At 63.0% G+C, this 44,990-nt stretch carries 41 protein-coding genes and 4 pseudogenes (1 of these 45 cut by a window edge); 32 read left to right on the top strand and 13 right to left on the bottom strand.

Annotated elements, in window-relative coordinates:
• The coding region (locus DMX12_RS29760) for a hypothetical protein (protein WP_235575318.1) at positions 1 to 131 on the top strand (131 nt) is incomplete at its 5' end.
• 135 nt (positions 132 to 266) lie between these two features.
• Here DMX12_RS29760 and DMX12_RS04460 read toward each other — a convergent pair.
• A pseudogene (locus DMX12_RS04460) lies at positions 267 to 587 on the bottom strand (LysR substrate-binding domain-containing protein); the annotation flags it as partial.
• A 135-nt stretch (positions 588 to 722) separates the two neighbouring features.
• Between DMX12_RS04460 and DMX12_RS04455 the strand changes: the two are divergent.
• Positions 723 to 1,340 carry a dTMP kinase gene (locus DMX12_RS04455; protein WP_054911594.1) on the top strand — a complete coding sequence of 206 codons (618 nt, stop codon included), beginning with the start codon at positions 723 to 725 and terminating at the stop codon, positions 1,338 to 1,340.
• A gap of 81 nt (positions 1,341 to 1,421) precedes the next feature.
• Here DMX12_RS04455 and DMX12_RS04450 read toward each other — a convergent pair whose 3' ends face one another.
• Entirely contained in the window at positions 1,422 to 1,853 is a 432-nt protein-coding gene (locus tag DMX12_RS04450; protein WP_110676492.1) for a DUF4440 domain-containing protein, read from the bottom strand.
• 146 nt (positions 1,854 to 1,999) lie between these two features.
• Between DMX12_RS04450 and DMX12_RS04445 the strand changes: the two genes are divergently transcribed.
• The 3 genes from DMX12_RS04445 to DMX12_RS04435 all read left to right on the top strand — a co-directional run bounded on the left by DMX12_RS04445 (position 2,000) and on the right by DMX12_RS04435 (position 4,936).
• Positions 2,000 to 3,346 carry a dihydroorotase gene (locus DMX12_RS04445; protein WP_110676490.1) on the top strand — a complete coding sequence of 449 codons (1,347 nt, stop codon included), beginning with the start codon at positions 2,000 to 2,002 and terminating at the stop codon, positions 3,344 to 3,346.
• 30 nt (positions 3,347 to 3,376) lie between these two features.
• On the top strand, positions 3,377 to 3,781 hold the full coding sequence (gene dksA, locus DMX12_RS04440) for an RNA polymerase-binding protein DksA (RefSeq protein WP_009684822.1): 405 nt from the start codon (positions 3,377 to 3,379) through the stop codon (positions 3,779 to 3,781).
• Positions 3,782 to 3,925: 144 nt separating this feature from the next.
• Positions 3,926 to 4,936 (top strand): AraC family transcriptional regulator, encoded by a 1,011-nt coding sequence (locus DMX12_RS04435; RefSeq protein ID WP_110676488.1) that lies wholly within the window; start codon positions 3,926 to 3,928, stop codon positions 4,934 to 4,936.
• Here the strand turns inward: DMX12_RS04435 and DMX12_RS04430 are convergent.
• A pseudogene (locus DMX12_RS04430) lies at positions 4,937 to 5,323 on the bottom strand (Lrp/AsnC family transcriptional regulator); the annotation flags it as partial. It abuts the gene before it with no gap.
• Between DMX12_RS04430 and DMX12_RS04425 the strand changes: the two are divergent.
• Both DMX12_RS04425 and DMX12_RS04420 read left to right on the top strand, forming a co-directional pair.
• Positions 5,315 to 5,752 (top strand): annotated as a pseudogene (locus tag DMX12_RS04425) (zinc-binding dehydrogenase); the annotation flags it as partial. The pseudogenes DMX12_RS04430 and DMX12_RS04425 overlap by 9 nt on opposite strands.
• Positions 5,753 to 6,163: 411 nt before the next feature.
• Entirely contained in the window at positions 6,164 to 7,408 is a 1,245-nt protein-coding gene (locus DMX12_RS04420; protein ID WP_110676486.1) for an OprD family porin, read from the top strand.
• Positions 7,409 to 7,450: 42 nt separating this feature from the next.
• On the opposite strand, the gene DMX12_RS04415 is transcribed toward DMX12_RS04420, so the two are convergent.
• Positions 7,451 to 8,392: a LysR family transcriptional regulator gene (locus tag DMX12_RS04415; protein ID WP_161892627.1), complete on the bottom strand. Its 942-nt coding sequence runs from the start codon at positions 8,390 to 8,392 to the stop codon at positions 7,451 to 7,453.
• Between the two features lie 203 nt (positions 8,393 to 8,595).
• Here DMX12_RS04415 and glcE point away from each other — a divergent pair, with 203 nt between their 5' ends.
• The 4 genes from glcE to mhpT are packed head-to-tail and all read left to right on the top strand — an operon-like array spanning position 8,596 to position 13,704.
• Complete coding sequence (glcE, locus tag DMX12_RS04410) at positions 8,596 to 9,717, top strand: glycolate oxidase subunit GlcE (protein ID WP_110676482.1); 1,122 nt, start codon at positions 8,596 to 8,598, stop codon at positions 9,715 to 9,717.
• Positions 9,708 to 10,958 (top strand): glycolate oxidase subunit GlcF, encoded by a 1,251-nt coding sequence (glcF, locus tag DMX12_RS04405; protein ID WP_110676480.1) that lies wholly within the window; start codon positions 9,708 to 9,710, stop codon positions 10,956 to 10,958. Before glcE ends, glcF begins: the two co-directional genes overlap by 10 nt.
• Positions 10,951 to 12,420: an FAD-linked oxidase C-terminal domain-containing protein gene (locus DMX12_RS04400; RefSeq protein ID WP_110676478.1), complete on the top strand. Its 1,470-nt coding sequence runs from the start codon at positions 10,951 to 10,953 to the stop codon at positions 12,418 to 12,420. Before glcF ends, DMX12_RS04400 begins: the two co-directional genes overlap by 8 nt.
• 60 nt (positions 12,421 to 12,480) lie before the next feature.
• The gene (gene mhpT, locus DMX12_RS04395) at positions 12,481 to 13,704 is read left to right on the top strand and encodes a 3-(3-hydroxy-phenyl)propionate transporter MhpT (RefSeq protein ID WP_110676476.1); all 1,224 of its coding nucleotides are present in this window, start codon (positions 12,481 to 12,483) and stop codon (positions 13,702 to 13,704) included.
• Here the strand turns inward: mhpT and DMX12_RS04390 are convergent.
• Positions 13,701 to 14,615: a LysR family transcriptional regulator gene (locus tag DMX12_RS04390; protein WP_110676474.1), complete on the bottom strand. Its 915-nt coding sequence runs from the start codon at positions 14,613 to 14,615 to the stop codon at positions 13,701 to 13,703. The two genes, mhpT and DMX12_RS04390, sit on opposite strands and share 4 nt — an antisense overlap.
• Before the next feature lie 121 nt (positions 14,616 to 14,736).
• On the opposite strand from DMX12_RS04390, the gene hpaH reads away from it, so the two are divergent.
• From hpaH to DMX12_RS04355, 7 genes are all read left to right on the top strand, one after another.
• Positions 14,737 to 15,540, top strand: a complete 804-nt coding sequence (hpaH, locus tag DMX12_RS04385; protein ID WP_054911584.1) for a 2-oxo-hept-4-ene-1,7-dioate hydratase — start codon at positions 14,737 to 14,739, stop codon at positions 15,538 to 15,540.
• Positions 15,537 to 16,334: an aldolase/citrate lyase family protein gene (locus DMX12_RS04380; protein WP_110676472.1), complete on the top strand. Its 798-nt coding sequence runs from the start codon at positions 15,537 to 15,539 to the stop codon at positions 16,332 to 16,334. Before hpaH ends, DMX12_RS04380 begins: the two co-directional genes overlap by 4 nt.
• A 47-nt stretch (positions 16,335 to 16,381) precedes the next feature.
• Positions 16,382 to 17,857 carry an aldehyde dehydrogenase family protein gene (locus DMX12_RS04375; RefSeq protein WP_110676508.1) on the top strand — a complete coding sequence of 492 codons (1,476 nt, stop codon included), beginning with the start codon at positions 16,382 to 16,384 and terminating at the stop codon, positions 17,855 to 17,857.
• 15 nt (positions 17,858 to 17,872) lie between these two features.
• Positions 17,873 to 18,739 carry an extradiol ring-cleavage dioxygenase gene (locus DMX12_RS04370; protein WP_110676470.1) on the top strand — a complete coding sequence of 289 codons (867 nt, stop codon included), beginning with the start codon at positions 17,873 to 17,875 and terminating at the stop codon, positions 18,737 to 18,739.
• Between the two features lie 43 nt (positions 18,740 to 18,782).
• The gene (locus DMX12_RS04365) at positions 18,783 to 20,090 is read left to right on the top strand and encodes an MFS transporter (protein ID WP_110676468.1); all 1,308 of its coding nucleotides are present in this window, start codon (positions 18,783 to 18,785) and stop codon (positions 20,088 to 20,090) included.
• Between the two features lie 22 nt (positions 20,091 to 20,112).
• Positions 20,113 to 21,060 (top strand): fumarylacetoacetate hydrolase family protein, encoded by a 948-nt coding sequence (locus DMX12_RS04360; protein WP_110676466.1) that lies wholly within the window; start codon positions 20,113 to 20,115, stop codon positions 21,058 to 21,060.
• A 68-nt stretch (positions 21,061 to 21,128) separates the two neighbouring features.
• The gene (locus DMX12_RS04355; protein WP_110676464.1) at positions 21,129 to 22,574 is read left to right on the top strand and encodes an aldehyde dehydrogenase family protein; all 1,446 of its coding nucleotides are present in this window, start codon (positions 21,129 to 21,131) and stop codon (positions 22,572 to 22,574) included.
• Here DMX12_RS04355 and DMX12_RS04350 read toward each other — a convergent pair.
• The 3 genes from DMX12_RS04350 to DMX12_RS04340 are packed head-to-tail and all read right to left on the bottom strand — an operon-like array spanning position 22,564 to position 25,824.
• Positions 22,564 to 23,463 carry a 2-hydroxyacid dehydrogenase gene (locus DMX12_RS04350; RefSeq protein ID WP_110676462.1) on the bottom strand — a complete coding sequence of 300 codons (900 nt, stop codon included), beginning with the start codon at positions 23,461 to 23,463 and terminating at the stop codon, positions 22,564 to 22,566. The genes DMX12_RS04355 and DMX12_RS04350 overlap by 11 nt on opposite strands.
• Positions 23,464 to 23,508: 45 nt before the next feature.
• The gene (locus DMX12_RS04345; protein WP_110676460.1) at positions 23,509 to 24,288 is read right to left on the bottom strand and encodes an enoyl-CoA hydratase-related protein; all 780 of its coding nucleotides are present in this window, start codon (positions 24,286 to 24,288) and stop codon (positions 23,509 to 23,511) included.
• Positions 24,289 to 24,297: 9 nt separating this feature from the next.
• Positions 24,298 to 25,824 (bottom strand): 3-hydroxyacyl-CoA dehydrogenase, encoded by a 1,527-nt coding sequence (locus DMX12_RS04340; protein ID WP_110676458.1) that lies wholly within the window; start codon positions 25,822 to 25,824, stop codon positions 24,298 to 24,300.
• A gap of 192 nt (positions 25,825 to 26,016) precedes the next feature.
• Between DMX12_RS04340 and DMX12_RS04335 the strand changes: the two genes are divergently transcribed.
• The 7 genes from DMX12_RS04335 to DMX12_RS04305 all read left to right on the top strand — a co-directional run bounded on the left by DMX12_RS04335 (position 26,017) and on the right by DMX12_RS04305 (position 31,689).
• Complete coding sequence (locus DMX12_RS04335) at positions 26,017 to 26,775, top strand: GntR family transcriptional regulator (protein ID WP_082416100.1); 759 nt, start codon at positions 26,017 to 26,019, stop codon at positions 26,773 to 26,775.
• The gene (locus tag DMX12_RS04330; RefSeq protein ID WP_082416099.1) at positions 26,772 to 27,398 is read left to right on the top strand and encodes a glutathione S-transferase family protein; all 627 of its coding nucleotides are present in this window, start codon (positions 26,772 to 26,774) and stop codon (positions 27,396 to 27,398) included. Before DMX12_RS04335 ends, DMX12_RS04330 begins: the two co-directional genes overlap by 4 nt.
• A gap of 86 nt (positions 27,399 to 27,484) precedes the next feature.
• Positions 27,485 to 28,165, top strand: coding sequence for a glutathione S-transferase family protein (locus tag DMX12_RS04325; protein WP_197879566.1), 681 nt, complete (start codon positions 27,485 to 27,487; stop codon positions 28,163 to 28,165).
• Positions 28,166 to 28,181: 16 nt separating this feature from the next.
• Positions 28,182 to 29,393, top strand: coding sequence for a CaiB/BaiF CoA-transferase family protein (locus DMX12_RS04320; RefSeq protein WP_110676454.1), 1,212 nt, complete (start codon positions 28,182 to 28,184; stop codon positions 29,391 to 29,393).
• A gap of 3 nt (positions 29,394 to 29,396) precedes the next feature.
• Entirely contained in the window at positions 29,397 to 30,038 is a 642-nt protein-coding gene (locus tag DMX12_RS04315) for a carboxymuconolactone decarboxylase family protein (protein ID WP_054911572.1), read from the top strand.
• Entirely contained in the window at positions 30,038 to 30,925 is an 888-nt protein-coding gene (locus DMX12_RS04310; RefSeq protein ID WP_110676452.1) for an amidohydrolase, read from the top strand. The genes DMX12_RS04315 and DMX12_RS04310 overlap by 1 nt, the downstream gene beginning before the upstream one ends.
• Positions 30,925 to 31,689: an enoyl-CoA hydratase-related protein gene (locus tag DMX12_RS04305; protein WP_054911570.1), complete on the top strand. Its 765-nt coding sequence runs from the start codon at positions 30,925 to 30,927 to the stop codon at positions 31,687 to 31,689. The genes DMX12_RS04310 and DMX12_RS04305 overlap by 1 nt, the downstream gene beginning before the upstream one ends.
• Positions 31,690 to 31,744: 55 nt before the next feature.
• Here DMX12_RS04305 and DMX12_RS04300 read toward each other — a convergent pair whose 3' ends face one another.
• Together DMX12_RS04300 and DMX12_RS04295 are read right to left on the bottom strand one after the other, a co-directional pair.
• Complete coding sequence (locus tag DMX12_RS04300) at positions 31,745 to 32,596, bottom strand: alpha/beta fold hydrolase (protein ID WP_110676450.1); 852 nt, start codon at positions 32,594 to 32,596, stop codon at positions 31,745 to 31,747.
• Between the two features lie 83 nt (positions 32,597 to 32,679).
• Positions 32,680 to 33,954, bottom strand: a complete 1,275-nt coding sequence (locus tag DMX12_RS04295) for an OprD family outer membrane porin (RefSeq protein WP_110676448.1) — start codon at positions 33,952 to 33,954, stop codon at positions 32,680 to 32,682.
• Between the two features lie 234 nt (positions 33,955 to 34,188).
• Between DMX12_RS04295 and DMX12_RS04290 the strand changes: the two genes are divergently transcribed.
• The 5 genes from DMX12_RS04290 (at position 34,189) to DMX12_RS04270 (ending at position 40,595) form a co-directional block, all read left to right on the top strand.
• Positions 34,189 to 35,529, top strand: coding sequence for an MFS transporter (locus DMX12_RS04290; protein WP_054911567.1), 1,341 nt, complete (start codon positions 34,189 to 34,191; stop codon positions 35,527 to 35,529).
• A gap of 32 nt (positions 35,530 to 35,561) precedes the next feature.
• Entirely contained in the window at positions 35,562 to 36,764 is a 1,203-nt protein-coding gene (gene pcaF, locus DMX12_RS04285; RefSeq protein ID WP_110676446.1) for a 3-oxoadipyl-CoA thiolase, read from the top strand.
• A 60-nt stretch (positions 36,765 to 36,824) separates the two neighbouring features.
• On the top strand, positions 36,825 to 37,697 hold the full coding sequence (locus DMX12_RS04280) for a fumarate hydratase (protein ID WP_054911565.1): 873 nt from the start codon (positions 36,825 to 36,827) through the stop codon (positions 37,695 to 37,697).
• A gap of 10 nt (positions 37,698 to 37,707) precedes the next feature.
• Positions 37,708 to 38,334 (top strand): fumarate hydratase C-terminal domain-containing protein, encoded by a 627-nt coding sequence (locus DMX12_RS04275; protein ID WP_110676444.1) that lies wholly within the window; start codon positions 37,708 to 37,710, stop codon positions 38,332 to 38,334.
• Between the two features lie 209 nt (positions 38,335 to 38,543).
• Positions 38,544 to 40,595 (top strand): TonB-dependent receptor, encoded by a 2,052-nt coding sequence (locus tag DMX12_RS04270; protein ID WP_110676442.1) that lies wholly within the window; start codon positions 38,544 to 38,546, stop codon positions 40,593 to 40,595.
• Between the two features lie 70 nt (positions 40,596 to 40,665).
• On the opposite strand, the gene DMX12_RS04265 is transcribed toward DMX12_RS04270, so the two are convergent.
• From DMX12_RS04265 to DMX12_RS04255, 3 genes and pseudogenes are all read right to left on the bottom strand, one after another.
• The gene (locus DMX12_RS04265; protein WP_110676440.1) at positions 40,666 to 42,717 is read right to left on the bottom strand and encodes a TonB-dependent receptor; all 2,052 of its coding nucleotides are present in this window, start codon (positions 42,715 to 42,717) and stop codon (positions 40,666 to 40,668) included.
• Positions 42,718 to 42,795: 78 nt separating this feature from the next.
• Entirely contained in the window at positions 42,796 to 43,203 is a 408-nt protein-coding gene (locus DMX12_RS04260; RefSeq protein WP_110676438.1) for a DUF2946 family protein, read from the bottom strand.
• Between the two features lie 130 nt (positions 43,204 to 43,333).
• A pseudogene (locus DMX12_RS04255) lies at positions 43,334 to 43,663 on the bottom strand (winged helix-turn-helix transcriptional regulator); the annotation flags it as partial.
• A gap of 337 nt (positions 43,664 to 44,000) precedes the next feature.
• Here DMX12_RS04255 and DMX12_RS04245 point away from each other — a divergent pair.
• On the top strand, positions 44,001 to 44,507 hold the full coding sequence (locus DMX12_RS04245) for an NAD(P)-dependent oxidoreductase (protein WP_218277979.1): 507 nt from the start codon (positions 44,001 to 44,003) through the stop codon (positions 44,505 to 44,507).
• Positions 44,508 to 44,715: 208 nt separating this feature from the next.
• Positions 44,716 to 44,990, top strand: partial view of a histone-like nucleoid-structuring protein, MvaT/MvaU family gene (locus tag DMX12_RS04240; RefSeq protein ID WP_054911559.1) — the 5' portion only. Its footprint extends 91 nt past the window's final position; 275 of the gene's 366 nt are visible here — the first part of the coding sequence; it begins with the start codon at positions 44,716 to 44,718; the stop codon falls past the right edge of the window.

The raw sequence follows: 44,990 nt of genomic DNA, 5'->3' as shown, positions 1-44,990 counted from the left end.
ACGGCCTGCTGCCGCTGCTGGAGCACTGCATCAAGACCCCAGGCGTGCACGTGATCGACTGCCCGGTCGACTACAGCGAAAACGACCGCATCCTCAACAGCGAGCTGCGTGAGCGCGCGCTGGCGGTCTGAGCCTGGGCAGCCCACCTTGGTGGGCGCGTCCTGGCGCCGTGAAAGGGCCAGCGCAATGCGGCCCTGAGTCTCCAGCTGACGCTTTGGGGCTGCCTGCAGGGTGGCCCCAATCATTTCACCGGCAGGTAGCTGCGCTCAGCCCTCAGCCCGAGGGCCCCGCCAGGCGGCGGCAGACAACCGTTCGACAAAGAAATCGGCCAATGCCTGCACCTTGCGTGGCCGACTCCGCGCCGAAGGGGTGACGAAATACAGGCCGCCCTGGGTCATGCGCCATGCCGGCAATACCCGTTCCAGGCGGCCATCGGCCAGGTAGTGCGCCGCAATGAACTCTGGCAGTTCGGCAAGCTCGACACCCGCCAGCAACGGCGCCACCAGTGCATCCGAGTTGGTGACCCGCAGCGGTCCTCGCGGTGTGACATCCTGTTGCGTGCCATGGGCGTGGGTAAAACGCCTGACGGGGGCGGCACCCGCGCGCTAGCGAACGGGCCGCCTGTCCCGGGTGGGGTACAAATGTACTCCTTGAGCGCAAGCGCTTGAAGCGGGGTGTGATCAATGCTCTCATCCCGCGCTTGCGCTTATGGGTTTTGAACGATGAACCGTCCGCTTTTTGTATCTCTCGATGGCCCTAAAGGCACCGGCAAGACCACCTTGCTGGAGGCCGTTACGCAAGCCCTCAGGCTGGGCGGGCACAAGGTGGTCCGCCTGTGCGAGAGAAACAACGATCCCTACCGCGGCGATACCATGGCCTTGGTCAACAGGCTTGCCCGCAACCCTTGCCAGGCGCTGGAGCATGAGGTTTGCCAACGCTTTGCCGACAGCCGTGCCTGGATTTCCCGAAACGTGCTGCCCCGGCAACCGGCCGGCAGCATCATCCTGATCGATCGCTGGTACCCGTCGGACGCAGCCTTCCGCCGCAGCGTGCCGTTTGCGCAGATCCTGCAGTTGAACCTTGAGCGCGGCGTGCAGGTGCCGGACCTGCACGTGGGCGTGGTCACCGCCGCCGAAACCTCCTGGGCCCGGGCGGCTGCGCGCACCCGCGGGCTGCGCAGTACCGTCATCCACACCCTGGATGAACAGGTAGCCTGCACCGAGGCGTTCGAACGTGCGGTTGCCGAACAGGGCTGGGTGCTGTGCCGCAATGAAGGCACGGTGGAGCAGGCCAGCTGCCAGATCGTGGCTGAAATACACGCAGTGCTGCGGCAAGTGTAAGGCCCACCGAGCCACCCTCGGCGGTATCCGCACCTCGTGCTCGCGGCGGATGCGAGCCTCGGCCGCCTGCTGGCCCCACCCTCAGGCCTCGATCGACGAGTGGTGCCCGGTGATCAGCCACTGGTCGTCGATCCGTTCAAAGGTGAACAGGAAGCGCGCGGGCACCACCCGCTGAACGCCTGCTTGGCGATAGACGAACGTATAGAGCCCACCGACCACCACGGTGCCGAGCTTGCGGCTTACCCGTTTCTTGAATACCTGGATGTCACACACCATCCCATCATTGGCCAGGAAGTTGTCGAAGTAGTTGCGACGGCTGTCGTCGCAGTCCCGTACCTGGTTCGACAGGGTCGGCACCAGGATCGCATCTGGTGCATAAAGCGCCAGCACCTGGTCGACGTCACGCGTGGCGACCGTCGCTGCCCAGCGATAGAGCGCAGCCTTGGCCCCCGCCAGGCAGGCCAGTTCAGTGTCGGCGTAGGGTTCGGCGGCAGAAGTGTGAGAAGCGCGCATGCGGATTACCTGTAATGCAAGAAGAGGGTGACGGGGAAATACCCACTGGTATACAGTGTTATAACATAACATTTTAGCAGTGAGAGATGGGTCATGCCGTTCCGGTTCGAGCAGCCAGCCAGTGTCAGCCACGGGGACGCGCGTTCATGAGCCGTATCCTGATCAGAAATGCCCGGCTGGTGAACGAGGGCAAGGTGTTCGAGGCCGATGTCTTCATTGCCCGCGGCCGAATCGACAAGATCGCCGCCAGCATCGAGGGCGTGAATGCCCCTGTGGAGATCGATGCCCAAGGCCGCTGGCTGGTGCCTGGCATGATCGACGACCAAGTGCACTTTCGCGAACCCGGCGCCACGCACAAAGGCTGCATGGCCAGTGAGTCACGTGCTGCCGTGGCCGGTGGTATCACCAGTTTCATGGACATGCCCAACACCAGGCCGGCCACCTTGACGCAGGCGGCCCTTGACGACAAGAAGGCCCGCGCTGCCAGCTCATCGGTTGCCAACTACGGTTTCCATTTTGGGGTGAGCAAGGACAACCTGGAGACCGTTGCCCGCCTGGATCCCCGGCAAATTGCCGGGGTGAAGGTATTCATGGGGGCCTCCACCGGCGACATGCTGGTTGATGACCCCAGGGTGCTCGAGCGGCTTTTTGCCTGTGTACCGACGGTGTTGCTGGCGCATTGCGAGCATACCCCTTCGATCATAGCCAACGAAGCCCGCTTCCGTGCGCAGTTCGGCGCAGGCATCACGCCAGCGATGCACCCGCTGATACGCGATGCAGACGCTTGCTGGCGCTCGTCCAGCCTGGCGGTCGAACTGGCAAACCGTTTCGCTACCCGTCTGCATGTGCTGCACCTGACTACTGCCAGGGAGTTGCGGCTGTTCGAGCCTGGCCCGTCGGCCCAAAAGCTGATCACCGCTGAGGTGTGCGTTCACCACCTGCTGTTCGATGACCGCGACTACGCAAGCCTGGGCAATCTCATCAAGTGCAACCCGGCGATCAAGACCACTGCCGACCGCGACGCGCTGCGCCAGGCCTTGCTGGAGGACCGCATCGATGTGATCGGCACCGATCATGCCCCCCATACGCTGGCAGAAAAACAACAGCCTTACGGCTTGGCACCTTCCGGGTTGCCGCTGGTGCAGCATGCACTGCCAGCCCTGTTCGAGCTGGTCGAGCAGGGGCTGCTGCCGATCACCCAGTTGGTGCGTAAAACCAGCCATGCGGTCGCCGACCTGTTCGCGATAGAGGCGCGTGGCTACCTGCGCGAAGGCTACTGGGCTGACCTGGCCCTGGTCGAACGCCTCGACGCACCCAGGCCGGTTGGCCTCGACCCGGTCCTTGCCCACTGCCAGTGGACACCTTTGCAGCACCACTGCCTGCGCCATCGGGTCACGACCACGATCGTGTCCGGCCAGTTGGCCTGGCATGAGCACCGCTTGAACGCGCACTGCCAAGGCTTACCGCTGGCGTTCAATGGCCAGCGGCGCTGAAACGCAACCCTCCACGCGAGAACGACTGCAATGACCGAAGACCAATTGCTCCGCATGCCTGAAGCGGCCTATATGGACGCTGCACAGCTGGCCTTTTTCCGTGATCTGCTGCTGGTACAGCGGACTGAGCTGCAAGCGCGAATTTCCCGTGAGTTCGAGTTGATGCAGCAGTTCGAACCCAGCAGCGACCCCTCTGACCTGGGCACCGTGGAAGAGCAACGGCACTGGCAACTGCGCTTGCTGGAGCGGGAGAAAAAGCTGCTGGACAAGATCGACGAGGCTTTGGAGCGCATTGCCCGGGGTGAGTACGGTTGGTGCAAGGACACTGGCGAACCCATTGGTCTCAGGCGCTTGCTGCTGCGCCCGACAGCCACGCTGTGTATCGAAGCGAAAGAGCGTCAGGAACGCCAGGAGCGGCATATTCGCGAGGATTGAACAGCCGTCAGCAAGGTAGCCAAAGGGGCGCGTCACCGCAGCGCTGTAGGCGGGTCTCGCGATGGCCGGCATTGACTCCCCCCGGCTGATTGCTTACAACGTGAGCACCCACAACAACAATAAGAGTGGCGCGCTGTGACAACCATGGCCTCTTGCAACGGCGTTGCCCATGCGGTTTCGTTGCTGCGTACCTATACACAAGCCGCGTTGAGCTTTACCGCAGACCAGGTCGAGGCTTGCGATGCGCGGCACGCGTCGGACGTGCTTGCAGCCAATTACAGCGCGAACCGGCTCGCCGTGGACAACCGCGATGGTGCGCTTGCCATGCAGCTGCAGCGCCGCGCTGTCGGTGAATTGCAGGTGGCCAGTTTGCGCTTTGGCGTGCCGGTCATGCTCGACCAGACGCCCACCTCGTTTTTGCTGGTCAGCACCCAACTACAAGGCAGCGCGACCATCCACACGCCAAAAGGGGTGTACTCCGGCGGGGGCGGGCTGGTGATGATCGATTCACTGGAAGACCGTATCAACAAGGCATTCAGTGCCGACAGCTGGCGTCTGCATGTGCAGTTCCCCCTGGCCCTGATCGAGGCGGCTTGCGTGGATTTCCACGGCTGCATGCCGGCCAGGCCACTGCGATTCGATGCGATGTTGCAAGCCGGCGGTACGGCGCAGATGCGCTGGATCGGCTTTCTCAACCTGTTGATGACGTACATGATCGGCCCAGAGCCTACGCCCGATGCTCGCACGCTGGAGTTTCTGCAGCAAAGTGCGCTGTTCACCCTCATGCATGCGCTGCACGCCGATCACGGCGCCGGGTTCGGCCCGCAACCCTTGATGCCCCGGCATGTGAAGCGTGCCGAGGGGTATATCCGTGAGCACCTGCGCGACGATATCAAGCTGACAGACATTGCCAGCGCAGCGGGGGTCAGCGTGCGCTCCTTGAGCGAAGGCTTTCAGCGCGCGCTTCAGCAGTCTCCCATGCAGTACGTCAAGGCGCTGCGCCTGGATGCTGCGCGCAATGAGTTGCTGTGCAGCGGCTCGGACCGGCTGGTGTCCGAGGTTGCCGAAGCCTGGGGGTTCAACCACCTTGGTCGTTTCAGCGAGCAGTACCGCCGGCGCTTCGGCGAGTTGCCGTCCAGTACCCCAAGGGCCTGATCAAAGGCTCAGGAGTTCGGCCACGGGGAACTGGTTGGTCGTTTTCATCTCGCGCAACGACAGGTTGGACCTGATACTCGCCACGCCGGGCAACTTGCGCAGCACCTTGTCGATGAAGCGGCTATAGCTGTCCAGGTCCCGGGCGACAACTTGAAGCAGGAAGTCGGCTTCGCCCGTGGTGTTGTGGCAGCTCAGCACCTGCGGAGCCGCCGCGATGATCTTTTCGAACTTCGCGGTCGCCTCTTCGCTGTGGTCGGTGCAGGAAATCTGCACGAACGCCATCACCCCCAAACCCAGCTTCTTGCGGTTGAGTATGGCCTGGTAGCCCTCTATCACGCCGCTCGCTTCCAGCCGCTTCTGTTTCCTCCAGCATGATGCCTCACTCAGGCGCGGGCACTGGGCGCCGTGGCCACCATCAATGCCAGTCAGGTAGCGGACGTGACGGAGGCGGTGATGGACATCACCCGGGGCGGCGCACATGTGTCGCTGGACGCATTGGGCCACCCGACCACGTGCTTCAACTCCATCAACAACCTGCGCCGTCGCGGCCGGCATGTACAAGTCGGGCTGATGCTGGCAGACCACGCCCAGCCTGCGATCCCCATGAGCAAGGTGATTGCCCATGAGCTGGAAATCTACGGCAGCCATGGCATGCAAGCGCATCGCTACGATGCCATGATGGAGATGATCGCTTCGGGCAAGCTGGCCCCTGAAAGGTTGGTGGGCAAGACCATCAACCTGGCGCAGTCCATCGACGCGTTGATGAACATGGACCGCTTCGATACAGCGGGTGTGACCGTGATTACCGAGTTCTGATGCACCAGCAACGGTGGGCTGGCACGGGTTACTGCCGGCGCTGGCCTGAATCGCGGGCAAAAGATAGCCCGCTGCTAGACGGGCCAATGGGAACTGCTATCACACGTAGGGATGGCTCAACGATCGCCCATCGCTTGTGAAAAATGAGTCAAAAAAAGGTGCCGAGCTTGTGATCCCGCTGGCTGGCGCATGTGGTCAGCCACGATCGCTGAGGTGCACGCTGCTGTTGCCTGCACACAAATCCGCCCGAACCGGATAGCTGCTGCTGGAATCGGCTAACGCCGCGTACGGCGCCTCGGTAGCCTGAGGGTGCTGGATGCCTGGGCTTGGTCAGCAGTGCTGACGGGGCCGGGCGCTACTTCCTCAGGCAAGCCCGCCTGCCAGCAGCGGGCACTGTTACTCATAAAAACAATGAAAATAAAACTTGGCGTTACTGCACAACTGAGTATCTGTCTCTGTGCGTCTTCACTGCCCATCCAGGGTGCGCGGGCCGATTTTATCAGCGACAGCCATGCTGTGATCGATGCACGCAACATGTACATGAACCGTGACTTGCGCAACTCGGGAAGCCCCGAGCCCATGCGCGACTGGGGGCAAGGGTTCACGCTGCGCTTCAACTCGGGCTTCACCGACGGGGTAGTGGGGTTCGGCGTGGATGCCATCGCGCAGATGGGCGTCAAACTCGATGCAGGCCAACGCGGTAGCAGCACCAACCTGTTGGTGCTGGGGCGTGATGGCAAAGCAGAGAACGAATGGTCTGAAGCCGGCGTGACCGCGAAGATGCGCCTGGGCAAGTCGCAGTTGTCGGTGGGTTCGTTGCAGCCCAACTTGCCCGTGGTCATGTACAACGATACGAGGCTGTTGGCCACGCGCTACACGGGAGCAATGTTGACCTCCAAGGATGTCGACAACCTTAGCCTGACGCTTGGCCAACTGACCCGGGTCAACCTTCGCGATTCGACCGATAACAAGGACATGGCCTACGCGTATAACGGCTTGAGTGCTGGCGACTTTGATTTCGCGGGTGGAGCCTACACGGTCAACAAAGACCTCTCGCTGAGTTATTACTACGCGCGCCTGGAAGACGCCTATGCACAGCATTTCGTGGGCCTGAATCACACGGCTGAAATAGCCCCTGGGCTGAAGCTTGTGACCGATCTGCGCTATTTCCATAGCCTCGATGAAGGCCGGGCCATCGGGGGCGACATCGACAACGACTTCCTCAATGGCATGGTCACACTGGATACCCAAGGGCATGGCTTCAGTGCTGGCTGGCAGAAATTGTCTGGGGACGGCAACTTTCCGTTCCTGGCAGGTGCCGACCCCTATTCGGTCAACCTGGTCACGCACAATACCTTTGCAAAACAGAACACCCGCGCGTGGCAGTTGCGCTACACCTACAACTTTGCGGCCATGGGCGTGCCCGGGCTTACTTTCATGACGCGTTACGTACAAGGGCGCAGTATCGAAGCCAGCGGCGTGGCGGACGGGCATGAGTGGGAGCGCGACATGGATATCGCCTACGTCATACAGTCGGGGCCATTGAAGGATTTGAGCCTGCGTTGGCGGAATGTGTCGTTCCGCTCGGGCAATGGCTTGACCACCGATCTTGACGAGAACCGGGTGATCCTGGGGTACCAGATAGCGCTCTGGTGAGCCGGGTAGGGAGGGGCGAGCACGCCCCCTCACACCATCGAATCACGCTGAGGCGTACGCCAGGCAACGCAGCAGGGTGTTGAGTGCCGGGTTGGTGTTGGCGGTGCACCACACTGCCCGTACTTCAGACAGAAGGTTTGCGGTATTCACTGGCAAAATACTCGCCTCGTTTCTGGCTTGCAGTTTTCTGGCGAAGTGCTCGGGCAGCAAGCACAAGTGCCGGCTGTGGGCCAGCAGCGAGACGATCAGCGTCATGGAAATGGAGTCTATGGTCCCGCCAGGCAACCTCAAGCCATGCATGGCCAGCATCGCCTCCAGTGCCTCACGTGCGGGTGAACCCGCGTTCGGCACGATCCAGGGGTACTTGACGGTCTGTGCCCAGTCGACCACGCCCTGCCGCGCGAGCGGGTGATCAGGCCCGGCGACGATGACCAGGGCTTCATGCATCAAGGTTTGCTGGGAGACACCCGCCACTGCCAACGGTTGCCATATGCGGATAATCGCCATGTCGATCGAACGGTCGACCAGCTGCGGGATGAGTTTGTCGGCGGTGTTTTCTTCCACTTTGATCGACACCGAGGGCGCGTGCTCGTACAGGTAGTTGAGCGCGCCAGGCACCAATGTCGCACACACTGATGAGACAGTGCCTAGCACCAGGTGCCCACCTTTGCCCTCGCGCAGGGCAAGGATTTCATGCTGCGCCCGTTCCAGATGATGGAGCACGCCCCGGGCGCTGCTGATCAGGGCCAGCCCCACCGGTGTCAGCGCCAGGCGGTTGCCGACCCGCGTGACGACAGGGTGCCCGATACCTTCCTGTATTTCTGCCAGCTGCTTGGAAACAGCAGACTGGCTGACGTTCATGGCTTCAGCCACCTTGCGCACCTGCCCAAGGTCGGCAAGCGCTACCAGTATGCGCAGTTGCTTGAGGCTGAGCGATGACCGGAAGAACCTGTCCAGCAGCGCTTTGTTGTCACTATCAGTCATTGTGGTCCGGGGGCGATTGCGGCAATTGCCGGTGGCTGGATTGTATCGGCATGACGCGTTCGATACAGCGCCAAAAGCACATGAGCTACGGCTCATGCGTTGGGGAAAATAAGTCAGTCGACCTGCGCGCCGGCGTTCATTAACGTCTGCCAAAGCCTGGCGTTGGCCAGCGAATCACAATAAAAAACACGAGATTGCCTTACATGTCAGCCTTCGGTTCAACGCCCAGCGCAGGCGAACATCGTTTACCCGATGCACGCGATGCCGTCCCCTGGCTGCGTGAGCACTTCGCCCGGGCGCGCGCAGACCACACCACGCTGCAGATTCGCGGCGCCGGCACCCACAGCCACGCGGCCACCGAGGCTGCCGTGATTTCCATGCAGGGGCACACCGGCATCGTTGAGTACGACCCCAGTGACCTGGTCGTGACCGTCCGGTGCGCCACCCCGGTCGCGCTGCTCCAGCAAGTGTTGGCCGAGCACGGCCAGATGCTCGGTTTCGAGCCAGTGGTGCAACAGACCAACAGCATAGGTGGGGCGGTGGCGCTGGGGTGGTCGGGCCCGCGGCGGCCCTATGCCGGGGCACTGCGCGACCACCTGATCGGGGTACGGCTGATCGATGGCCTGGGAAGAGACCTGCGTTTTGGCGGGCGGGTGGTCAAGAACGTCGCCGGGTTCGACGTGGCGCGCCTGGCGGGCGGCAGCCGCGGCATGCTGGGGGCGCTGCTCGAGGTGACGCTGCGCGTGATGCCGCGGCCTGCGGCAGAGGTGACGGTGGCCACGGCCTGTACCGCGCAAACGGCGCTGGCCACGATGCTGGCGGGCGGCCAGGGGCCTGGCCTGCTGTCCGCATCGGCTTACGTGGGTGGCCGCCTGTTCCTGCGCTACAGCGGGAGCGATTACAGCGTTCGTCACGCCTTGGCGAACCTGGCAGGTGAGTATGCCGAAGTGGCTGATGGGGCGGCCTTCTGGCGCAGTGTGGTTCATCGTGAGCATGGTTTTTTTCGACCAAGGCCAGGGCAAACGCTGTGGAGGGCAAGCGTGCGCCCCGATGCACCGCTGCACCCTGCGACGGGTGCAATCGATTGGGCAGGGGGCCTGCGCTGGGCTTGGCTGCCCAGCGGCGATCAGCACCTTCATGGCTGGGCCCAAGACCATGGCGGGCATGCGCTGGCCTGGCGTGGGCCTGCAGGCGGGGACTGGCACGGATTGTCTGCGGGCATGACCCAGTTGAGCCATGGCCTGGCGGATATTTTCGACCCCTGCCGGATCTTCGATCGCGGCGCCTTGCGTGACGCTGCCAAAGAGAATACCCAATGCGTGTAGACCTGCATGAACGTTTGATCGCCAGCGATTGCGCAATCCAGGCTGCGGCCCTGGTCGAGAGTTGCGTGCATTGCGGGCTGTGCGCTTCCGTTTGCCCGACCTATGAAATGCTGGAAAACGAACTCGACAGCCCAAGAGGCCGAATCTACCTCATCCGTGACACCCTTCAGGGCGGGACGGCAACGGCCGTTACGCGGGGGCACCTGGACAACTGCCTGCACTGCAAGGCATGCGAGACTGCCTGCCCGTCAGGTGTGCAGTATGGTCACCTGATCGACTTGGGGCAGCAACTGATCAACGCGCAACAGCCGCGGCCCTTCTGGCAGCGCGCCAAGCGTTTGGCCATTCGTTCGGTGATGACCTGCAGGCCTGCCCTTGGCACCCTGGCGCGTATCGGCTGGGCGTTGAAGCCCTGTTTGCCAGGCCGCCTGCGTGCCCTGGTACCCGACCGCCCGGCACTGGCAACAGGGCTCGCGCCCAGGCACGCGCGCCATGTACTGAGCCTGCAGGGTTGTGTGCAGCCGGTGTTTACGCCGGGGCATGACGCGGCGCTGTCCCTGTTGCTGGACCGGTTTGGCGTTGCCATGGTGCACGCTTCGGGAAGTGGCTGCTGCGGGGCACTCAGCCAGCATCTGGATGCGCCGCACGCCGCCAAAGCGGCCATGCGGCGCAATATCGATGCCTGGTGGCCCGCGATCGAGCGGGGCGCGGAAGCGATCCTTTCTTCATCTACCGGCTGTGGTGCGCAGCTCAAGGACTATGGGCACTTGCTGCGCGATGACCCGGCCTACGCGCCCAAGGCGGCGCGGGTCAGTGCATTGGTGCAAGACCCTGGCACGTTCCTCAATGCCCTGTGGGCTGAGCGGCCCCTTGCCCTGAAACCGCTGGCAGCCGGTGAAGAGCGGTTGGCCTTTCATGTGCCGTGCAGCTTACGCAACAGCCTGCGGGCCAAAGCGCAGGTAGAAACCATTCTTCGCCGGGCGGGCTACACATTGATACCCGTGCAAGAGGAGCACATGTGCTGCGGCTCTGCGGGCGCGTATTCGCTGCTGCAGCCCGAGCGCAGTGAAGAACTGCTCACGCGCAAGCTGGGTCACCTTGCCGCCGGCCAGCCCTCACGGGTGGTGTCGGCCAACGTGGGCTGCATCCTGCACCTGCAGAAAGCCAGCCCGGTCGAGGTCGGCCACTGGCTGGAGTTGCTTGCGCAGCGTCTACCTGACGAGGAATGCTCACATGCCTGAACACAACCGTGCGCGCCAGTGTGCCGTCGATGCCTTCAAGGCGATCGTGGGCGATCGCTGGGTGATCGATGAGCCGGCGGCGCTCGTCCCTTACGAGTGCGACGCGCTGTTTCATTTGTGCGAGCGGCCCATGGCGGTGGTACTGCCGGCTGATGAAGACGAGGTCTGCCAGGTACTGCGCTATTGTGCGCAGCATCGCATAGCCGTCACGCCACGGGGGGCCGGCACCAGTCTTTCTGGCGGGGCAACGCCTGTGTCGGGCAGTGTCGTGCTGGGCCTCAACCGGCTTCGCTCTGTCACCGTGTTGGCAGCCGCAGGGCAGGCGCTGGCCGGGCCGGGCGTACGTAACGTGGCGGTTTCCGAGCACGCGCAACCCCATGGCCTGTTCTTCGCCCCCGATCCGTCCAGCCAGAGCGCCTGCACGATTGGCGGCAACGTGGCGGAGAATGCAGGCGGCGTGCACTGCGTCAAGTACGGGCTCACGGTGAACAACCTGCTGGGCGTACGAATGGTCGACGGGGCAGGCCAGGTGCTCGACCTGGGCAGTGCCGCGCTGGATACCCCGGGTTTTGACTTTCTGTCGTTGCTGACCGGGTCGGAAGGGCTGCTGGGCCTGATTACCCAGGCGCGCCTGCGCCTGCTACCTGTGCCGTCGAAAATTCGTGTCTTGCTGGGCTTTTTTTCCACGCCAAGAGACACCTGCAACGCTGTGACCGCTATCATCGGGGCCGGGATTGTACCTGCCGGGCTGGAAATCATGGATAACGCGTCCTTGATCGCTGCCGACAGTTACTCGCCGGGGCTGAAGCTGCGTACGGATGCAGGCGGCGCGCTGCTCTGCGAACTGGATGGCCAGGCCGCCGAGATCGCCGCCTGGACGGAACAGATCCAGGTGATCTTCCGGCAGCATGGGCTGCTGGAGTTGCGCCAGGCAGATGAGCAGCATGAGCGGCTCGAACTGTGGGCGGCGCGCAAGAACATCCTGCCGGCGTTGCTGAGAACGGCGCGGGATGTGTATGTGGCCGATTGCGTAGTACCCCGTCGGCTGCTGGGTGAAGTGCTGGACCGTATCAACCAGATGGCCGCCGAGGCGGCGATCGAGGTGGTGCAGAGTTTCCATGCCGGCGACGGCAATCTCCATTCGGTGTTGCGCTACGACAGCCGCAACCAGGGCGAGGAGGCGCGGGCAATGGCGCTGGCGGACCGGATCATGGCGCTGGCGCTGGAGGCCGGCGGCTCGATAAGCGGTGAGCATGGTATCGGTACGGAGAAGCTACACGGCATGTGCTGGCAGTTCGGTGCGCACGAGCTGGAAGTGTTCGCGCAGATCCGCACGCTGTTCGACCCGCATTCGATCCTGAACCCCGGCAAGGCAATACCCACCCTGCATCGCTGTGCGGAACTTGGCGGCATGCATATCCACGAAGGGCAAATGGCGCACCCGGACCTGCCTCGTTTCTAGGTGCTGCCTGCAACGCCCAGGCACTTGTAACCACCCACAATTCAAATAAAAGGTGACACCATGAGCACGATGACATGCACTGCGCGCTCCTCCATGTTGACCATCGGGCTGTGTTTCATAGTCGCGCTGCTCGAAGGCATGGACATTCAATCTGCCGGTATCGCCGGCCCGTCACTGGCGGCCCATTTCGACCTTTCTTCAAGTGCGCTGGGCCTAGTGTTCAGCGCAAGCATCATCGGGCTTCTACCTGGCGCGCTAGTGGGCGGCTGGCTAGCGGACAGGGTTGGCCGCAAGCGGGTGCTGATGGCCGCAGTGAGCCTGTTCGGCCTGTTCTCGCTGGCCACTGCCCTTGCCTGGAACTATGAAACCCTGCTGTGCGCCAGGTTCCTGACCGGGTTGGGGTTGGGCGCAGCCATGCCCAACCTGATTGCGCTGTGTTCCGAAGCGGTCGAACAGCGCCTGCATGGCACGGCCGTCAGCCTGATGTACTGCGGCATGCCGCTGGGCGGCGCCCTGGCGGCCGGCATCGGCCTTACCGGCACCGAGGACAGCTGGAAAACAGTCTTCATCGTGGGCGGTGTCGGGCCATTGCTGATCATCCCGCTGCTCTACCGGTGGCTACCTGAGTCGCGTGCATTCAGCGCGCAACGAGCAGCCGGCGCGCGGCAGCAGGCCGATTGGCGTGGCCTGTTCCAGCGCGACACCGCCAGACCCACGCTGCTGTTGTGGGTCGGCTTCTTTTTCACGCTGATGGTGCTGTTCATCCTGCAGAACTGGCTGCCCACATTGCTGAGGGGGCTGGGCTTCAGCCGGGTCGACGCAGCCACCGTGCAGATCGTGCTGAACGTGGGCGGGGCGTTGGGTGCGCTGATGCTCGGGCGGCTGCTCGACCGGTGGAATGTGGCGATGCTGGTAGTGCTGATGTACTGCGGCATTCTCGTGGCGCTCGCCGGGCTAGGCCTTTCCGCGCACCTCACCGGCATGCTGGTCGCAGGTTTCACCGCAGGCTTTTTCTCCATTGGTGGGCAGTTGGTGCTGTACGCCCTGGTGCCCCGGTTCTATCCAACCGCCATTCGCGGCACCGGCGTTGGCGCTGCCGTGGCGGTCGGCCGGCTGGGCTCCATGAGCGGGCCTTTGCTGGCTGGGCAGATGCTGGCCGCTGGCAGTGGCGCAGCCACCGTGCTGATGGCTGCAACCCCTGGCATTCTGGTAGCCGCCGGGGCGGTGTTGTGGCTGTTGCGGGGGCACCGCGTGGTGCAGCACGGCGTGCCCGCCCAGCTTTAGAGCTGGCTGGCCCATTCTTTCAGCCACGGGCCCAGGAATTCGGCGAAGCCGTCGGCAGCGGGCGAAAGGTTGCGCACGGTGGATTGATACAGGCACACCGAGCGCAAGGTTTCCGGGTCTTCGACGTTGCAGGTCTTGAGCCCGTAGTGCCTGGCCAGGCAACCCACGTAGGCGGGGGCGAGTGTGGCTGCCAGCCCCTGTTCGGCCATGCCCAGCGCCGTGGTGATGTTGTCCACGATTTCTACCGGGCTGATGCGCAGCGCCTCCGGTGCGTTTGCGTGCATGGGCAGTACGCTGCGTTCGTGGTCCCGGCCCGAGGCCACCAGGTGAATATCATGCAGATCGTGCCAGGTGACCCTGGCCCTGCTGGCCAGCACGTGGTCCGGCGAGCAGAACAACACCCAGCGGCTCTCGAACATGGCCTGGCGACGAACATCCGTGCCAACCGGGCGATCCGGGCCCAGCGCCAAGTCCACATCACCTGCCGCGACGGCATCGGCCAGCATCTCCACCGGCAGGTCGCGGATGCGCACCACGACCTTGGGGTGGGTCAGGCCATAGGCCTTTATCGCAGCAGGTAGCGCGCGACTGGCCAGCACCAGGGGCGCCCCGATCCGGACCACGCCCGCAGCCCGGTTGCGCACATCGGAAGCGGTACTTTCACAGGCGCGCGCGTGGCGCATGGTGGTTTGCACCGAGGCAAAAAAGTCACTGCCTGCCGCGGAGAGGCTGACCTTGCGGGTGGAGCGATCGAACAGGCGGAACGACAGCACCTTTTCCAGCTCAGCGATGAGCTGGCTCACGGCCTGCGGCGTCATGCCCAGGCGCTCTGCGGCGCCGGCGAAGCTGCGCAGTTCTGCCACGCAGACGAAGGTTTCCAGTTGGCGCAGGGTGAAGCGCAAGAAAGCCATGATTATCAAGCCCAGGTTGATTTAAGAGCAACTTTCATTGCTTTTTATTGCTAAGTCAATCCGTAAGAATCCCCTCAATCCACAACGACAACAGGCCACTCATGGCCGGGGGACACCCACAGTGCTTGAGCGATCAACTCATCGGGCGTTGGCTGCCGAACTCCACGAAGCGCAGGTTTCGCGCCAACAGGTGCGGCAGTTTTCCCAACGCTTCCCTGATATGACGATCCACGACAGTTATGCCATCCAACGCGAATGGATAGCGCTGCAGCTTGCCCAGGGGCGCAAGGTCATTGGCCACAAGATCGGCCTCACCTCACGGGCCATGCAGATCTCGGCACAGATCACCGAGCCCGACTACGGCACCTTGCTCGATGACATGCTGTTGGCCGACGGCTCTGAAGTGCAGGCGTCGCGGTTCATCGTGCCGCGCCTGGAGGTCGAGCTGGCGTTCATCCTTGCGCGCCCCCTGCGTGGCCCTGACGTGACCTTGCTCGACGTGCTCAACGCCACTGACTATGTGATGCCTGCCCTTGAACTGATCGATGCGCGAATCGAGCAGTTCGACCGCGATAGCAAGGTGCCCCGCCAGGTGCGCGACACCATCGCCGACAACGCAGCCAACGCCGGGATCATCCTGGGTGGCCGGCCGATGCGGCCCGACCAGGTGGACTGGCGCTGGGCTGGTGCGTTGCTGTTCAAGAACGGGGTCATCGAAGAGTCGGGGCTGGGGGCGGCGGTGCTCAACCACCCCGGCAATGGCGTGGCGTGGCTGGCCAACCGTTTTGCCCTGCATGGCGAAGGCCTTGAAAGCGGGCAGATCATCCTGGGTGGCTCGTTCACGCGCCCGGTCGCATGTGCGCCTGGCGACACTTTCCATGCCGACTACGGCCCGCTCGGTTCGATCTCGCTGAGGTTCGTATGACCGCCCGTTCCTTCCGCGAAGCGCTGGCCCTCGACACGGCGCAAATCGGGTTGTGGCTGGCCCTGGCCGATGCCTACAGCGCTGAAGTCTGCGCTACCGCGGGGTTCGACTGGCTGTTGATCGACGGTGAGCATGGCCCTAACGATCTGCGCACGATTCTGGCCACCCTGCAAAGCCTTGCAGCCTATCCCGGGCACCCCGTGGTGCGCCTGCCGCACGGGGATGCGGCACTGATCAAGCAAGTGCTGGAAACCGGTGCCCTGACGCTGATGGTGCCCATGGTCGAAAACGCCGAACAGGCGCGCGACCTGGTGCGGGCCATGCGCTACCCGCCGCAGGGTGTGCGGGGTGTGGGCTGCGGCCTTGCCCGGTCGTCACGGTGGGGCGCCGATGCGCAGTACCTGACCCAGGCCAACGAGCGGGTGTGCTTGCTGGTTCAGGTGGAAACCGTAGAGGCGCTGGCCAACGTGCAGCAGATCGCCGCGGTGGAGGGGGTGCACGGCGTGTTCTTCGGGCCTGCCGACCTGAGCGCTTCGATGGGCTTGATCGGGCAGCCGGGGCACCCTGAGGTGGTCGCCGCCATCGAGCAGGCGATCGACGTGGTGAACGCTGCAGGAAAAGCGGCCGGGGTACTGAGTACCGACCTTGCCTTGGCACAGCGCTACACGGCGCGAGGCGCACGCTTCGTCGCCGTAGGGGTGGATGCCACGCTGCTGGCGCAAGCGGCACGCACGCTACTGGGGCGCGTCCGGGCACCCGTGTCCGAGGCCGCACCTGCTTCCTCCGGTTATTGAGCCCCAGGCGCTTGATGACCTTCAACAACGACAAAATGGAGTTATCGATGCCATCTGCCCTTATTGACGTGGCCGGTGTACAGGTTTCCCCCGACCACTATATCGACGGCCAGCGGATCGCCTCGGCGACCACCTTTGAGCTTTTCAGCCCCATCGACCAGCAGGTGCTGGGCCATATCGCCGAGGGCGAGGCGGAGCATGTGGAGGCCGCGATCGTGGCCGCCGAGCGTGCCTTCACGTCGTGGAGTGCACTCAGCGCGGCGCAGCGCAAGGTGTACCTCGACCGCTTTTCGGAAGAGATCGGCAAGCGCGCCGACGCCTTTTGCCTGCTGGAAAGCACCGACGCCGGCGTGCTGCTGTCGCGCATGCGCCATGGTGTGATCAACCGCGCCAAACTGAACATCAGCTGGTTTGCCGAGCACGCGCTCACCCTGCAGGATCGCTGCCTGGAAACCGAGCAGGCGACCCACCACATCCGCCATGACCCCGCCGGCGTGGCCGTGATCATCACGCCGTGGAACTCACCGTTGATGCTGGCCACCTGGAAGCTGGGGCCGGCGCTGGCAGCCGGTAACACCTGCATCGTCAAGCCGCCGGAGTGGGCACCCCTGACCAGCTCGTTGCTGGCTGACGCCGCCCACGCCGCCGGTTTGCCGGCCGGGGTGCTCAATATCGTGCAAGGGACCGGGGCGACAACCGGGGCCAAGCTGGTCAGCGACCCGCGGATCGCGCGCATCTCGTTCACCGGCAGCGTGCCCACTGCCAAGGTCATTGCCGGTGCTGCCGCTGCCAACCTGGTGCCCTGCAGCCTGGAACTGGGTGGCAAAAGCGCATTCATCGTGCTCGAGGATGCCGACCTGGATAACGCTGCTGCCACCGCAGCGCTGATGTATCGCAATGCCGGGCAGGTCTGCCTGGCGGGCACCCGGCTGCTGGTGCATGAGCGTGTTGCCGAGCGTTTCGTCGCCGCCATGCGTGGTTACGTGGAAAACCTGGTGGTGGGCGACCCTCGTGATCCGGCGACCGAGGTGGGGCCGGTCATTCACCCGCGCCAGGTCGAACGTATCCAGGGCTTTATCGAGCGTGCGGTCAGTAGCGGGGCACAGGTGCTCTGGGGCGGTGACAAGCACAGCTACGGTGCCCAGTACCTGCAGCCGACCCTGATCGGCAACGTCGAGCAGGCCGACGAGATCGTCCAGAACGAGGTGTTCGGCCCTGTCCTGACCCTGCAGACCTTCAGCAGCGACGCGCAAGCCGTGGCCATGGCCAACGGCACGGACTTCGGCCTCGGCGGGGTGTGCTATGGCGAAACCGTCCACGCCACGGCCGTCGCGCAGCAGGTGCGCACCGGCTTCATCTGGGTCAACAGCTTCGGTATCCGCGACCTTGCCGCACCGTTTGGCGGCATCAAGCGCAGCGGCATCGGCCGCGAGGGGGGCGACTGGAGCTTCGAGTTCTTCTGCGACGTGAAAGACGTGGTCGTGCCGCAAAAGCCGTTCCGCGCCAGTTTCAGCCAGCGATAACAAGGAAAACGAAAAATGGGACAAATAGTCGGCGCGGCGATTGTGTCGCACCACCCAGGCCTGATGCAGTGTGAAGAGTTCCGCCGCGCCATGGGCGCCGGGGAGGACTCTGACCTGATTGCCGGGTTTGCGCGTGTACGCGAAAAAATCCAGGCGCTCAAACCCGATGTGGTGGTGATCTTCGACAGCCACTGGTTCACCACCGGTTATCACCTGGTCGATGCCAGTGCGCGTTATGAAGGGCGCTACACCTCAGATGAAATGCCGTGGTACCTGCATGGCGTGCCCTATGCCTACCGTGGTTACCCGGCGCTGGCGCAAGCCATCGAGCAGGTGTCCCGCGAGCAGGGGGGGTACAACCGGGCAATCGCCCACCCAGACCTGGAGCGCCAGTACGCGACGATCAACGTCATCAAGCTGCTGCGCCTGGAAACCCTGGACATTCCCGTGGTCACCGTCAGCTCCTGTCAGAACTGCGAATGGCCGCAGTTCCTGCAGTCGGGCGAGGCGGTCGGCGAGGCCATCCGGCGCAGTGACCTGCGCGTGGTGCTGCTGGCATCAGGGGCGCTGAGCCACAAGTTCAACGGCATCGACTGGAAGCCCAACAACCCGCGCATTTTCCATGAAAGCAACGTGTCTTCCGCGGCGGCCATGGAGAGTGACAAAGGCGCTATCGCCTTGATGGCCGAAGGGCGCCATGACCAGATTCTGGCGCGCTGGGATGAGGACTACCGGCGCCAGCCGTGGGAAGCGTTCGGTGCCCATTACCTGCAGATGCTGGGTGCATTGGGCGGCGACAAGTTCCAGGGCAAGGGTACTGCGCTGTCGGAATACGAGAACGCCCGCGGTACCGGCAACATCCACGTCTGGTTCGACGTCTGACCGATTTCCAACCACCCCTACAATAATAAGATGAGGCAAACCCATGAACGGTAATGCCGTTACCGGCCCGCTCCCGCTGGCCGCGCTGGACATTGAAGAAGCCACCTATTCCCAAGTGACGCGGCGGCTGATTCCTTTCTTGTGCCTGTGCCTGGTCATCGCGTTCCTTGACCGGATCAATGTCAGTTTCGCCAAGCTGCAGATGATGGACGACCTGCAGTTCAGCGAGGCAGTGTACGGCCTGGGTGCAGGCGTGTTCTTTCTCGCCTACTTCCTGTTCGAGCTGCCGAGCAACCTGATCATGCACCGCGTGGGCGCCCGCCGCTGGATCGCGCGCATCATGATCAGCTGGGCGTTGCTCACCGGTGCGATGGCGTTGGTCCATGATCAGACCACGTTCTACATACTGCGCTTTCTGTTGGGCGCCGCGGAAGCAGGGTTCTTCCCCGGCATCGTGCTTTACCTCACCTACTGGTACCCGGTTAACCGCCGCAGCCGGATCATGGCGCTGTTCATGTCGGCGATACCGCTGGCGGGCTTGCTTGGCGGGCTGTTCTCGGGCTGGATCATGGATTCGCTCGATGGCAGCTACGGCATGGCCGGCTGGCAGTGGCTGTTCGTGGTCGAATCGATTCCGTCGCTGATCGTGGGGGTAGCGGTGCTGTTCTATCTGGACGATCGTATCAGCAGCGCCAAGTGGTTGACCGACGAACAGAAGACTTTGCTGCAGGCGCGCATCGACAGCGAAAGCAAGGTGAAAACCGAGCTGTCACTGGGGGCAGTGCTACGCCACCCGTTGGTGTGGATGTTCGCGCTGGTCTATTTCGGGAGCTCCATGGGGCAGTACGGGTTTGGGTTCTGGCTGCCTTCGATCATCAAGGCAACCGGCGTTGAAAGCACCACCCACATTAGCCTGTTGTCGGCAATCCCCTACGCCTTCGGCGTGGTTGCGATGATTCTGGTCGGCCGCCACAGCGACCGTACCGGCGAGCGCCGTTGGCACTATTGCGCGGCTGCCAGCACCGGGGCATTGGGCTTGGCCCTGGCCGTGGTGTTCCAGCACAACACCATGGCCGCGATGTTCGCCCTGACCCTGGCCAGCATGGGCCTGCAGAGCATGGCGCCGATCTTCTGGTCCATGCCCACGGGCATGTTGGGCGGCGTGGCTGCCGCTGCCGGGATCGCCCTGATCAACTCCATCGGCAACCTGGCAGGGTTCTTCAGCCCGTACCTGGTGGGCTGGATCAAGACCAATACCGGTACTACCGCCAGCGCCATGTACATCATTGCCGGCTTCGTGCTGATGGCCGGGTTGGTGGTTGTCGCTTTCGTGCGCACTGGCAAGCGCTGAACATTTCAAGAGGTTAGAAAAAATGGATTTCGAGTTTCCACTCCAGGCCTTGCCTGAAGTCATGCGTGGCCCCCGTGTCGAGCGACGCCGGGTGTTGTTGGGCGGCACCGCGTGCTGGGGCACGCTGATCGAGGAAGGTGACGCGGCCGGGCAATTGCGCCTGGACGATGGTCGGGTGATCGCTGCCGAAGGCCAGGCCTACCTGCCGCCGGTCAACCCCGGCAAGATCATCGCTGTGCACATCAGCTACAGCTCGCGGAGTTTCGAAACACGCAACAAGGCCAAGCCTACCGAAACCCCGACGTATTTCGTCAAGCCGCGCACGTCGCTCAATGGGCATGAAGGGCAGATCCACAAACCCGCAGACTGCCAGTACCTGAACTACGAGGGCGAGTACGCCGTGGTGATCGGGCGCAACTGCCGTAACGTCACCCCCGATGAAGCCTGGGCCTACATCGAAGGTTTCTGCCCGGCGCTGGACATGGGCCTGCAGGATTTCCGCGACACCGACCAGGGCAGCATGCTGCGCGTCAAAGGCGCCGACACGCTGCTGCCGATCGGCCCGGGCATCGTGCGCGGGGTGAACCTGTTCGAGCAGACGCTGCGCACCTACGTCAACGGCCAGGTGGTCCAGCAGGCCCACATCGGCGATGAAACCATCTGGGGCCCGCATTACGTGATCGCCGACCTGGCGCGGCATATCACCCTGGAGGCGGGCGACGTCATTCTCATGGGCACGCCGTGCCACTCGCGCAGTATCGGCGCGGGCGACGTGGTGGAGTGCGAGGTGACCGGCATCGGCCGCATTCGTGGGCAGGTCATTGCCATCGACGCACCGCGCGCCAGTGCGCTGGGTGTCGGCCATCAACCCACCGACAGCCCGGAAGTTCGCCGTGTGGCCCTGGGGTTCGACGAGCGTGTGCCGTCGTTACTGAAGGACAACCTCGCGCGCGCCCGCGAACGGGGCTGATGTGCCAGTGGCAGCGCCGCGCGGGGTGAGCGCTGCCGGTCTTTAGGATGTGGGAGTAGCCCAAAGCGATGTATTGCAATTTCATCGACGGAAAATGGGTCGAGGGCCAAGCGGTCTCGACCAACATCAACCCCTCTGATACCCGAGATATCATTGGGCACTACGCACGCGCCAGCGAAGCCCAGGCACAAGCGGCGTTCGCCGCCGCCAGCGAGGCGCTGGCGGAGTGGGCAGCATGGGGGCCGCAACAGCGCAGTGATGCACTGGACAGCATCGGCAGCGAAATTCTGGCCCGCCGTGACGAGTTGGCAGACTTGCTGGCACGGGAGGAGGGCAAGGCCTTGCCCGATGCCCGCGGCGAGGTGCTGAGGGCGGGGCAGATCTTCAAGTTCTTTGCCGGTGAGTGCCTGCGCCTGCCAGGCGAGCTGCTGGCTTCCACCCGCCCGGGCATGACGGTGGAGATTACCCGTGAACCGATAGGCGTGGTGACGGTGATCACCCCGTGGAATTTCCCGCTGGCGATTCCGGCCTGGAAGATTGCCCCAGCCTTGGCCTACGGCAATACCGTGGTGTTCAAACCCGCTGAACTGGTGCCTGGTTGCGCCTGGGTGCTCGCTGAAATCATCAGCCGCGCTGGCCTGCCTGCCGGCGCATTCAACCTGGTGATGGGCAGCAGCCGCGAGATCGGTAATGTGCTGCTGAACGACCCCAGGCTGGCGGCCATCAGCTTTACCGGTTCGGAGGGCACTGGCCGCAAGGTGGCGCAAGCAGCAGTCGCCCGCCCAGGTGGCATGGCGCGCTTCCAGCTGGAGATGGGCGGCAAGAACCCACTGGTGGTGCTGGATGATGCCGATATCGAGGTGGCCGTGGCCTGCGCCCTCGACGGCGCGTATCACGCGACCGGGCAACGCTGCACGGCATCGTCACGGCTGATCGTGACCGACAAGGTCCATGACCGCTTTGTGGCGGCGATGCTGGCGAAGCTGCCAGGCTTGCAGGTGGGCGATGCGCGCAACCCGGCAACCCGGATTGGCCCGGTGGTGGATGCCGCACAACTCGCCCAGGACGTCGACTATATCCAGCTGGGCCAGCGCGAAGGCGCTGAGCTGGTGTACGGCGGCCAGGCCATTGCAGAGGTCGAGGGCAAGCCCGGCTTCTACCTGACGCCCGCGTTGTTCGTTGGCGCTTCGCCGGCCATGCGTATCTGCCAGGAAGAGATTTTCGGCCCGGTGGCGGCGGTGATCCGGGTGGCGGATGCCGAGCAGGCGTTGGCCGTGGCCAATGCAACGCCTTATGGCTTGTCGGCCGGGGTGTGCACGACCTCCCTCAAGCAGGCTGCGCGGTTCAAGCGCGGGCTGCAAGCCGGCATGGTCATGGTCAACGCGCCGACCGCAGGGGTCGACCCCCATGCGCCCTTTGGCGGGCGCAAAGGCTCCAGCTACGGGCCCAGGGAGCAAGGCCGTTATGCGGCCGAGTTCTTCACCCAGGTGAAAACCAGCTACATCAACCCGTGAGCCCGGCCTGGAAGTGAGCGGCGGCGCGCTGGTACAGCAGCGCTGCCATCTCGGCCCTGGTTTCAACGGTAATGGCAGCCGCATGCGGGGAGAGAATGACGTTGGGCAGGGTGGCGAGGCGGCTGTCGAGTGCCGGTTCGCTGGCGAACACATCCAGCGCCGCGGCTGCGATGACGCCTTGGCCCAACGCCTGGATCAGGTCATCTTCCGCGACCACGGAGCCGCGCGAGATATTGATCAGCGTGCCGGCGCTGCCTAGCGCCTGCAGCACCTGGCTACCGACCAGCCGGTCGGTGGCGGGGGTTGCAGGGCAGCACAGCACCAGCACATCACACCAGGCCGCCAGTTGCTCGATGTGATCGAAATAGGCAAGCCCGGCTGCCGGCTTTGGCCTGGGCGTGTGGTAGCCCACCTCAAGCCCCAGCCCCTGCATGCGCTTGGCCACCAGCGTGCCTATCTTGCCCAACCCCACAATGCCGACTTTGCTGCCGCTGACGCGGCGGGTGGGTGTGAACGCTTCCTTGCCCCACTGGCCGGCCCGGACGAAGCGATCCGCCTGGGTAACCCTGCGCTTGGCGGCATACAGCAAAGCCACGGCGTAATCAGCGGTGTCTTTGGTAACCGCGTCGGCGGTATTGAACACCTCGATGTGCCGTGCTGCCGCTTCAGCCAGGTCGATGCGGTCCAGGCCGGCACCGTTGCACAGAATCAGTTGCAAACGCGGCAACTGGGCCATCTGCTGAGCGCTGGCACCGACCATGCTGGTGGTCACGGCCACTTCGATCTGCTCGGGCGCTTCGGCCTGCGCGATGGGGCACAACTCGAAGCGCGCCCGCAGGCGGCGCTCCAGCATGTCGGGAATGGGCCCGAGATTGACGATGGTCGGCATGTTCAATGGTCCTTGCAGGTGGGTTTCGCCTTGCCGCAGCGGGCATCAGTGCCCGCGATAGGTTGGCTTGCGCTTTTCCAGGAAGGCAGTCATGCCTTCTTTCTGGTCTTCGCTGTCGAACAGTTGCACGAAGGCGCTTCTTTCAAGCTTCAACATGCTATGCAGGGGGGCGTCCTCACCGGTGGCCAACAGTGCCTTGATCGCCCGCACGGCCAAGGGCGGCTGAGCGGCGATACGCGCGGCGATGGCACATGCGCGCTGCAGTGCAGCGCCTTCGTCACACACTTCGGAAAGCATGCCGGCATTGAAAGCCTGTTCAGCGCTGAGGGGTTCACCTGTGAGGGTGAGCAACGCCGTGCGGTACTTGCCGATGGTGCGCAGCAGGCGCTGGGTGCCGCCTGCCCCTGGCATGATGCCAACGTTGATTTCCGGCTGGCCGAGGCGCGCCGTGCGCGAGGCAATGATGATGTCGCAGGCCAGGGCCAACTCGCAGCCGCCACCCAGGGCGTAGCCCTCGATCGCGGCGATCACCGGCTTTTCGCAGCGGTCGACGACTTCGAACAGGCGTCCGGTTTGCAGGGCCGTGTGTTGAGTGGGGGTCATGTCGCGCATCTCGGCGATATCCGTGCCGGCGACGAAATAGCCACCTGCACCGGTGATCACCAAGGCATGCACGCGCGGGTCGCCTGCCAGTGCCTCTACGGCCTCGGCCAGCAGCTGTTTGATTTCCAGGTTCAGGGCGTTGCGACGCTCTGGCCGGTCGAGGGTGATGATGGCGTAGCCATCTGTGTGAATCTGCTGGTGAACGGGGTTTGTCGAAGGCATGTTCGGGCTCTATTCAGCGTGGTTCCAGGGCGTGTTGGTCAGTGCCTTGCGGCGCAGCAGCGCATTGGCGCGGTAGCGGCCATCGGGGCAGGCGCGGGCCAGGTTGTCCAGCACGGTGACCACGTTGTGGTTGCCGAAGGCGTCGGCCCAGGCCAGCGGGCCCACCGGGTAGTTGACCCCCTTGAGCATGGCAAGGTCGACCGCCTGCGCGGTGGCGATGCCTTGGCTGACGGCCTGCGCCGCTTCGTTGGCAAGCATGCACAGCGTGCGTGTCACGAGCATGCCCGCCACGTCGTCGATGATGACCACCTGCTTGCCCAGCGCCTGGAAAAAGCCAACCACGCTATCCAGGGAGGCGCGCCTGCAGGTGTCGGCGCCGCTGAGCACGACCAGGGAGGCTGCTTCAAGGTGGGTGGAGGCGTCGAACAGCACGACCTGGTCGAGTTCCTGGGCGGTCGCCAGCGCGAGGGCAGTCAGCCCGAGGCAAGGGCGTAGCTGCACGCCGTCGACCATCAGGTAGCCGTCGCCGTTGTGCCTTTCGATAGGGCAGCCACGTTCCTCGGCCAAGTGCCGAACGGTTTGCGCCCCAGGAAAATCGCCAAATTGCTGGACCAGCGTCGGTTGCGGGCAAGCGGCTTCATAGGTGATGCCATCGGGCGTCGAACCCGGGTCGTAGCGGTAGAAACCGCGGCCGGTCTTGCGGCCCAGCCACCCAGCGTCCACCAGTGCTTTCTGGGTGAGCGAAGGGCGGTAGCGAGGGTCCTGGAAGAAGGCGTCGTAAATGCTTCGCGTCACCGCAAAATTGGTGTCGTGGCCGATCAGGTCCATCAGCTCCAGCGGCCCCATGCGAAACCCGCCTGCATCGCGCAACGCGGCATCGATCACTGCAGCAGGCGCCACTTGGTCTTCCAGGCCCAGCAGGGCTTCGGCGTAGAACGGGCGGGCCACGCGGTTGACGATGAAGCCTGGCGTTGACTTGCACTCGACTGGGCATTTGCCCCACTGGGTGGCCAGTTCGCTGACCTGGGCTACCACGGTTGCGCAGGTGGCTTCGCCTTTGACCACCTCGACCAGCGGCAGCACCGTTGCCGGGTTGAAGAAATGCATGCCGACCATGCGCTGCGGCCTTTGCAGGGTTGCCGCGATCGCCGTGATCGAGATGGAGGAGGTGTTGCTGGCGAGGATGGTGTGCTCGCCGACCACTGCTTCGAGTGCGCTGAACAGTTGTTGCTTGATTTCCAGGTTTTCGATGATGGCTTCCACCACCAGTGCGCACGCCGAGAGTTCGCTCAACTCGGCTGCCAGGGTCAGCCGGGCCAGGCATTCGTCCCGTTGCCGGGCAGTCAGGTACCCGCGCTTGACCCATCGATCCAGCGAGGCGGTGACGCTTTCGGCGCCCTGGGTCAGCGCTTGCTGGCGCGTGTCGTGCAGGTACACGGCATGCCCGGCTCGCAAGGCCACGGCGACGATGCCCGCACCCATCGTGCCTGCCCCTATGATGCCAATGCTGGCTGTTTTGCTCAGTGCGGTGCTCATGCCTGATACCCGTGTGACAGTGCGAATGATGCCAACACTGTACGTACACGAGGCCTTAAAGGTCAATAGGATGACCTATAGAATTAAATGCCAATGGACCACAAAGGCTAATAATGCAAACCTATGGTTTATGCGATACTGCCGCCGCGCGATCAAGGCATGCCCCACGGGGCTCACAAACGAGAAGAATTGATGAAAGACCTAGATGCATTGGCCAGCAAGTCAGGCATTGATTTCAGCCGCAGTGGCGTAGCCCGCTACATCCAGCTGGCCACGTTGTTCCGCCGCAGGATCGAGCAAGGCCTGTGGCCGGTAGGTGGGCAGATACCCACGGTGGATGACCTTGCCGCGGAGTGCAGCGTGGCTCGCGCAACGGTGCGTCAAGCGCTGGACATCCTCGAAGAGGACAAGCTGATACGGCGCTTCCGTGCCAAGGGCACCTTCGTCATCCAGCAGCCACAAGAGCAGATGTGGTGTGAAGTGCCCACCGACTGGTCGGGCCTGTTGCTGTCACCGGAAGGGGTCACGACAGAGGTGCTGTCTTTCGACGTCAAGGCCCAGCCTGTCAATGTGCAGCACAAGATCGGTGAAATGGCACCGGAGTACCGGTGCTGGCGGCGCCGCCACCTGCGCGAAGGCAAACCGTATTACATCGGCAACGCATTCATCGATGCGCGGCTGGTGCGCAAGATTCCGGCGAAACTGCTTGAAACCCACACGACCTTGCGAATTCTCAAGGACCTGCCCGGCCTGACGCTGAAGGAAGTGCACCAGACCATCACCATTGGCACGGCAGACCTGGCGACTGCAGAGGCGCTGGAGATCCCGCTCAATGCCCCGGTTGCCTATTGTTACCGGTCTGCCATCGATGACCAGGGGCGGTTGGTGTTCGTCGGGGATGGGGTATACCGTGGTGACGTGGTCAGGCTCGACGTCAAGGTCAGCGTATGACTGGCGGGATGACGCTGCATTGGTCGCCACTGTCGCCGTTCGTGCGCAAGGTCATGTGCGTGATCCATGAACGCCGGCTGGCAGGCCAGGTGCGCTGTGTGCGCACCAAGGTCTCCCGGCACGTGCCCAATGCTGCGCTGCTGGCGATCAACCCGTTGATGCGCATTCCAACACTGGAGCTGGGTAACGGCTCGGTGTTGTTCGATTCTGTGGTGATCTGTGAATACCTCGATACCCTCGGGCACGGCCCGGGGCTGTACCCGCAGCAGGCCGACAGGCGTTGGCAAGCCTTGCGCTGGCAGGCGTTGGGCGATGGCTTGTGTGACACGCTGATTGTATGGCGACATGAACGTGAGCGGCCCGAGGCCCAACAGCAGCAGGACTTCCTGCACGCCAGCGCACTCAAGCTCTCCTCGACCCTGCAATTGCTGGAGCATGAGGTGGCGCAACTGGATACGGTTGCCTACGGTATTGGCCATATCGCGATCGGCTGCGCCCTGGGCTACCTGGCGGTTCGCTTCGCCGACGTGCCGTGGCATGCCAGCCACCCCCAGCTTGCCCAATGGCAGCAGCGCTTCGAGGCGCGCGAATCCAGCCGGTTGAGCGCGCCTGCGCACGCCTGAGAAAAAATCATTGCACGGGGGATGGCAAGCGCTTTTCAGATAGGTCTATACTGAAAAGGTCATAAAGTTAGCACATAGGATCAAAAGTGACCTTTGTCTCTACTCCCCACCCGGCAAGCCAAGCGATGACCCTGCACTGGTCGCCGCGCTCACCGTTCGTACGCAAGGTGATGATCGTACTGCACGAAACGGGTCTGCTCGACCGCGTCACCTGCGTGCGCAATGTCGTGGGCATGAACCAGCTCAATGAGCAGGTCATGCTCGACAACCCCTTGAACAAGATCCCGACGCTGGTGCTGGCCGATGGCCGCAAGCTCTACGACTCGCGTGTCATCTGTGACTTCCTCGATGGCCTGCACAATGGCACCAGGCTGGTCCCGGCCGACCGTGCCCGTTACCTGCAAGCCATGACCTGGCAAGCGCTGGGCGACGGATTCATCGATGTGCTGTTGCTGTGGCGCAACTGGTACATCGACCGTGGCTTGCCCCACGACTGTGCCGACGACCCCTTTCTCAATGCCTTCAACGCAAAATGCCAAGCCGTGCTCGCCGCCCTGGAAGCCCAGGCTGCCGAGCTTGAAGCCGCACCCTTCGGGCTAGGCCATATCGCCATCGGTTGTGCGCTTGGCCAGCTGGATTTTCGCTGGTCATTCATTGCCTGGCGCCCTGGCCATCCGGCCCTGGCGCACTGGTATCAGCAGTTCCAGTCGCGCCCCGCGGTGGCCGCGACCGCAATTCGTGATGACAACGCGCCGAGCGCCACCTAACTCTGGAGTCCATAACATGGCAGGCCCACTTTCACATATCCGCGTTCTCGATCTGAGCCGGATCATGGCAGGCCCCTGGTCGGGACAGGTTCTGGCTGACCTCGGTGCTGACGTAATCAAAGTCGAGCGCCCCGAGGTCGGGGATGACACCCGTACCTGGGGGCCTCCCTTCCTCAAAGACCAAGCAGGCAACGCGACGAAAGAAGCCGGCTACTACCTGTCGGTCAACCGCGGCAAACGCTCGGTCACCGTCGACCTGGCGGACCCGGCCGGGCAGCAGGTGGTCAGGGAGCTGGCGGCCGCGTCGGATATAGTCCTGGAGAACTTCAAGGTCGGTACCTTGAGCCGCTACGGGCTGAGTTACGACGATCTCAAGGCGGTAAAGCCGGATATCATCTACTGCTCCATTACCGGGTTCGGGCAAACCGGACCCAAGCGTGACAACGCCGCCTACGATTTCATGATCCAGGCCATGGGCGGCTTGATGAGCGTGACCGGGGAGCGGGACGACCTGCCGGGCGGTGGGCCACAGAAGGTCGGTATCCCGATCGTCGACATCATGACCGGCATGTATGCCACCGTGGCGGTGCTGGCTGCACTGGCGCACCGCGAGCGCACCGGTGAGGGCGAGTACATCGACCTGGCCATGCTGGATGTGCAGACGGCGGTGCTGGCGAACCAGGCCATGAACCACCTGGTATCGGGCAAGACCCCTCAGCGCGCTGGCAATCGCCACCCGAACATCCAGCCACAAGACGTTTTCAAGTGCGCCGATGGCCACATCGTGCTGGCGGTAGGCAACGACGGTCAGTTCCGGCGTTTCTGCGAAGTGATTGCAGCGCCAGCACTGGCCGACGATCCCCTGTATGCCACCAACCAGGCCCGGGTCGACAACCTGCCGTCCTTGCTGCGCCTTATCGCCGAGCGGCTTGCCGAGCGCCCGCTGCAGGAATGGCTGAGCGCGCTGGAAGCAGCCAAGGTGCCGTGCGGGCCGATCAACACGGTGCCCATGGTGTTCGCCGACGAGCAGGTGCAGGCCCGAGAAATGCTGCGCCAGCTGCCCCACCCACTGGCCGGCGTGGTACCGCAAGTGGTAAGCCCGATTCGCATGCGCAATGCCAGCCTGGATTTCAACCGTGCACCGCCGCTGTTGGGCCAGCACACGGCTGAGGTGTTGCGTGAGCTTGGCATCACGATCCCTGTTCCATCCGCCGCCTCGCAGGAGTGAGTCATGGCCAGAATTCCGCTGTTTGATGCCCGCACCATGTCCGAGGCGCAGGCTGAAGTGTATGAAGCCGTTGTCCGTGGCCCCCGCGGGCGCCTTGTGGGCCCTTTGCGGGCCGCCATGCATAACCCGGTGCTGGCTGACCGCTGGCAGCGCCTGGGCGAAGTACTGCGTTACGACACGGTGTTGCCTAAACGCTTGAGTGAACTGGCGATCCTGGTCACTGCGCGGCGCTGGAATGGCCAGCTGGAATGGCATATTCACGCCGACGACGCAGCCAAGGCCGGGTTGCAGAGCACGATCATCGATGCCATTGCAGCAGGGGAGGCACCGGTGTTCGACGACTCGGAGGCCTGGGACATTTATACCTTCGCCCGGCAGATGCAACTGCATGGCGACGTTCAGGAAGACGTGTACGAGCGCATTCATGCGCGCTGGGGCACGGTGGGCGTGGTCGAATTGTCTTCGGTGATCGGCTACTACACGCTGGTTGCCATGACCCTGAACGTGCACCGTATTCCGTTGCCCGATGAGGTCAAGGCGCCCCTGCAAGTGGCAACCGATGCCCAGTGCGGCTTACCGCGTTTGACAGAGCCGGCGCCGGCGGTTTTCCAGGCTGGCGCACATCCTGCGATGGGGGAGCGTTGATGGACACCATTGAACCGCGCATGCCGGCGCTCACCGCTCGAAGCGTGCCGGCGGGTGCCTGTGACGTGCACTGCCACGTCTTCGGCCCGCTCGATACCTTTGCCACCGGCCCGGCCACGTATGCGATTCCATTGGCAGCGCCCTCGGTCTATCGCCAGATGCTGGACAGCGTCGGCCTGGACCGGGGCGTGCTGGTGCAGCCGGCACCTTATGGCACCGATACCCGCGCCCTGGTCAATGCCCTGGGTGAGCTGGCCGGCCGGGCACGGGGCATCGCCGTTGCCGATGCGAGCATCAGCGACGCCAGCCTCGACACCTTGCATCAGGCGGGGGTACGCGGGCTGCGCTTTATCGAGATGCTCGACCCCAGCAGCGGCAAGCGTTACGCCGGCAGCATAGGCGTCGATACCCTGTGCCAATTGGCGCCACGCATGCGCGAACGGGGCTGGCACGCGCACATCTGGGCCAAGGCCCAGGACTGCCCGCGTGTCTTCGAGACGGTCAGGCATCTCGACATGCCGATCGTGTTCGACCACATGGGGCAATTCGATGTGGCGGCCGGCGTGGAAGGCGCGGCATTCCAGCAGTTTCTGGCCCTGCTCGACAGCGGCCAGGTGTGGGCAAAGCTGTCGCTTTGCCGGGTGTCCCGGCAGGCACCTGCATACGCCGAGCTGCAGCCATTCCACCAGGCCCTGGTGAACAAGCGGCCAGACAGGCTGCTGTGGGGGTCTGACTGGCCCTTTGTGCGCATGGCCGAACAATCACCGGACGTCGGCCAGTTGCTGGACGTGTTCATGAACTGGGTAGGGGACGAAGCGATCATTCGTCAGATCCTGGTGGACAACCCTGCCCATCTTTTCGGTTTCGACAGTAAGGAAAGCGCGTGATGCAAGATTTGAAGCTTGAGATCAACGAGGGCGTGGCGGTCGTCACGCTGGACCGTGCACCGGTTAACGCAATCACCTTGGCCCACTACCAGGCTATCGGCGAACTGTTCACCCGGCTGGGGAGCGACCCGGCGGTCAACTGCGTGATTTTCACCGCTGCCGGTGATCGGGCCTTCTGTGCTGGCCTGGATCTGCACGAGTTCCTTGCCGCGACCGTCGATGAAGACCCCGCGCGTGCGGCAGTCGTGCGGCAATGTTTCGCGGCGGTACGCCAGTGCGCCGTGCCGGTGATCGCAGCGGTAAACGGCCCTGCGTTGGGCGCCGGAACGGTGCTGGCGGCAGTCTGCGATATTCGCCTCGCCAGCGAACGGGCAAAGTTCAGCATGCCGGAGATCAACGTCGGCCGCTGTGGCGGCGGCGCGCACCTTGGGCGTTTGATCGGGCAGGGCAACCTGCGCAAGATGTTCTTCACCGGGCTGCCGATCGACGCCGCAGAGGCACTGCGCATTGGCCTGGTCGAGGAGGTTCTGGCGCCTGAGGCCCTGATGTCGCGGGCCCAGGAGCTGGCCCGGCTGATCGCGAGCAAGAGCCCGCTGGGCTTGCGCATGGGCAAGGCGTCGCTGAACGAGATCGAGTTCATGCAGGTAGAAGACGGCTATCAGGTCGAGCAGGGCTACAGCACCCGGCTGATGGCGACCGAGGACGCCCGTGAAGCGACCCGGGCGGTGGTGGAGAAGCGCGCACCGGTGTTCGTCGGGCGCTGATCAGGCGGGGTGGCGCAAAGGGAGATCAGTGATGATCTCCCTTTTTTCGTCACGCTTACCGAGGTAAGCCATCAGCCCAATCGGCAATGGCGTCGGCGGTTTCCAAAGGCTTCTCCGCCGGCAGCGCATGGCTTGCATGTGGGATGACCTTGATCGTCACCCGGTCGCCGAACTCCTCCTTGGTTTCCATGCGCGAGCGCTCGGGCCGGAAGGGGTCGGCGCCAGCCTGCAAGTCCAGGATCGGGGCGCTGCCGCCTGCCCAGTAGCTTTCCTTGGGGGTATTGGCACGTGCCTCCCGCTGGCTTTGCGTGGCCTGCGGGTGCCACCCGGTCAGCCAAGGGCGCGGATCATTCCCTTCGGCGAAGAAGGCCAGGCGCAACGCGGCGAGTTTTTCATCCTCGGGGGTTTGCTCGGCGTTGATCCGGGTGATGGCATCGGACAGCTCGCTGGGCCACTGGCGTGCGCCACCGGCAAGCAGCACGATCCCGCGCACAGCCTGTGGGTGGTCGCTGGCGATGGTCTTGGCGATCCACTGGCCGTACGCATGCCCGGCAACGATTGCCGGGCCGCCTTCGGCGGCGATCACGTTGGCGAAGTCGTCGCCGAAATCGTGGAACGTCACGTTTTTCATCGGCCCTTTACTGCCTGCCACACCCCTGGGTTCGGGCAAGACCACGCGATAGCCGCGGCGCACCAGTTGCTCGGCCAATGGGGCGAATTCGGCGCTGCCGCGGCCAGTAGAGGCCAGGATCATCACCAGCGGCCCCTGGCCCTGTACCGAGTAGGCGATGGTGGCGTCGGCATGCTGGATGGTGCGGTGGGCGATGTTGCCCTGCGACCAGGCGGCCGGGGCGAGCGCAATTGCGCACAAGACACTCAGAGGGGCGACTAATTTCGACAGTTTCATTGAACACCTTCCGGTTGGGGGGAAACCCCTGCACCCCACCCGCCAGAGCGTGGCCGGCGTGGGGGAGGGTGGAATGAGCTGGATCAGAACTTGAAGCTGTAGTCGACGATCAGGCGGTCCTGGTCGCTGTTGCGCTGGTAATTGCTGCGCAGCACGCCATGGCGCCAGCGCACGGCGAGGTCCTTGAACGTGCCGCTTTGCACCACGTAGCCGATATCGGTATCCAGTTCCCGCTCGCTGCCATCCTGCTGCACCCCGACGACCTGGGCGTTGTCACTTTTCACATAGCGCACGGTCAGCATCAGCCCGGGAAGGCCGGCAGCCGCGAAGTTGTAGTCATAACGCGCCAGCCATGAAGCCTGGTTCTGCTTGGCGAAGTTGGTCAGCATCATTTCGGTGTGCAGGTAGGTGGCTGTATTTTCCAGCTGCGGGTATGCGCCTTTGCCATCGACCTTCTGGTAGCCGGCCTGCAGCGTGTGGCCGTTCCACTCGTAGCCGAACAGCCCGCTGTACACCCGGTTGTCGATAGTGCCGGCGTCGCCAGCGCCGGCTTCCTGGGAAGCGAACAGCCTGATGTCGCTGACCAGGCGCCCCGGCCCCGCCGGCAACTTGCCTTTGATGCCGACGAAGTGTTGGCGGTAGACGTCTTCCAGCTCACCGATGTTGTAACTGAGCACCACATCCTTGCCCAGCGCGTAGTCTGCTGCGGCGTATTTGAAGTCGCGGTTGTCGGTGCGTGGGTATTGCCCGTTGGCGTAGGCGATACCGATGCCCTGGTAATCGGTGGAATCCCGGTGGCGGGCGCGGTCGAGCCTGCCGGCGCGCAGGGTCAGCCCGCTGATCGAGGTGTTGGTGACCTGGGTGCCGCGGAAGTCCTGGGGGAACAGCCGGGTGGTGCTTGGCTGCAACACGCCCAGGCTCGGGTTGATGGTACCGACCAGCACTTGCGTGTCCTGGTACAGCCTCAGCTTCGCGGTGAGGGCCAGTTTGCTGTATTCGTCCTGTGACTCGCGGGCATAGCTGGGGCCACCCGGGCGGCTTTCGGCGTTACGCGGCAGCAGGCCAGAGCCGCTTCGCTGCGGACTTGAGTCGAGCTTGAAACCGTACATCAGTGCTGCATCCAGGCCCAGGCCAATGTCGCCTTCGGTGTAGCCGGACTGGAAGCGAAAGGTCAGGCCCTGGGCACTTTCTTCGACGCGGTTCTGGCCGCTGCCATCCCGGTAATCGTTCTGGAAATAGAAGGTTCTGGAGTCCACCGAGGTCTTGCTGTCATCGAGAAAAGCGGCTTGTACGCCTGACGACACGGCGAGGGTAAGTGTGGTCAGCGTCAGCAGCTGCCGGTTCAGGTTTGTTGTCATTGTTACCTGTCCTATGTGGGGGCGTTTCTATCGGCTGGCATCGCGTCAGCCCACCACAATTACCGGCGAGGACGACCTAAAAGTCAATAGGCTATAAAAATGACCTATTGACTTTTAGGTCGTGCAGCGGTCTCATGGGACCACAGCAAGCGCCCAGGGCTTGGCTGATAGCCGTACACTGAGCGGCACGCTCATGTGACGGCAAAACCGATAACAACAACAGGGCAACCCACAATGATCACAGCGCGCGAAAGTGCAGATGCCGTCCAGGCTTACACCGACGAACAGTTCGCCCAGCGGACGTTCGCTCGTGTGAAATGGAAGATCCTGCCACTGCTCATGATCTGCTACGTCTTGGCACTGATTGACCGCAACGTCATCGGCTTCGCCAAGCTCGGCTTCATGACTGACCTTGGTTTCGGCGAAATGGTGTACGGCATCGGCGCCGGCATTTTCTTCGTCGGCTATATCCTGTTCGAGATCCCCAGCAACCTGATGCTGCAGCGCATCGGTTTTCGCAAGACGGTGCTGCGCATCATGATCATGTGGGGTATCGCCTGTGCGGCGTTCTCCATGATGCAAAGCGAAACCATGTTCTACATCCTGCGCTTTGCGCTGGGTGTGGCCGAAGCGGGCTTCTTCCCGGGGGTGTTGCTGTTCCTCACGCTGTGGGTGCCGCGTAACCGTCGAGCCAGCGTAACGGCGATGTTCATGGCTGCGATCCCTATTTCAGGCATGATCGGCGGGCCACTGGCGGGCGGCATCATGCAGCACCTGGACGGTTTGTTCGGCCTGAAGGGTTGGCAGATCCTGTTCCTGGTCGCCGGCCTGCCGGCCTGCGTGATGGGCGTCGCCACCTACCTGTTGCTGGACAACTCGCCCAAGGAAGCCAAGTGGCTGTCCGAGCAGGAGCGCCAGGTCATCCTCGACGAGTTGGCGGCAGATGACACCAGCAATGCCAACGAACACCATTCCCTCTGGGGCGCGTTCAAGGACAAACGAGTGTATGTGCTGGCGTTCACCGCACTGGCGGTTTTCAGTGGCGCAGTGGCGGCTGCATTCTGGGTGCCGACCATCATTCGCAAAACGGGCATCACCGACCTGTTCCATGTCGGCCTGCTGTCGGCACTGCCGTTCATGGTGGGTGTGATCGCGCAGTACCTGGTGGGCAAGCATTCGGACAAGGTCATGGAGCGCCGCTGGCATGTGGCGATCTGCTTGAGCATTTCGGCGCTTGGCTGGTTGACCCTGGCCATTCTGCAACCCAGCACCACTGTCTCGGTGATTCTGCTGATCGTCGCCACCGCATCGGTTCTGGGTGCGACCGGTCCGTTCTGGACATTGCCCGGCAGCCTGCTGACCGGCAAGGCGGCAGCGGGCAGCATCGCCCTGGTCACCACGCTGGCCGGTGTCGGTAACGTGTTCATGCCGGCGCTGGTGGGTGCACTGATCGATCTGACCGGCAGCATGGCCGCATCCCAGGCCGCCTATGGCGTGCTGATGCTGACTGGCGCCGCGATGATCCTGCTGGGCACCCCGGCTGAAGCCGGCAAGCCCGTCGTCAAAGCCAACTGATTCGCTTCAGAATCTGCACAGGAACGATGCACATGCGTGATGTTTTCATATGCGATGCCGTCCGTACGCCAATCGGGCGTTTTGCTGGAGCCCTGGCGGGCGTGCGGGCGGATGACCTGGCCGCTGTTCCACTCAAGGCGTTGATCGCCCGCAACCCTGGGGTAGACCTGACGGCCATCGAGGAAGTGTTCCTGGGCTGTGCCAACCAGGCCGGTGAGGACAACCGCAATGTTGCGCGCATGGCCGCGCTGCTGGCCGGGTTGCCGGCATCTGTGCCGGGGGTGACCTTGAACCGCCTGTGCGCCTCGGGGCTGGACGCAGTTGGTACGGCCTACCGGGCAATTGCCTGCGGCGAAATGGCCTTGGCCATTGCCGGTGGCGTCGAGTCGATGTCCAGGGCACCGTTTGTAATGGGCAAGGCTGAAGCGGCGTATTCCCGTGCGCTGAGCATCGAGGACACCACCATCGGCTGGCGCTTCGTCAACCCGGCCATGGCCGAGCAGTATGGCGTCGACAGCATGCCGCAGACCGCGGACAACGTTGCCGCGCAATACGGTATTTCCCGTGCAGACCAGGATGCCTTTTCCAACCGTAGCCAGGCCCGCGCGGCGCAGGCGCAGCGCAGTGGTTTCTTCGCTGAAGAAATCGTTCCTGTGGTCGTGCGTGAGCGCAAGGGCGAACGGATCGTCGAGCAGGACGAGCACCTGCGCCCGGAAACCACCCTGCAGGCACTTTCGGCGTTGAAACCGGTGAACGGTGCGGGCAACACCGTAACCGCAGGCAATGCGTCGGGTGTGAACGATGGTGCAGCCGCCATGTTCCTTGCCAGCGCAGCGGCGGTCGAGCGCCATGGCCTCACCCCACGTGCCCGGGTGCTGGGCATGGCCAGCGCGGGGGTGGCGCCACGGGTTATGGGTATCGGGCCTGTGCCAGCCGTGCAGAAACTGCTGGCCCGGCTTGAACTGGAAATTGGCGACTTCGATGTCATTGAGCTCAACGAGGCGTTCGCCAGCCAGAGCCTGGCCGTGGCCAGGGCATTGAACATTGCCGACGACGCCCTGCACCTGAACCCGCATGGCGGTGCCATCGCCCTCGGTCACCCCTTGGGCATGAGCGGTGCACGGCTGGTGATGACCGCCATTCACGCCCTGGAAAAGCAGGGCGGCCGGCGCGGCCTGGCAACGATGTGCGTTGGGGTCGGCCAGGGCCTGGCGCTGGCCTTCGAACGCGTTTGACGCAACGCCTCAAGCCAGGCTTGCCTGGCTTCTTACAAAAAAAATGCTGAGGAGCCTGTAATGGGTACCATCTCGTCGGACTTGCTACGCCAAGTGACTGCCGAACTCTATGAGCGCTCGCTGAAGAAAATCCCTGAAGACACCAAGCGGGCGCTTGCCCAGGCGAAGGCCGTGGAGCGCAATCAGACCGCAAGCCAGACCCTGGACATCATGATCGCCAGCGCACGCGCGGCGGAAGAGGAAAACCATTTTGTCTGCTCCGACTCGGGCGTGCCGGTGTATTTCGTCAAGGTTGGCACCAAGGTCAATTTCGATGGGCCGGTGAAGCAGGCCATCACCGATGGGTTCAGCGACCTCGTCGCCACCATCCAGCCACCCATGCTGGCCCATGTGACCAACCCACTGACTCTTGAGCGTGGCTACGCGGGCAAGGACATGCCCATCACCACCTTCGAATTGATCGATGACGCTGATTACGTCGAGATCACCTGTTCACCCAAGGCCCTGGGCTCCGGGCGCTGGGCAGCACTGGAAATCTTCACCTTTCCAAGCCTCGAAGACATCGAGCGGTATGTCATGGAAGTGGTCCTCAAGGCTGGCCCTCAGCACTGTCCTCCGGTGGTGATCGGTGTCGGGATTGGCGGCACCTTCGACTACGCCGCGAAACTGGCCAAGCAAGCCATGCTGCGCCAGATCGGAACATCCAACCCCGAGCCAGTGCTGGCGGACATGGAAGAACGCTTGCGCCAAGCCGTCAATGCCACAGGGTTCGGCCCCATGGGTACCGGCGGCGATAGCACGGCCATGGCGGTGCACGTGGATTACGCGTCCGGCCATGGTTTCACGCCGGTGGCCGTGTGCTTCAACTGCTGGATCAACCGACGTCGTTCCGCCCGGATCCACCCGGACGGTCGCGTCGATTATTTCGAGTGAGGAACGCCCTATGAAGCGGCTTCAAGCGCCATTTGATGAACACGCTATCCGTTCCCTTCGTGCCGGCGACCTGGTGGTGGTTGACGGCGACGTGGTGATCACCGCCGGCCTGCCCACGCACCAGCGGTTGATGCACTGCCTGGAAAGCGGCGAGGCCCCCCCTGTCGAGTTGCGCGGCCAAGCGCTTTTTCATCTTGGGGGCTACAGCCAAGGGGAGGGCGAGCATTTCGAGATGCTCTACATCAACCCCACGACCAGCACCCGGTTCAACCCGTACATGCCAACCTTGATCGAGGGTTTCGGCCTTCGGGTGGTCGGCGGCAAAGGTGGCCTGGATGAACATAGCGTCGAGGCAATGAGGAAGGTCGGGTGCGTATACCTGTCCTTCCTGGGTGGCGGCTGCACCTTGCTGTCCCGGGCGATTCAGCGGGTTGTCGAGGTCGGCTGGCCGGAGATGGTCACGCACTATCGGCTTTCACGAATCAATGTGAACGGCCTGGGGCCGGCAGTGGTTGCCATTGATGCGCAGGGGAACAGTTTGTACGCGCAGAATGCGCAGACAGCCGGGGCCCGCTCAGGGGAAGTGTTGGCAGGCCTGCACGCTCAGGCTCGGCAGGAGAAAAGTCAGCTTTCCTAGCATGGGCAAGAACCGCCTGGCCCCAGCAGCCTGCAGCCGGCGGTTCTGCTGGGGCAGGCGGCGCAGCACCAAGGCGGGATCGTGCAGCGGCAGCCAACGCTAGTGGCGCGAAAGGTTATGGTATAACATAAATAGGCGCGGCACTGGCCTTTGGCCTTGCCGCGCATTTGTCTGCCAAACAACAACCCACGCCCGACTCAGGACTCTCAATGCGATTCCCCCAAGCATCGTTTGCCATTTTCACGGCAATGTTCACACCTGACCTTGTCGCCGGACAGACCGGCACCTCGACCATCACGCTCGGTGACGTGAACATCACCCAGACCGCTGGCGTAGCCTTGAGCACCGAAAACGTGCTGACCTCGGTCGACGTTCTTGGCAGCGACCAGGTGCGCGACAAGAACGTGATGAACAGCTGGCAGCTGTTGGGGCAGATGCCAGGCATCCAGTTGACCGAAACCGGCCAAGGTGCAGAGTCTGGCAAGGTCAGTTTCCGTGCGTTCAACGGCGAGGGCTACATCAACGGCATCAAGACGTTGATCGATGGCGTGCCAAGCAACGTCAACAGCGGCAACCAGCGCTTCATCGACATGATTTTCCCGTTGGACATCGAATACATCGAGGTGGTGCGCGGCACCAACGACCCGCGTTATGGGCTGCACAACATCGGTGGCAACATCAACTTTGCCACACGCCAGGGCGGCAACTATGTCGATAGCCGGGTGACCTACGGCAGCTTCGATACCCGTGAAGTGCAGTTGGCAGTCGGCCACGAGGAGGGCAACTTCGCCCAGAACTACATGCTCGCCAAGCAGGACAGCAACGGCTACCGCGACCACAGCAACTCGAACAAATATGCGTTGGGCGGCAAATGGTTTGTCAACAACGATGACCAGACCTTCCGTGTCGGGCTGATTGCCCGGCTTTATCATCACCAAGCCCAGGAGCCGGGCTTCCTCACCCGTGACCAACTGCACGCCAGCCGCACCCAGTCACCTGCCAAGAACGGCAATGATGGTGACGACCGCGACATGAAGCAGGTGAGTTTGCACAGTGACTGGCAGCTGGCCGATGACCTTGGCTTGAGCAGCAAGCTGTACTACAACAGCTACAACGATGACCGCACTGTCACCTTCACCGATTACCGGCCTGGCAACGCACCTCGCCAGCGACGCCAGTGGGACGAGCAGCAGCGCGGCATGCTCAGCAACCTGACCTGGCGCGCCAACGAGTTGCTGACGCTCGATGGCGGCATCAACTACGAAGAGCAGGACAACCTGTACCGTCGCCTGCGCTACAACTACGGTGTGCCAACCGACTTCGACGCGCCGCCGGCGCGCGTGCAAAATGACGACGCTTACACCCTGCGCAATATTGGCGGGTACGTGCAGGCGGTCATTCAGCCTACCGATGCGCTGAAGATCATCCCGGCCATGCGGGTGGATAAATTCTCCGGCAACACCGAGATGCTCGGCGGCGCCAAGGCATCCCTGCAGGACTATGGCTGGATCCGCCAACCGAAACTCAGCGTGATCTACAGCCTCACCCCCGAAATCGACGTTTACGCCAATTGGGGGCGCACCTTCCAGGTGCTCACCGGGTCCGCGGAACCGGCTTACCTGCTGCCCGGGCAAGCCTCGTACGACCCGTCCATCAACACGGGCAAGGAGGTTGGGGTGAAATTCCAGCCGTTCCCGGGTGCCCAGGCGCGGCTTGCGCTGTGGCAGCAGGATGCGACCGATGAAGTCGCGAACATGCCCAGCACCGGTACCACGGTGGGGCTCGGCGAAACCCGCCGCCGGGGCGTGGACATGCAGATCAGCGCACAGCTGGATGAACAGTGGACGGTCTGGGCGTCCCACGCGGTTCAGGAGGCGAAAGTGGTCAAGGGCCTGGCTGCCAACGGCCAGTCGCTGTCAGGAAAAGAAGTGTTTTCCACCCCTCGCTACATCAGCAATGTGGGCGTCGAGTACCGCTACAATGACGACTGGAAGTTCGGCGCGCAGGGGCGGGCACAGGGTAGCTACTACATCGATGAGCTCAACGAGCAGGGTAAGTACGGTGGCTTCGTGGTCGTGGATGCCAGCGTGAGTTACCGGATCACCCCGTCCACCAGCGTGGATCTGCAGGTGAAGAACTTGCTGGGCCGCGAATATGAATATGTCTGGTACGACAACTTCTTCTGGGGCGGCAACGACCAGCCCATGTTCTCGCCCGCCCCAGGCCGTTCGGCATTCGTGTCGTTGAACATGAGCCTGTAACAGGCTGGCCGTGCCACAGGCGAGCGTCTGCTCGCCTGCTCGGGGCCAGCGTGGCCAGCCCGCTTTGCCATCAGAAGTCGAACGTCACACCGGCATAGAGTGCGCGCCCGTCACCGGGGGCGTGCAGCGAAGCGTGCGCCCCATCCGGGTCGTACCAGGCGTACTCGTAATAGCGGTTGGTCAGGTTTTTCAGTTGCAGGTCCACGCTCATCGACGCACTGACCTGGTAGGTTGCCCCCAGGTTCAGCAACACATAGCCACCGTAGGTGCCTTGGGTGTTCTCGCGCTCCAGGTAGTAGTGGGTCTGGCCGTTTGCCCAGGCGCTCAGTTGCAGGGCAGGCGTGGCCTGGTAGTTGATGCCGGTATTCCACAGGTGGTGCGGCACATGGTCGATCTCTTTGCCTTTGCTGCCAGGCAAGGCGCTGCTCGGCTCAAGGATCTTCGAATATTGCCATGAGTACGACATCCACATCTCGGTGCGTTCGCTCGGGTGCAGGTTGACCTGCAGGTCGTAGCCCCAGCGCCGTGTCTCACCAACATTGTCCGACTCCCCGCTGGGGTCGTTCAGGCGACGGCTCACTTCGCCAGAGGCGTCCTGACGCCAGTAGGCCACGCGGCCATCGACCCAGCTGGCCGGGGTGAACTTGATGCCGGTTTCCCAGCCTTCGTTGATCGAAGGGGCCAGGTCCTCATTGCGCGGCGGCACCTTGTAGGCTGCGGCGCCGGTCCCGACCTGGAAGGTGCGGCCCCAGTTGGCGTAGACGCTGGCAAACTTCCAGGGCGAATAGACAATGCTGAGCTTGGGCTGCTTGATCAGCCCGTAGTCGTTGATGTCGTAGTCCTGCCCGGTCATCTTGTTGGTGAAGTCACCGCTGATCTTGTCCACCCGGTAGGCCGGCACGATCTTCAACGATGGGAACGGCTCGATCTCCGCCTGCACGTAGGCACCGACCGTGTTGAAGTCGAAGTCCTGGTCGCGTGTCTGCGCCTGGCGTACACGCTCCACGGTGCGATAGCGCTCGCTGCGGTTCTGTTGCTCTTGCACATCGCTGCCACCTTCCAGCGCGAAGGCGTGCAGCCAGTCCACCTGTGGCCGCCAGGTCAACGAGGTAATGGCACCGTACTGGTCTTCGTAGGTGTCTCGTACCTGTTGCGAGCTGGTAGCCCAGTATTGAGTCCAGCGACGATCGTCGAAGGTATTGAGGTAGGTCTTGGCTGACCACGACAAGGTGTCGGCCAGGTCGGTATCGAAGTGCACGCTGACTTGGTTCATCCGCCGCGTCCCCTTGTCCGTGGCGTTGTAGTCATTGCTCATGCGCGGATGATGGCGGGCGTCATCCTCGGTCAGGTAGCCCGCCTCCTGAGCTTCTGACTCGTAGTGACGGGCAATCAGACCAAGGCGGTAGCTGCCATCGTCGGGGGTATAGAACCATTTGCCGCCGAAGCTGTAGCGCTCGGTATCGGCATGGTCACGGTAGCCATCAACCTGCTGGCGAGCGAAGAAGTAGTTCTGCGTCCAATTGCTGGCCTCGATGCCCTTGGCCAGTTGCACTTCACGCGTATTGAAGCTGCCGTAGCGCAGGCGCGCCTTGTTGTAATTGCCCCCGGTGCGGGTGTGGATATTGACGTTACCGGCGATGTTGTTGAGGCCGTAGCGGGGGTCGCTGGTACCACGCACCACCTCGATGCTGTCGATGTCTATGGGAAACACCGAGTCGATGAAGGGCATGTTGCCGTCGTTGGTGTTGCTGGGGATGCCATCGATCAGCAACTTGACGGCATTCACTTCGCCTTCGCCATTGAAGCCGCGAAACGACAGCTTGCCCGAGGTGGTGCCCTGGTTGAATTCGGTCAGCAACACCCCGGGCGCGCGCCTGAACAGCTCCCAGCTGTAGGCCACCGGCATTTTCTCGAGGATGTCGCCGCCCAGGATATCCACCGAACTGAGCACGCTGCTGGTGGCCAGCGGGCCGCTTTCGGTACTGGTCACGTTGACCGCGCCAAGGGTGAGGGTGGAGTTTTCAGCAGGCAGTGTTTCGGCCACGGCCAGTGTCAGGGGGCTGAGGCTGAACAAAGCGAGCACGGGCAAGGCAGCACGTGCGGTACAACGGAACGCAGGCATGGAAAGTTTCCTGGCTAGACAGTCGGGCAGGGCTGCACACCGCAGGTCACGGGGCAGCTGTTGGCAATCAGCGACGGGTCAGGCCAGGGGAGAGGCGCGGGGGTTGAGCTTTGGCCACTGCTCACGCGGCAGTGGCAACCTGTGGCTGTCACCGAGCAGAAGCGCATCGGGCCAGAACCGCGGGAACAGGTGTCGATAGTAGTCGCTGGCCAGCAGGCTATGCCCGGCATGGCCACAGCAGCAGTCGCCCGCCTGGTGTTTCGTTTCCGGCTGGTCACCGAGTTGGGGCAGCTCGGCCTTGAGCTGGGCCAGCAGTGACTTGGGCAGGCTCTGTGCACCGTGCAGGCTGCAAAAGCTACCGAGAATCAGGGATTGGCTGTCGACGCGGGGTGTTTGCAAGGCACGGTCAAGCGGCATCGCCAGCAGGTTGAACAGCACGGCGAAGCAGGCGAACAGACAGAGATGCGCACGCGCTCGTGAAAGCATGAATCACCCATGGAAACGTCGCGCGCATTAAGCCGTATCAGTGACCGGCAGTTCAAGTTCGGTGGCGCGCCATTTTGTCGCACGCACTGCATGGGGCCCTGGCGCTCAAGCACGGGCCTTTGCTGGGCGCTCACCGGCGTTCGTAGACTACGCCCTGGATCAGGACCTGATTTGGCTCGGTGGCCTGGTCAAAGCGTTCATGGGCTTGCACGATGGCGTGCTGATGCTCGTTCGCCCAATTGACCAGTGCCATGACGGGCTGCAGCAGGGTTTTACCCAAGTCCGTAAGGTCGTAATCGACGCGCGGAGGAATGGTGGGATACAGCGTGCGGGTTATCAGCCCATCGCGCTCCAGTCCGCGCAAGGTCAGGGTCAGCATCCGCTGCGAAATACCGTCGATGCCACGCTTCAACTCATTGAAGCGGCGGGGGCCGTTGGCCAATACGGCAATGATGTAAAGGCTCCATGTACCTGTTGGTAACCCACACCAGCTTTGTTACCTGGTTCCCTTTTTATACCTGGAGGTAGCATGCACGAGAAGAAAAGGATCGCGCTGTTCGGCGCGACCGGACCAACTGGCAGGTTCATCATCGAGGAAGCCTTGAAGCGGGGCTACAGCCTAATGCCAGTCAGTTAAGTAATTTGGGGCCGCTTTGCGACCCTTCGCGGGCACGCCCGCTCCCACAGGGGATCGCGCATTTATTGAGTTCAGCGCCAAACGTGTGGGAGCGGGCGTGCCCGCGAAGGGCTGCAAAGCAGCCCCAGTAACGCTTAACTGACAGGCATTAGGCTACAGCCTGTCGGTTTTCACCCGTGACGCCAGCAAGCTGGAAGCTTTTGCGGGCCGGGTACGCGTCGTCGTCGGTGACCTGCAAGACCAGCCAGCCATTGCGAAGTGCGTGGAAGGTGCCGACGCAGTGATCAGTGCCCTGGGCCCCAACAGCCTGAAGGTGCAGGGCGACAAGCCCGTCATGCGCGGATTGCACAACATCATCGCGGCCATGAAACTTGCAGGTGTGCGCCGCCTTGTGCAGATATCCACGGCTGCCTATCGTGATCCGAAGGACCGCTTTGCGTTCAACGCACATGCGTTCGTGCTGCTGTTCAAGTTGCTGACGCGCAAAGCCTATGAAGACATCAAGGCAACGGGTGAACTGATCGCCCACTCCGACCTTGAGTGGACGCTGGTGCGCATACCGAACCTCAAGGACGGCCCGGCCCAGAGCAAGGTGCAAGTAGGCTGGTATGGGCAGGCCAGGCTCGGCATGAAGTTATCCAGGGGCAATCTTGCCAAGTCCAGGTGAATGACGAAACCTACCTGCGTGCCGCCCCTGGCATTGCCAACCAGTGAAGACTGGGTGCCCTGTTGCGAATGTCGTGCGCCGAGAGCCTTGTAAAAGCGCAAACCTGTGCAGAAAGTTGCACACGGGTGGGGTTCATTGTCATTTGGGTTTGAACTTGAACCGCGTTAGGATTCTCTAACTAACACCCCACCCACTTCGGAGTAAGTACATGTCGCGTCTGGCAGAGTTTCGTCAGCTTGAACAAAAACTGGCCCAGCAATTGGCTGAACTTGAGGCGCTGAAAGGGTCGTCTGAGCTGCAGAAAGAAATCGAGTTCGAAACAAAACTGCGCGACCTGCTAGCCAAATATGGCTACAGCCTGCGTGACATCATCAATTTGCTCGATCCGCAGGCCAACCGCCAGTCAGCCCCTGCGGCCACAGCGAAAGCACCGCGCCGTGCCCGACAGGTGAAACAATACAAGAATCCGCACTCTGGCGAAGT

Source organism: Pseudomonas sp. MB-090624 (assembly GCF_003205245.1).
Lineage (GTDB): Bacteria > Pseudomonadota > Gammaproteobacteria > Pseudomonadales > Pseudomonadaceae > Aquipseudomonas > Aquipseudomonas juntendi.
This window is presented reverse-complemented; position numbering and strand designations above follow the sequence as displayed.

Excerpts from the sequence above, each read along its gene's own strand:
- DMX12_RS04455 (WP_054911594.1), top strand. The coding sequence starts at position 723 with ATGAACCGTCCGCTTTTTGTATCTCTCGATGGCCCTAAAGGCACCGGC.
- DMX12_RS04450 (WP_110676492.1), bottom strand. The coding sequence starts at position 1,853 with ATGCGCGCTTCTCACACTTCTGCCGCCGAACCCTACGCCGACACTGAA.
- DMX12_RS04445 (WP_110676490.1), top strand. The coding sequence starts at position 2,000 with ATGAGCCGTATCCTGATCAGAAATGCCCGGCTGGTGAACGAGGGCAAG.
- dksA (WP_009684822.1), top strand. The coding sequence starts at position 3,377 with ATGACCGAAGACCAATTGCTCCGCATGCCTGAAGCGGCCTATATGGAC.
- DMX12_RS04435 (WP_110676488.1), top strand. The coding sequence starts at position 3,926 with ATGGCCTCTTGCAACGGCGTTGCCCATGCGGTTTCGTTGCTGCGTACC.
- DMX12_RS04420 (WP_110676486.1), top strand. The coding sequence starts at position 6,164 with ATGAAAATAAAACTTGGCGTTACTGCACAACTGAGTATCTGTCTCTGT.
- DMX12_RS04415 (WP_161892627.1), bottom strand. The coding sequence starts at position 8,392 with ATGACTGATAGTGACAACAAAGCGCTGCTGGACAGGTTCTTCCGGTCA.
- glcE (WP_110676482.1), top strand. The coding sequence starts at position 8,596 with ATGTCAGCCTTCGGTTCAACGCCCAGCGCAGGCGAACATCGTTTACCC.
- glcF (WP_110676480.1), top strand. The coding sequence starts at position 9,708 with ATGCGTGTAGACCTGCATGAACGTTTGATCGCCAGCGATTGCGCAATC.
- DMX12_RS04400 (WP_110676478.1), top strand. The coding sequence starts at position 10,951 with ATGCCTGAACACAACCGTGCGCGCCAGTGTGCCGTCGATGCCTTCAAG.
- mhpT (WP_110676476.1), top strand. The coding sequence starts at position 12,481 with ATGAGCACGATGACATGCACTGCGCGCTCCTCCATGTTGACCATCGGG.
- DMX12_RS04390 (WP_110676474.1), bottom strand. The coding sequence starts at position 14,615 with ATGGCTTTCTTGCGCTTCACCCTGCGCCAACTGGAAACCTTCGTCTGC.
- DMX12_RS04380 (WP_110676472.1), top strand. The coding sequence starts at position 15,537 with ATGACCGCCCGTTCCTTCCGCGAAGCGCTGGCCCTCGACACGGCGCAA.
- DMX12_RS04375 (WP_110676508.1), top strand. The coding sequence starts at position 16,382 with ATGCCATCTGCCCTTATTGACGTGGCCGGTGTACAGGTTTCCCCCGAC.
- DMX12_RS04370 (WP_110676470.1), top strand. The coding sequence starts at position 17,873 with ATGGGACAAATAGTCGGCGCGGCGATTGTGTCGCACCACCCAGGCCTG.
- DMX12_RS04365 (WP_110676468.1), top strand. The coding sequence starts at position 18,783 with ATGAACGGTAATGCCGTTACCGGCCCGCTCCCGCTGGCCGCGCTGGAC.
- DMX12_RS04360 (WP_110676466.1), top strand. The coding sequence starts at position 20,113 with ATGGATTTCGAGTTTCCACTCCAGGCCTTGCCTGAAGTCATGCGTGGC.
- DMX12_RS04355 (WP_110676464.1), top strand. The coding sequence starts at position 21,129 with ATGTATTGCAATTTCATCGACGGAAAATGGGTCGAGGGCCAAGCGGTC.
- DMX12_RS04350 (WP_110676462.1), bottom strand. The coding sequence starts at position 23,463 with ATGCCGACCATCGTCAATCTCGGGCCCATTCCCGACATGCTGGAGCGC.
- DMX12_RS04345 (WP_110676460.1), bottom strand. The coding sequence starts at position 24,288 with ATGCCTTCGACAAACCCCGTTCACCAGCAGATTCACACAGATGGCTAC.
- DMX12_RS04340 (WP_110676458.1), bottom strand. The coding sequence starts at position 25,824 with ATGAGCACCGCACTGAGCAAAACAGCCAGCATTGGCATCATAGGGGCA.
- DMX12_RS04335 (WP_082416100.1), top strand. The coding sequence starts at position 26,017 with ATGAAAGACCTAGATGCATTGGCCAGCAAGTCAGGCATTGATTTCAGC.
- DMX12_RS04330 (WP_082416099.1), top strand. The coding sequence starts at position 26,772 with ATGACTGGCGGGATGACGCTGCATTGGTCGCCACTGTCGCCGTTCGTG.
- DMX12_RS04320 (WP_110676454.1), top strand. The coding sequence starts at position 28,182 with ATGGCAGGCCCACTTTCACATATCCGCGTTCTCGATCTGAGCCGGATC.
- DMX12_RS04315 (WP_054911572.1), top strand. The coding sequence starts at position 29,397 with ATGGCCAGAATTCCGCTGTTTGATGCCCGCACCATGTCCGAGGCGCAG.
- DMX12_RS04310 (WP_110676452.1), top strand. The coding sequence starts at position 30,038 with ATGGACACCATTGAACCGCGCATGCCGGCGCTCACCGCTCGAAGCGTG.
- DMX12_RS04305 (WP_054911570.1), top strand. The coding sequence starts at position 30,925 with ATGCAAGATTTGAAGCTTGAGATCAACGAGGGCGTGGCGGTCGTCACG.
- DMX12_RS04300 (WP_110676450.1), bottom strand. The coding sequence starts at position 32,596 with ATGAAACTGTCGAAATTAGTCGCCCCTCTGAGTGTCTTGTGCGCAATT.
- DMX12_RS04295 (WP_110676448.1), bottom strand. The coding sequence starts at position 33,954 with ATGACAACAAACCTGAACCGGCAGCTGCTGACGCTGACCACACTTACC.
- DMX12_RS04290 (WP_054911567.1), top strand. The coding sequence starts at position 34,189 with ATGATCACAGCGCGCGAAAGTGCAGATGCCGTCCAGGCTTACACCGAC.
- pcaF (WP_110676446.1), top strand. The coding sequence starts at position 35,562 with ATGCGTGATGTTTTCATATGCGATGCCGTCCGTACGCCAATCGGGCGT.
- DMX12_RS04280 (WP_054911565.1), top strand. The coding sequence starts at position 36,825 with ATGGGTACCATCTCGTCGGACTTGCTACGCCAAGTGACTGCCGAACTC.
- DMX12_RS04275 (WP_110676444.1), top strand. The coding sequence starts at position 37,708 with ATGAAGCGGCTTCAAGCGCCATTTGATGAACACGCTATCCGTTCCCTT.
- DMX12_RS04270 (WP_110676442.1), top strand. The coding sequence starts at position 38,544 with ATGCGATTCCCCCAAGCATCGTTTGCCATTTTCACGGCAATGTTCACA.
- DMX12_RS04265 (WP_110676440.1), bottom strand. The coding sequence starts at position 42,717 with ATGCCTGCGTTCCGTTGTACCGCACGTGCTGCCTTGCCCGTGCTCGCT.
- DMX12_RS04260 (WP_110676438.1), bottom strand. The coding sequence starts at position 43,203 with ATGCTTTCACGAGCGCGTGCGCATCTCTGTCTGTTCGCCTGCTTCGCC.